This window comes from Amycolatopsis palatopharyngis (genome assembly GCF_003385185.1).
Lineage (GTDB): Bacteria > Actinomycetota > Actinomycetes > Mycobacteriales > Pseudonocardiaceae > Amycolatopsis > Amycolatopsis palatopharyngis.
The window spans coordinates 1-55,800 of the sequence record NZ_PQHZ01000036.1 but is presented as its reverse complement, the minus strand read 5'-3'; the positions used below and the strand labels follow the sequence as shown (position 1 = coordinate 55,800).

57 protein-coding genes (1 of these 57 only partly in view) are annotated in these 55,800 nt (G+C 67.1%); 36 read left to right on the top strand and 21 right to left on the bottom strand.

The window, feature by feature from the left end:
• Positions 1-255: the 3' portion of a GlsB/YeaQ/YmgE family stress response membrane protein gene (locus tag D0C15_RS23950; RefSeq protein ID WP_116049567.1), read on the top strand. It extends 42 nt beyond the left edge of the window; 255 of the gene's 297 nt are visible here — the last part of the coding sequence; the start codon falls outside the window, past its left edge; its stop codon occupies positions 253-255.
• Positions 256-349: 94 nt separating this feature from the next.
• Complete coding sequence (locus D0C15_RS23945; RefSeq protein WP_425455417.1) at positions 350-1,066, top strand: leucine-rich repeat domain-containing protein; 717 nt, start codon at positions 350-352, stop codon at positions 1,064-1,066.
• Between the two features lie 52 nt (positions 1,067-1,118).
• On the opposite strand, the gene D0C15_RS23940 is transcribed toward D0C15_RS23945, so the two are convergent.
• The 6 genes from D0C15_RS23940 to D0C15_RS23915 all read right to left on the bottom strand — a co-directional run bounded on the left by D0C15_RS23940 (position 1,119) and on the right by D0C15_RS23915 (position 8,443).
• Positions 1,119-3,041 (bottom strand): VanW family protein, encoded by a 1,923-nt coding sequence (locus D0C15_RS23940; protein WP_116049563.1) that lies wholly within the window; start codon positions 3,039-3,041, stop codon positions 1,119-1,121.
• Positions 3,042-3,062: 21 nt separating this feature from the next.
• A complete protein-coding gene (locus D0C15_RS23935; protein WP_116049607.1) occupies positions 3,063-3,356 on the bottom strand; it encodes a GroES family chaperonin in 294 nt (97 codons plus the stop codon).
• A gap of 67 nt (positions 3,357-3,423) precedes the next feature.
• Positions 3,424-5,235: an NHL domain-containing thioredoxin family protein gene (locus tag D0C15_RS23930; protein ID WP_116049560.1), complete on the bottom strand. Its 1,812-nt coding sequence runs from the start codon at positions 5,233-5,235 to the stop codon at positions 3,424-3,426.
• Positions 5,236-5,307: 72 nt separating this feature from the next.
• Positions 5,308-5,487, bottom strand: a complete 180-nt coding sequence (locus D0C15_RS23925) for a hypothetical protein (protein ID WP_116049558.1) — start codon at positions 5,485-5,487, stop codon at positions 5,308-5,310.
• Between the two features lie 91 nt (positions 5,488-5,578).
• Positions 5,579-6,043 carry an SRPBCC family protein gene (locus D0C15_RS23920; RefSeq protein ID WP_116049555.1) on the bottom strand — a complete coding sequence of 155 codons (465 nt, stop codon included), beginning with the start codon at positions 6,041-6,043 and terminating at the stop codon, positions 5,579-5,581.
• A gap of 36 nt (positions 6,044-6,079) precedes the next feature.
• Complete coding sequence (locus tag D0C15_RS23915) at positions 6,080-8,443, bottom strand: translocation/assembly module TamB domain-containing protein (RefSeq protein ID WP_116049552.1); 2,364 nt, start codon at positions 8,441-8,443, stop codon at positions 6,080-6,082.
• A 294-nt stretch (positions 8,444-8,737) separates the two neighbouring features.
• On the opposite strand from D0C15_RS23915, the gene D0C15_RS23910 reads away from it, so the two are divergent.
• From D0C15_RS23910 to D0C15_RS23895, 4 genes are read left to right on the top strand one after another with little or no spacing between them, the layout of a single operon-like run.
• A complete protein-coding gene (locus tag D0C15_RS23910; protein WP_245976161.1) occupies positions 8,738-9,262 on the top strand; it encodes a hypothetical protein in 525 nt (174 codons plus the stop codon).
• Positions 9,263-9,892 (top strand): DUF3558 domain-containing protein, encoded by a 630-nt coding sequence (locus tag D0C15_RS23905; protein ID WP_116049548.1) that lies wholly within the window; start codon positions 9,263-9,265, stop codon positions 9,890-9,892.
• Entirely contained in the window at positions 9,892-11,190 is a 1,299-nt protein-coding gene (locus D0C15_RS23900) for a hypothetical protein (protein WP_116049546.1), read from the top strand. Before D0C15_RS23905 ends, D0C15_RS23900 begins: the two co-directional genes overlap by 1 nt.
• 16 nt (positions 11,191-11,206) lie before the next feature.
• Positions 11,207-11,947 (top strand): ESX secretion-associated protein EspG, encoded by a 741-nt coding sequence (locus D0C15_RS23895; RefSeq protein WP_116049544.1) that lies wholly within the window; start codon positions 11,207-11,209, stop codon positions 11,945-11,947.
• A gap of 1 nt (position 11,948) precedes the next feature.
• Here the strand turns inward: D0C15_RS23895 and D0C15_RS23890 are convergent, their stop codons facing one another.
• Both D0C15_RS23890 and D0C15_RS23885 read right to left on the bottom strand, forming a co-directional pair.
• Positions 11,949-12,533: a hypothetical protein gene (locus D0C15_RS23890; protein WP_162830228.1), complete on the bottom strand. Its 585-nt coding sequence runs from the start codon at positions 12,531-12,533 to the stop codon at positions 11,949-11,951.
• Positions 12,534-12,552: 19 nt separating this feature from the next.
• On the bottom strand, positions 12,553-12,909 hold the full coding sequence (locus D0C15_RS23885; RefSeq protein ID WP_245976160.1) for a hypothetical protein: 357 nt from the start codon (positions 12,907-12,909) through the stop codon (positions 12,553-12,555).
• An 86-nt stretch (positions 12,910-12,995) separates the two neighbouring features.
• On the opposite strand from D0C15_RS23885, the gene D0C15_RS23880 reads away from it, so the two are divergent.
• The 4 genes from D0C15_RS23880 to D0C15_RS23860 all read left to right on the top strand — a co-directional run bounded on the left by D0C15_RS23880 (position 12,996) and on the right by D0C15_RS23860 (position 15,275).
• Positions 12,996-13,835, top strand: a complete 840-nt coding sequence (locus D0C15_RS23880; protein ID WP_116049539.1) for a helix-turn-helix domain-containing protein — start codon at positions 12,996-12,998, stop codon at positions 13,833-13,835.
• Positions 13,836-13,839: 4 nt separating this feature from the next.
• Positions 13,840-14,031, top strand: a complete 192-nt coding sequence (locus tag D0C15_RS23875) for a DUF397 domain-containing protein (protein WP_116049537.1) — start codon at positions 13,840-13,842, stop codon at positions 14,029-14,031.
• 69 nt (positions 14,032-14,100) lie between these two features.
• Positions 14,101-14,550 carry a hypothetical protein gene (locus D0C15_RS23870; protein WP_245976158.1) on the top strand — a complete coding sequence of 150 codons (450 nt, stop codon included), beginning with the start codon at positions 14,101-14,103 and terminating at the stop codon, positions 14,548-14,550.
• A gap of 311 nt (positions 14,551-14,861) precedes the next feature.
• Positions 14,862-15,275, top strand: coding sequence for a hypothetical protein (locus D0C15_RS23860; protein WP_162830227.1), 414 nt, complete (start codon positions 14,862-14,864; stop codon positions 15,273-15,275).
• Between the two features lie 148 nt (positions 15,276-15,423).
• Here D0C15_RS23860 and D0C15_RS23855 read toward each other — a convergent pair whose 3' ends face one another.
• From D0C15_RS23855 to D0C15_RS23845, 3 genes are all read right to left on the bottom strand, one after another.
• Positions 15,424-16,179: an amino acid ABC transporter ATP-binding protein gene (locus D0C15_RS23855; RefSeq protein ID WP_116049529.1), complete on the bottom strand. Its 756-nt coding sequence runs from the start codon at positions 16,177-16,179 to the stop codon at positions 15,424-15,426.
• A 150-nt stretch (positions 16,180-16,329) separates the two neighbouring features.
• On the bottom strand, positions 16,330-17,139 hold the full coding sequence (locus D0C15_RS23850; RefSeq protein ID WP_116049526.1) for an amino acid ABC transporter permease: 810 nt from the start codon (positions 17,137-17,139) through the stop codon (positions 16,330-16,332).
• Between the two features lie 36 nt (positions 17,140-17,175).
• The gene (locus D0C15_RS23845; RefSeq protein ID WP_116049524.1) at positions 17,176-17,997 is read right to left on the bottom strand and encodes a basic amino acid ABC transporter substrate-binding protein; all 822 of its coding nucleotides are present in this window, start codon (positions 17,995-17,997) and stop codon (positions 17,176-17,178) included.
• A 145-nt stretch (positions 17,998-18,142) separates the two neighbouring features.
• Here D0C15_RS23845 and D0C15_RS23840 point away from each other — a divergent pair, with 145 nt between their 5' ends.
• The 6 genes from D0C15_RS23840 to D0C15_RS23815 all read left to right on the top strand — a co-directional run bounded on the left by D0C15_RS23840 (position 18,143) and on the right by D0C15_RS23815 (position 23,767).
• Positions 18,143-18,904: a hypothetical protein gene (locus D0C15_RS23840; RefSeq protein ID WP_116049521.1), complete on the top strand. Its 762-nt coding sequence runs from the start codon at positions 18,143-18,145 to the stop codon at positions 18,902-18,904.
• On the top strand, positions 18,883-19,170 hold the full coding sequence (locus D0C15_RS23835) for a hypothetical protein (protein ID WP_162830226.1): 288 nt from the start codon (positions 18,883-18,885) through the stop codon (positions 19,168-19,170). Before D0C15_RS23840 ends, D0C15_RS23835 begins: the two co-directional genes overlap by 22 nt.
• A gap of 6 nt (positions 19,171-19,176) precedes the next feature.
• A complete protein-coding gene (locus D0C15_RS23830) occupies positions 19,177-20,841 on the top strand; it encodes a circularly permuted type 2 ATP-grasp protein (protein WP_116049516.1) in 1,665 nt (554 codons plus the stop codon).
• 10 nt (positions 20,842-20,851) lie between these two features.
• Positions 20,852-21,799 carry an alpha-E domain-containing protein gene (locus D0C15_RS23825; protein WP_116049514.1) on the top strand — a complete coding sequence of 316 codons (948 nt, stop codon included), beginning with the start codon at positions 20,852-20,854 and terminating at the stop codon, positions 21,797-21,799.
• Positions 21,799-22,653 (top strand): transglutaminase family protein, encoded by an 855-nt coding sequence (locus D0C15_RS23820; RefSeq protein WP_116049512.1) that lies wholly within the window; start codon positions 21,799-21,801, stop codon positions 22,651-22,653. The genes D0C15_RS23825 and D0C15_RS23820 overlap by 1 nt, the downstream gene beginning before the upstream one ends.
• 103 nt (positions 22,654-22,756) lie before the next feature.
• The gene (locus D0C15_RS23815) at positions 22,757-23,767 is read left to right on the top strand and encodes an iron-siderophore ABC transporter substrate-binding protein (RefSeq protein WP_245976157.1); all 1,011 of its coding nucleotides are present in this window, start codon (positions 22,757-22,759) and stop codon (positions 23,765-23,767) included.
• Between the two features lie 54 nt (positions 23,768-23,821).
• On the opposite strand, the gene D0C15_RS23810 is transcribed toward D0C15_RS23815, so the two are convergent.
• Positions 23,822-25,240 carry a M20/M25/M40 family metallo-hydrolase gene (locus tag D0C15_RS23810; RefSeq protein WP_116049510.1) on the bottom strand — a complete coding sequence of 473 codons (1,419 nt, stop codon included), beginning with the start codon at positions 25,238-25,240 and terminating at the stop codon, positions 23,822-23,824.
• A gap of 225 nt (positions 25,241-25,465) precedes the next feature.
• Here D0C15_RS23810 and D0C15_RS23805 point away from each other — a divergent pair, with 225 nt between their 5' ends.
• The 10 genes from D0C15_RS23805 (at position 25,466) to D0C15_RS23760 (ending at position 37,382) form a co-directional block, all read left to right on the top strand.
• Positions 25,466-26,329 carry an ABC transporter ATP-binding protein gene (locus D0C15_RS23805; protein WP_116049507.1) on the top strand — a complete coding sequence of 288 codons (864 nt, stop codon included), beginning with the start codon at positions 25,466-25,468 and terminating at the stop codon, positions 26,327-26,329.
• Positions 26,317-27,105, top strand: a complete 789-nt coding sequence (locus D0C15_RS23800; RefSeq protein ID WP_116049505.1) for an ABC transporter ATP-binding protein — start codon at positions 26,317-26,319, stop codon at positions 27,103-27,105. The genes D0C15_RS23805 and D0C15_RS23800 overlap by 13 nt, the downstream gene beginning before the upstream one ends.
• Positions 27,102-28,919, top strand: coding sequence for an AMP-dependent synthetase/ligase (locus D0C15_RS23795; protein WP_116049503.1), 1,818 nt, complete (start codon positions 27,102-27,104; stop codon positions 28,917-28,919). Before D0C15_RS23800 ends, D0C15_RS23795 begins: the two co-directional genes overlap by 4 nt.
• A 109-nt stretch (positions 28,920-29,028) precedes the next feature.
• Positions 29,029-29,925 carry a branched-chain amino acid ABC transporter permease gene (locus tag D0C15_RS23790; protein WP_116049501.1) on the top strand — a complete coding sequence of 299 codons (897 nt, stop codon included), beginning with the start codon at positions 29,029-29,031 and terminating at the stop codon, positions 29,923-29,925.
• A complete protein-coding gene (locus D0C15_RS23785; protein WP_116049499.1) occupies positions 29,925-31,124 on the top strand; it encodes a branched-chain amino acid ABC transporter permease in 1,200 nt (399 codons plus the stop codon). The genes D0C15_RS23790 and D0C15_RS23785 overlap by 1 nt, the downstream gene beginning before the upstream one ends.
• 17 nt (positions 31,125-31,141) lie before the next feature.
• The gene (locus D0C15_RS23780; protein WP_245976156.1) at positions 31,142-32,422 is read left to right on the top strand and encodes an ABC transporter substrate-binding protein; all 1,281 of its coding nucleotides are present in this window, start codon (positions 31,142-31,144) and stop codon (positions 32,420-32,422) included.
• A 663-nt stretch (positions 32,423-33,085) separates the two neighbouring features.
• The gene (gene pdhA, locus D0C15_RS23775; RefSeq protein ID WP_116049599.1) at positions 33,086-34,297 is read left to right on the top strand and encodes a pyruvate dehydrogenase (acetyl-transferring) E1 component subunit alpha; all 1,212 of its coding nucleotides are present in this window, start codon (positions 33,086-33,088) and stop codon (positions 34,295-34,297) included.
• Complete coding sequence (locus D0C15_RS23770) at positions 34,297-35,325, top strand: alpha-ketoacid dehydrogenase subunit beta (RefSeq protein ID WP_116049497.1); 1,029 nt, start codon at positions 34,297-34,299, stop codon at positions 35,323-35,325. The genes pdhA and D0C15_RS23770 overlap by 1 nt, the downstream gene beginning before the upstream one ends.
• A 14-nt stretch (positions 35,326-35,339) precedes the next feature.
• On the top strand, positions 35,340-36,746 hold the full coding sequence (locus tag D0C15_RS23765; protein ID WP_116049495.1) for a dihydrolipoamide acetyltransferase family protein: 1,407 nt from the start codon (positions 35,340-35,342) through the stop codon (positions 36,744-36,746).
• 141 nt (positions 36,747-36,887) lie between these two features.
• Entirely contained in the window at positions 36,888-37,382 is a 495-nt protein-coding gene (locus D0C15_RS23760; protein WP_116049493.1) for an FxsA family protein, read from the top strand.
• Positions 37,383-37,393: 11 nt separating this feature from the next.
• On the opposite strand, the gene D0C15_RS23755 is transcribed toward D0C15_RS23760, so the two are convergent.
• Complete coding sequence (locus D0C15_RS23755; protein WP_162830231.1) at positions 37,394-37,936, bottom strand: SCP2 sterol-binding domain-containing protein; 543 nt, start codon at positions 37,934-37,936, stop codon at positions 37,394-37,396.
• Positions 37,937-38,051: 115 nt separating this feature from the next.
• Positions 38,052-38,708 carry an SCP2 sterol-binding domain-containing protein gene (locus D0C15_RS23750; RefSeq protein WP_116049490.1) on the bottom strand — a complete coding sequence of 219 codons (657 nt, stop codon included), beginning with the start codon at positions 38,706-38,708 and terminating at the stop codon, positions 38,052-38,054.
• A gap of 121 nt (positions 38,709-38,829) precedes the next feature.
• On the opposite strand from D0C15_RS23750, the gene D0C15_RS23745 reads away from it, so the two are divergent.
• Entirely contained in the window at positions 38,830-39,486 is a 657-nt protein-coding gene (locus D0C15_RS23745; protein ID WP_116049488.1) for a TetR/AcrR family transcriptional regulator, read from the top strand.
• A gap of 41 nt (positions 39,487-39,527) precedes the next feature.
• Here the strand turns inward: D0C15_RS23745 and D0C15_RS23740 are convergent, their stop codons facing one another.
• Together D0C15_RS23740 and D0C15_RS23735 are read right to left on the bottom strand one after the other, a co-directional pair.
• Positions 39,528-40,439 carry a MaoC/PaaZ C-terminal domain-containing protein gene (locus D0C15_RS23740; RefSeq protein ID WP_116049486.1) on the bottom strand — a complete coding sequence of 304 codons (912 nt, stop codon included), beginning with the start codon at positions 40,437-40,439 and terminating at the stop codon, positions 39,528-39,530.
• 4 nt (positions 40,440-40,443) lie between these two features.
• Complete coding sequence (locus D0C15_RS23735; RefSeq protein ID WP_116049484.1) at positions 40,444-41,790, bottom strand: 3-oxoacyl-ACP reductase; 1,347 nt, start codon at positions 41,788-41,790, stop codon at positions 40,444-40,446.
• 116 nt (positions 41,791-41,906) lie between these two features.
• Between D0C15_RS23735 and D0C15_RS23730 the strand changes: the two genes are divergently transcribed.
• The 3 genes from D0C15_RS23730 to D0C15_RS23720 all read left to right on the top strand — a co-directional run bounded on the left by D0C15_RS23730 (position 41,907) and on the right by D0C15_RS23720 (position 45,245).
• Positions 41,907-43,310, top strand: a complete 1,404-nt coding sequence (locus D0C15_RS23730; RefSeq protein ID WP_116049482.1) for an acetyl-CoA C-acetyltransferase — start codon at positions 41,907-41,909, stop codon at positions 43,308-43,310.
• Positions 43,311-43,452: 142 nt separating this feature from the next.
• On the top strand, positions 43,453-44,433 hold the full coding sequence (locus D0C15_RS23725; protein ID WP_162830225.1) for an ATP-binding cassette domain-containing protein: 981 nt from the start codon (positions 43,453-43,455) through the stop codon (positions 44,431-44,433).
• A complete protein-coding gene (locus D0C15_RS23720; protein WP_116049480.1) occupies positions 44,430-45,245 on the top strand; it encodes an ABC transporter permease in 816 nt (271 codons plus the stop codon). Before D0C15_RS23725 ends, D0C15_RS23720 begins: the two co-directional genes overlap by 4 nt.
• A 120-nt stretch (positions 45,246-45,365) precedes the next feature.
• On the opposite strand, the gene D0C15_RS23715 is transcribed toward D0C15_RS23720, so the two are convergent.
• The gene (locus tag D0C15_RS23715; protein WP_116049477.1) at positions 45,366-45,965 is read right to left on the bottom strand and encodes a DoxX family protein; all 600 of its coding nucleotides are present in this window, start codon (positions 45,963-45,965) and stop codon (positions 45,366-45,368) included.
• 129 nt (positions 45,966-46,094) lie between these two features.
• Entirely contained in the window at positions 46,095-47,108 is a 1,014-nt protein-coding gene (locus D0C15_RS23710) for a glycerophosphodiester phosphodiesterase family protein (protein ID WP_116049476.1), read from the bottom strand.
• 222 nt (positions 47,109-47,330) lie between these two features.
• Here D0C15_RS23710 and D0C15_RS23705 point away from each other — a divergent pair, with 222 nt between their 5' ends.
• From D0C15_RS23705 to D0C15_RS23695, 4 genes are all read left to right on the top strand, one after another.
• Entirely contained in the window at positions 47,331-48,071 is a 741-nt protein-coding gene (locus D0C15_RS23705; RefSeq protein WP_116049473.1) for a MerR family transcriptional regulator, read from the top strand.
• 100 nt (positions 48,072-48,171) lie between these two features.
• Positions 48,172-49,368, top strand: a complete 1,197-nt coding sequence (locus D0C15_RS23700) for an ATP-binding protein (RefSeq protein ID WP_116049470.1) — start codon at positions 48,172-48,174, stop codon at positions 49,366-49,368.
• Positions 49,369-49,566: 198 nt separating this feature from the next.
• Positions 49,567-49,728, top strand: coding sequence for a hypothetical protein (locus tag D0C15_RS34265; protein ID WP_162830224.1), 162 nt, complete (start codon positions 49,567-49,569; stop codon positions 49,726-49,728).
• Positions 49,729-49,933: 205 nt separating this feature from the next.
• On the top strand, positions 49,934-50,881 hold the full coding sequence (locus D0C15_RS23695; RefSeq protein ID WP_116049468.1) for a bifunctional helix-turn-helix transcriptional regulator/GNAT family N-acetyltransferase: 948 nt from the start codon (positions 49,934-49,936) through the stop codon (positions 50,879-50,881).
• Here D0C15_RS23695 and D0C15_RS23690 read toward each other — a convergent pair.
• The 3 genes from D0C15_RS23690 to D0C15_RS23680 form a co-directional block, all read right to left on the bottom strand.
• A complete protein-coding gene (locus tag D0C15_RS23690; protein ID WP_116049465.1) occupies positions 50,863-51,429 on the bottom strand; it encodes a peroxidase-related enzyme in 567 nt (188 codons plus the stop codon). The genes D0C15_RS23695 and D0C15_RS23690 overlap by 19 nt on opposite strands.
• A gap of 77 nt (positions 51,430-51,506) precedes the next feature.
• A complete protein-coding gene (gene mctP, locus D0C15_RS23685) occupies positions 51,507-53,141 on the bottom strand; it encodes a monocarboxylate uptake permease MctP (protein ID WP_116049463.1) in 1,635 nt (544 codons plus the stop codon).
• Positions 53,141-53,422 (bottom strand): DUF3311 domain-containing protein, encoded by a 282-nt coding sequence (locus D0C15_RS23680; RefSeq protein ID WP_116049460.1) that lies wholly within the window; start codon positions 53,420-53,422, stop codon positions 53,141-53,143. Before D0C15_RS23680 ends, mctP begins: the two co-directional genes overlap by 1 nt.
• 189 nt (positions 53,423-53,611) lie before the next feature.
• Between D0C15_RS23680 and D0C15_RS23675 the strand changes: the two genes are divergently transcribed.
• Both D0C15_RS23675 and D0C15_RS23670 read left to right on the top strand, forming a co-directional pair.
• Positions 53,612-55,234: an alpha/beta hydrolase gene (locus D0C15_RS23675; protein ID WP_116049457.1), complete on the top strand. Its 1,623-nt coding sequence runs from the start codon at positions 53,612-53,614 to the stop codon at positions 55,232-55,234.
• Between the two features lie 107 nt (positions 55,235-55,341).
• The gene (locus D0C15_RS23670) at positions 55,342-55,626 is read left to right on the top strand and encodes a helix-turn-helix domain-containing protein (protein WP_116049592.1); all 285 of its coding nucleotides are present in this window, start codon (positions 55,342-55,344) and stop codon (positions 55,624-55,626) included.
• Positions 55,627-55,800 lie beyond the last annotated feature (174 nt).

The window sequence follows — 55,800 nt, the reverse complement described above, 5'->3', positions numbered from 1 at the left end:
GGCCTGATCCTCGGTGTGATCGGCCGAATGCTCGCCAAGGGCGATCAAAAGATCCCGATGTGGCTCACCATCCTCGTCGGCATCATCGCCGCGTTCATCGGCAACTGGCTGGCCGGGCTGTTCGGAGTCGAAAACACCGACGGCATCGACTGGATCCGCCATGCCTTCCAGGTGGGCGCGGCCGTTATCGGTGTCATCGCCGCCGCGGCGGCCTACCCGAAGATCGCGGGTGGACGGACGGCGCACAGGTCCTAGCCCCCGCTACCGGTAGGTTCCTGCCGTGCACAACGGCTGGCTGGATCTCACCGGGACCGAACTGACCGAACCACCCGAGGTCGAGCCGGACGGACTGGTCCGGCTCGACCTCGATCGCAACAGCCTCACCACGCTGCCGGACCGACTGGCCGGCGCAAGCAAACTCGAACACCTCAGCGTCTACGCCAACGAACTCGAGACCGTTCCCGCCTGGCTGTGGGACCTGCGCGAGCTACGCGTACTCAACCTCGCCGACAACCGCCTGAGCAGCATTCCGCCCGAGATCGGCAGGTTGAACCGGCTGCACACCCTCGATATCGGGCACAACGCGCTGACCCGGCTGCCCGACGAACTCGGCGAGCTGACCGAGCTGACGGACTACCTCTACCTCGCCGACAACCGGCTCACCGAACTCCCGGAAAGCCTCTGCGGCCTGGATCGGCTGCGCTACCTGGGTGCCACGGACAACGCCTTCACCGAACTGCCGTCCGGCCTCGGCCGCATGCGCGCACTACGCGAGCTGCGCCTGCAGCACAACAAGATCAGCACGCTGCCGGAGTCGATCGGCGAACTCGATGCGCTGCGCGAGTTGCACCTGCGCGGCAACCGGATCAGCCGGCTGCCGGACGCCGTCGCCGGACTGGCCGACCTCCGCCTGCTGGATCTGCGGGACAACGGGCTGACGGAGTTGTCCAGCGCGCTACTGGAACTCCCCCGGCTCGACAAACTGGACCTGCGCTGGAACAAGCAGCTGCGGACACCGTCCTGGCTGGGTGAGCTGGAGGAACGAGGCTGCGTCGTCCTGCGGTAAACGGTTTGTCCGCGAAACCCCGCTGCACGCCACCGCCACCGCGACCTCAGCGCTAGCGGCAGTAGACGGCGGGTTTCGCGGCATAACGCACGTTCCGGGTCTCCCGGCGCACCTCGGCGCCCGTCTCGAGGTCGTAGAAGATCCGGGTGTCCGAGATGCTGAACCCCGGAGTTCCCGGCTCCGGCGTGCAGTCCGGTTGTGTCCCGAGCCGAATCCCCGGCGGGGTCACCTCCGTGCGCGGACCCGTGCTGCTCTCGACACGGAAGCGTTTGGTGCCCCAGATACGGACGGTCACCGAACCTCCGGAGACCTCGGACTGAATCGCGATCCCCGTGTCACCGTCGTTCGTGAAGGCCAGGTCGACCACCGAGCCGTCCTCGGCGAGGGAACGCGCGTCCCGGGCGACCGGATAGCGGTCGAAGTACTGCACGTGCTCGGTGTGCCCCGCATCCTTCAACCCGGCGAAGTACGCCGCGTTGTACAACGTGGTGGTGAACTGTGAGACACCGCCGCCGATCACTCTCGGGCCGCTGCCGTCCTCGAAGACGGGCGCGGTGACGTACCCCTGCGACGCCGTACGCGGCCCGGTGTGACCCTCGAGGCTGAAGGTGGCCCCCGGTTCGATGATCGCGCCGTCGACCTCCCGGGCGATCGCGGCGACATTTCGCGCTACGTCACCATCGAAGCCGGTGGTGCTGAACTCGCCGATGACCTCCTTGATCCCGAACTTCTCGGCATCCTCGGTGGTGACCTCTGGCTGTTCGACGTCGTAGACGACGCGCAGGCCGGGACGCTCCGGATTCCTCGCGACCTCGACGAACGGCGCCAGGGTCTTCTCCCAGTTGATCGACCGGCCCGGCTCGGACGGCCGCACGGTCGGCCTGTCCTCGGTGAAGACGATCTGCGCGTTCTTGCCGGGCACCTCGGTCGCCGCGAGCTGGGGCTGCAGCACGTCGCGCAACTCGGACTGGTCGAGCTGCACCTGCAGGCTGCCGTCGTCCTGGGCGGCGAAGCGCAGTGCCGCCCCGACCACGCTCGGCTTGAGCACCGCTTCTCCGCCCTCACCGCGGACCGGAACCGGGCCGGCCAGCATCGGGTTGACCACGCCGTCCAGCGCTGCCCGCACCCCGGCCGCGGTCGCTTTGGGCGGGGTGACCGTTACCGGTATTTCCACGCCCGCACCCAGCCACCCGTCGCGCACCAACTTGGCGGCGGTGTCGAGATCACGGACCTGCTGGCCCTGCCTGGGTTCCACAGCGGCCGCCTGTACGAGGCCGTCGGTGCCCGGCACATCCTCGATCCGGATCGTTCCCTCGATGAGCGGATGGTCGAGCTGCGTCTCGGCGAGTTCGGCCACCGCAGCGCGCAGGGTGTCCGGATCGGCGGTCGTCAGCACCCCCACCTCGCGGGTGGTGAAGAGCGACGCCACGCGGGTGACCGGGTCCAGGGGCTGGTTCCCGGCCTGCTCGAGTGTTCCCGGCCAGTCCAGGCCGAGGCCGGCTTCGACGGGATCGAGTTCGGTCTCTACATCACCGGCGAGCACCGGCACCGGCTCGACGAGCCGGGGTTCGAGCAGACGACGCAGCTTGGACTCGGCCTTGTTGCGCTCCATCCCGCCGACGTCGACGCCCGCGACCGTCACACCGCGCGGCACGTCGCCGACGGTCAGCACCAGATCGACCGTGTAGAGCAGCGCGAGCAGGGCGACGGTTCCGCCGGCGACCATCAGCGTCCTGCCGAGGCCACGGCGGAACCGGCCTGCCGGTGTGGGCGGCGGGATCACGACGGGACCGGCGTCCAACAGCTCCTCGACGAGGTCGTCGCCGGGGCCCGGATCAGTGGCGTCCACGCGGTCGACGCCGGGAGAGTCGGCCCAGGGATCGAGGGGGGCGGCCGTAACCGCAGGCATCTCGCCCGTTCGGGCGGCAGGCTGCGGGTCGGGGTCCCAGTCCGGCCAGTAATGCTCGTCCCGCACGCGCCCCTCCGACCTGTGTGGCTACAAGTACAGCCCTGTGCCGTGTTCCGTGCGCTCGCTCGCCATCGCGTGGATGTCGCGCTCACGCATCACCAGGTAAGCCTCACCCTGGATCTCGACCTCGTGCTGCTCCTCGGGGTTGAACAGCACGCGGTCACCGACCTTCACGTTCCGTACATTATTGCCTACACCCAGCACATCGCCCCAGTTGAGACGGCGCGCCACCTGCGCTGTTGCGGGAATGACGATGCCGCCGCTACTGCGCCGCTCACCGTCGTCACCCGACATCCGGACCAGTACCCGGTCGTGCAGCATCTGGATCTCGAGCTTCACGTCGGTTCTGGCCGCCCTTTCGTGGTCTGACACGGGCTCATATTAACCGTCACTCCCCTGCCGGACCGGCCATGACGAGGTGCAACTTTTGCTCACCCTGCGCCTCGAGACGAACAGGAACACCCCAGTCCTGCCTGGTAACCCGGCAAACCGGGTGCTCGGCGTCGCTGTCGCAGCTCGCGGCCTGCGCGACGACCTGCAGCACACCTTCGCCGTGGCCTTCGGCGAGGCGCAGCGTGCGCGTGAGGTCGGTGCCCACCCCGGCCCCCTCGGCCAGCAACTCGGGTGGGGACGCGCTCACCTCGAGCCGGGTGGACGGGCCGTACCTGTCATCGAGCTTCTCCCCTGGCGGAGGCACGAAGACGACCGTGAACTCGAGTTCTCCCGGCGCGAGCACGGTCGGCGGGCGGCGTACGGCGTGTGCCTCGCCACTGATCGTGTCGACGCTGCCCGAGGGCAGAGGCCGTAACCGGTGCGCGGCGGACTCGACCACGAGCACGTCGGTTCCCCGGACCAGCAGCCCGGAGGGCTCGGCGAAATCCGCGGCGAGTGTGCTGACCTCCTCGGTCGCGGGTTCGTAGCGACGGATGGCGCCGTTGTAGGTGTCGGCGACGGCGACCGATCCGTCGGGCAGTGCGGCGACGCCGAGCGGGTGCTGCAGCAGGGCCTCGGCCGCGGGTCCGTCGGCGTGCCCGAAGGAGAAGAGGTCGACACCGATCGCGGTACGCACGGTGAAGGTGTCGCCCTCGGGCTCGATCCAGCGCAGGGCCGAGGTCTCGGCGTCGGCCAGCCAGAGCCGGTCGGCGGTGGCGGCGAGCCCGGAGGTCTGCGCGAAGAAGGCCTCGGTGACCACGCCGTCCCGCAGGCCCTCGACCGTCGTCCCCGCGAACCGGGACATCCGGCCGGTCAGCGGGTCGAAGAGGCCGAGGGTGTGATTGCCGGCCATCGCCACGACCACACCCGCCGCGGGTTCCCACCAGGTGAGGTCCCACGGGCTGGTGAGGTCGAGTGCGGTCCCGTCGCCGTCGACCGGGCCGTCCCGCCACTGCTCACCGGTGCCCGCGACCGTCCGGACGGTGCCGGAGTCCAGGTCGAGACCACGCAGCCGGTGCCCTGCTGTGTCGGCGACGAGCACGTCGTAGCCGACCCGCTCGGCGATTTCCCGCGGCAGGACGGCGAGCCCGGAGGGCTCGGCGAAACTGGCCTCCTGCGCGGTTCCGTCGGCTCCGCCGCGGACGCCACTGCCGAACCGGCGCAGCACGGTCGTCGTATCAGGAGCCAATTCGGCGATCGAATGGTTCCCGGTGTCGGCGACGAGCAACGTCTCGCTCGGTGTGAGTACAGCTTTGCCAGGGAACCGCAGGTCACCGACGTGTTCCTCGGCAGGCACGTACGGACTGCCGCCGCGGCGCAGAGTGCCCTTCGCCTCGTGGGTCTCGACCAGCTCGGAGAGCACCCGCCGCAATGCCCCGGCGTGCCCCTCGCCCGCCGCGACGTGCACGACGTAGCCCTCCGGGTCGACGACCACCAGGGTCGGCCAGGCCTTGACGGCGTACTGCTGCCAGGTGACCAGGTCCGGATCGTTGAGTACCGGATGGTGCACCTCGTACCGGCGCACGGCCGCCTCGATCGCGGCGGCCTCGCCCTCGTGCAGGAACTTGGGGGAGTGCACGCCGATGGTCACCAGCACGTCGGCGAACTCCTCCTCCAGCGGCCGGAGTTCGTCGAGCACATGCAGGCAGTTGATGCACCCTGAGGTCCAGAAGTCGAGCAGGACGATGCGGCCGCGGAGTTCGGCCAGCCGGATCCGCTCGCCGCCGGTGTTGAGCCAGATGTCGCCGGTGAGTTCAGGGGCGCGCACGCGCGCTTGTGGTCGTACGGAAGTCACGTCCGGAGTCAACCAGTACTCCGGCCGTGGTGTTCCCTGCCTGCCTCAGGGCGCGGAGGGGACCGTGCCGGTTGCTTCCGGGGTCTTGGTGACCGTGTCCGTCGACTGCGTGGTTGTGGCCGGAGCCGTCCTGGCCTGCGGGACCTGGTGCTGGCCGCAGCCCGCGCCAAGGCCAACAAGGGTGACGACGAACACGAGCCCGACGACGTGACGTGTGAAGTGCATGGAGCAGCCCGAGTCTCTACGTGGTTCGAGTCACCGAGCGGTGACAGCACGTAGATCGCGAGCTTCCGGTAATCCGTTACCGAGTACTCGATCAGCGGGTTTCGGCCTTGTCCTTCAGCCTGCGCAAGGTGGTGGCGATATTGCGCTGGTTGTGCTCGTCGCGATCGAATACGCCGGTCGCCGTCGAGGTCGGCAGTTTGAGCCAGCCCGGCCGGTTGTCCCAGGTGCTCTCGGTGACCACACAGCCGTCACCGTTCTGCTCGATGTCGTACTGCCACCTGGAGATCGGCAGGCGCGCGAAGGTGACCTCGAAAGCGAATCGCTCGGCCGCGGCCGCCTCGGTGATGGTGGCGAGGGTGCTCCACCGGCGAAGACCACGCTGGTTGCCGCCGCGGAAGCGGGCCCCGATCTGAGCGTGGGTGGCGCCGTCCAGCCAGCGGAAGGTGGAGTACTCCTCGGCCAGTTCCGCGAGCATCGCCGGATCGCTGACCAGGGCGTAGACGTCGTCGGCCGAGGCGTTGATCTCGATGCGGCCGGTGGCATTGGGTTGGTTCACATACCTACAGTATGGAACCGGTCAATACCCCGAAGCTCAGTTGCGGCGCAACATCCGGGTGACACCAGCGGCGACCGTGGTCGCCAGGATCCAGCCCGTGGCGGTGAATCCGGTGGCCACCCATTTGTCCATTCCGCTCATGTACCACCGGCCCTTGTTGCCGAAGTCGACGATCGGCACCAGGAGGTCGACGGTGTAGAGCACCGGATTCCAGTCGAGGCCGGTGTCGTCGGCGTTGACCGCGCAGCGGGTCTCGGTGATCCGCTGCAGGTCGGGCACTCCCGCGCAGTTGTCGGGTCGCAGCCAGAACCACAGGCTGCCCGCGACCAGGAGTACGAGCAGCCAGCCGAGTGCCCGGACGGAGCGGTAGCCGTAACCGACCATCCACCGCTGCAACAGACTCCACAGGCGAACGGCGGGGCCGAGGGTGCGATAGCCGCGAGCGAGGGAGTCGTAGCGGAACTGCTGCTTCTTGAAGAGCACGGTGGCGGCGTGTTCTTCGTTGCCGCTGGCCCTCAGCATCGCGGCGAGCTGGTCGTACGGACCCGGCCGGTAGCCGTCCATGGCGTTGCTCAACAACACGATGCGCCGCTCGACGACGTCGTCGGCGCGCAGGGAGATGGGCTCGGTCAGGGCGTCGTAGCGGAACTCCTCCAGCTCGATGCCGTCTCGGGCCTGCCAGAAGTGTTCGTTGTCCGCCAGCGACGCGCAGTGCGCGCGGCGCAGCATCACGCGGCCATCAGGAGGGCTCGTGGGATTCAGCAGGAACTCGTCGGCGCTGACGTCACTCGCGTCGAGCGCGATCTGGTGCTGGTGGGTTGAGTGCAGAGTGGCGCCGGTGATCGAGACTCGCCGCTTGACGGTGGCGCCGTCCATGTTGACCCCGCCCTCGGCCCAGAAACCTCGGTCGGCGTTCGCGGTCAACATGATGTCGCGACCGACCTGGACGGTGCGCAGATCGACGGAGAAGCTGCTGGATTTCGCCACTGCGGGACTGCTGAGCTGGGTACCGAACAGTTCGATGCTGCCACCGACGTCGACGCCCTGCAGCCGCAGGGTGCCCGCGACTGTGGAGTCGGTGAGCAGCAGGTTTCCCGCGATTCTGGAGCGGCGCGCGGACACGACATCGCGTTCGGCGTGCAGCAGTTTCACGTTCCAGGCGAGGAGGTTGCCGCCGATCTCGACGTCGGCCATGCGCACCTGCCCTTCGGCGCGCAGCCCGGTCGCCTGGACGTCACCGTTGATCGAACTGCCGTCCAGATGCAGCACCCTGTCGTAGTAGGGCTCGGCCGCCCCGCGCGGGATCCGCAGGTGCGCGCCGGCAAGGCGCAGGGAGCCACCGATTCGGGCGTTGACCATGCGCAGGGTTCCGGTGGCCACGAAGCTGTCGCTGACTTCGACGTTCCCGCTGACCTTGACGCGGTCGGCGATGAGCGCTGGCCGGGGGTCCACGTAGGGATCGGACGTACGCCAGGCGTCCACGACGATCGGGCCGTCCTGGTTGACCTCGAGCTTCGCCCCGCGCAGCACGATGTCGCTCTCGACGGTGGCGCTGGGGAGGTAGACGACGCCCTTCGCGGAGAACCGTCTTCCGTCACCGGCGCGGCCGAAGGTGTCGACCTCGCACAGCAGGCTGCCACCGATCTGCAGACCGTTGCCGTTGAGGGCGAAACCGTCCGGGTTACGCAGGGAGGCGCCGGAGAAGTTGACGTTACCGCCGGCCCGCATGCCGGGTATGCGGACTTCCCCGTGCGCCTCGAGCCGGTAGGCGAGAAACGCACCGGTGACGACGAGGCGGTCGGCCTGGATGGCCTTGCCACGCGGGTGCTCGATCCGCGTACGGGTGAGTACGACCGAGCCCTCGATGACGGCGTCGGTGAGGTTGATGGCGGCGTCGGGCACGCCCCGATCGCGATCATTGGCGCGCCGGACGGTGGTCTCGTTGTCGGCGCGACCGCCAAGCTCCACTTCGACGACACTGCGGATGAGCCGGACGTCGTTGCGGCTGCGCAGGTTGCGGGCCTTCAATCCGGGAAGCCAGCATTTGCGGAAGACGAGACCGAGAATCGTCGCCTCGCGCACATCGGGCGGATTCTCGAACCGGCAGCGTTCGAAGCGGAAGAGATACTGGAGTTCGGCGGCCCGCAATTCGAGGCGGCCGGTGATGTAGGCGTCCTCGACCTGCACGATCGGGGCGTTGCTGGCCTGCTTTCGCCAGCGGAGCAGCCCTGCGGAACCGGGTTCGAGGAACGGACGCAGCAGGTCGTCGGCCTTGACCTCGTACCTTTTGTCCGGATTCGGATCGAACGGGTCAAACGGCGGCCGGGGCGACTCGGCAGGGGGAGAGGCGTCCTCGTCGGGCTCGCCCGGCTCCCTTGCCCCGGGACGAAGAAACGCCATGACAGATCCCCTCAGTTCGGCATGCGTCCCCAGAGAAGCCGATCATGAGCGATCCTCGCAATCGGCCTAACGGAGTACAGCGGTCTGGTCGCGGTTGCGGGGTGGGACGGCGCCAGGACCGAATCCGTTCCTGAGCAGGGGTAATCCGGCAGCTTCGAGTTGTGCCGACACTGCCCCGTCCGGGCGAACGCTGTGGCACAATCAGGCCTCGCGACAGTCAGTGAGACGACGGACACGTGCTGTACGGGGGTACGGCGCACTCACCAGGCTGACCATGCAGGGGAGGGCATGATCGTGGGACAGGAACCCGGCGCCGCCGGACCGCAGGGCATGTACGACGCCGTCACCAGCCCTGGACCGGCAGCGCCTCCACCAGGCGCGCCACCACTGCCACTGTCACCTACCGGGCAGGTGCAGTACAGCCAGGGCGAGACACCGGCACCACCACCGGACTTCACGGCATTGGGTGGCCAGCAGGCCAAGGCCGACTTTGCCAGTGCGTCGGCTGGCGGCGGCTGGGAGTACGACCCGGAGGCGATGGTTCAGGTGATTCAGAACCTCGAGGATGTCGTGGAAAATGACTTAAGACGGATGGAAAAGGAAGCTGACACGATTGTCGGTATCGACCCGCCAGGACACGAGGTCGTCAGCGAAGGCTACGTCAACGACGCCAACCGCGCCGGAGCGTCCTGGAACGCACAGTTCAGCAACAACAAAACGTTCCTCAACGCTTACATCGACACACTGAAAGACATCCACGACGCCTACCAGCGTCAGGACGAAGCCGCGCTGGAAGCCCTGCGCGGGAAGGAAGCCTGAATGCGACACCGCAGTGTCAGCGCCACCGTACTGGCTTGCGCCGCCCTTATCCTCGCCAGTGGGTGTGACGACGGGAACGCCGCTGGTTCACCCACGACAGCACCACCGACACCGGCGACGCAAAGTCCATCCAATTTCGGTGCCCCGACAGTAGAGAACCCGCTCGACACCAGCAGCATCGACACCAAGCCCTGTGACGTCGCCAAGCCCGAACAAATGGAGCAACTCCCTGGAACCGTCGGCGAATCGAAGACAGAGGACACCGCAGCCAAGAGCAAGTCCTGCGCCTGGCTCTTCGACGACGAAGACCAATTCTCTCTCGGAAGTGTAACTGCGGGCACCAATCTCGAGGTCGGGGCTAACGGTTTGCGGACGTACTACAAGGCTCAGGCACAAGGCACTTTGACCGTGTTCGAGGAACTGCCACCAGTCAAGGGTTACCCCGCAGTGGCGTATGAACAAGGTGGGGAGCGCGAGGGCAAATGCGCCATGGCCGTCGGGGTCCGCGATGACCGCGTTTACTCGCTCACCGTCAGCCTACGGAAGGATCACCCGAACTACTCTGAGCCATGCACAATTGGCGCAAAGATCGCTGGGTTTGCGATTGAGTATCTGCAGGGGAGGCAATAATGGCTTACACCGCTGCGGAAATCTTCATGAAGATGAACTCCAATTGCAACACAACGCAGAGACTGGATTCGGCGCAACAAGCCTCACATCGCCTCGAGGTCGTGCATCGCGAGATGGCTCAGTCCCTGAGCACCGGTCAGAAAACCCTGAGCAAGTTCTGGAAGGGCGAGGGCGCAGATGCTACGGCAGGCGGGCTGAACCCCCTGATCAAGACTTCCACTGAAACGGCCGACAGGTTGGAGGGCGTTCGGGAGTCGATGTACGAGCAGAACTCGGCGTTTCACGAGACTCGTGGTTCGCTTCGCCCGGTCAGCACTGACCGTCCCGACGATTCCGGGTTGTTCGACTACATGTCCATCGGTGCCAGTGATGCCGAAAAGGCCGCTGCCGAGTGGGACACCAACAGCCGGCACAACATCGCTCAGTACGACGCCTACTCGCGCATTACTGAGACGAACCGTCCCCGTGTTGCCGTCGAATACACGCCGGTCGACGCCAAAGCGGACTCGGGCAATGTTGCGACTTCGCGGTCTGACTCGGTGACGCAGTCGGGCGGTAGTAGCCCTTACGTCGGTAGTGGCAGTGGGTACAACGGCCCGACGAGCGCCAGTGCCTACAGCGGCGGGACTGGGGCGCCGTTCGCGCCTGCGCCGCAGGTGCAGAGCCCGGCTCCGGCTCCGGCACCGCCACCGCAGACGCAGGTGCCACCGGCCGCCAACTGGCAGCCGCCCGGGAGCGGCACCACACCGTCGCGGACCGCTCCGACTCCACCGTCCCAGCAGCCTGGTTACCAGCCTCCCCCGCGCGGCGGCTACGGCACCAACCCGCCGCGCAACCCCGGCTTCGGCCCGCCCGGCGGCGGTGGTGGGTTCGGTCCCATCGGATCCGGCGGCGGGCCAGGATCCGGGACCGGCGGCTTCGGACCGCGCGGCAGCGGCGGCGCCGGTGGCGGAGGCTACGGCGGCGGGGCTCGTGGCTTCGGGCCGATGGGCGGAAGCGCGGGCGGTGCCGGTGGCCCGGGCGGCGGGCAGCCCGGTATGGGCCGGGGCACTGGCGCGGTCATGCCCGGCGAGAATGCCGCCGCGCGCGGTGGCGCGGCCGGGTCCGCGGGCGCGTCCGGTGGTCGTGGCGGGGGCATGATGGGCGGCCCCATGGGCGCAGGCGGACGTGGCGGCAAGGGCGGCGAGGACGAGGAGCACCAGCGCAAGATCACGCTGCCCGGCGACGACCCCGATTCCCTGTTCGGCGGCAGCTACGAACGCACGACACCACCTGTTATCGGCGAACAGAAGAACTAGAAGCCCGAGGGGGGCCATGCTGCACGACCACGTCGAGATCAGCCTGTTGTCGTACAAGACGATGCTGGAAGAGCACAATCTCGGCGAACCGCACATCACCCTCGTCGGCGGCGAGAAGTGGTACCCGGAAGACGAGCGCAGGCAGCTGCGGGACATCAGTAACGCCGAGCTGGAACGGCTCGGGCTGTCCCGCGGCGGCCGCCTCAGCCCCGGCTTCCTCGACACAGTGCAGGTGCTTCAGCGGCCGGGCACGGAGTTCTACACCTGGGCCAGTATCAACGGTTCGCACGTCACCGTGCGTACGGCAGTCAGCGGCAGAGAGGCCGTGATCGCGATCGCCAACAGCGACACGTTGTTCCTCTGGCCCGGCAGACCGGAAACAGCAGCACAAGACCTCATCGCGCAACTGCCCGACACCCCGCCGGCCAACGTCCACTCGATGTCCTGTGCCGAGGCCGACTACGAGGCCGTCGTACGCGGCAACCCGACGCACGACGGCGGCAGCGCCCGCGATGCGAAGCAGATCGCTCGTTGGCTCAAGGCGCCCCGCATCCACGTCGGCCAGTTCTACGCCGCAGTCCGCGACAGCGGTGGCGCTCGACGGCGAACCAGCAAACCGCCGTTCTGGATAGACACAGACGCGGGCCGGATCACCGCAGGCGTCGACTCCAGTGGCTGGCTGAGCCTGTCCGGCGCCGGGCCACAGGAACTCACCGCCAAGCTGTACCGCCTCGAAGCCGAACTGCGCGGACGCTAGCTCAGCCATACCTGGCCACGAGGCCGGTCGCCAACTCCTTCGCCTGCGTGGTCAGCTTCTCCTGGCTGACCAGCGAATTCCGGTACCAGACATCGGCCAGTCCGTTCCGGGTGCGCGTGGTGATCCGGATGCGGTTGTGCGGCAATCCGTCACCGAAGTCCTCGAACTCGCGGGCCATCGCCGCATCGTCCGCTCCAGGGATGTCGATCTTGGTGAACTTCTCCGGATCGAGCATTCCGTTCTCGAAGAGCTTCCGGGCGAGTCCGATCGAGGATCCATTGAAGGACGTCACGATCTCAGCCGTCACCAGCAGGGTCGGCCGCACGGGTGCACCGCCTCCCGGTGGGGTCACCGCACCCTCGAAACGCCAGATCAGGCTTCGGGAACTCGTCTTCGGTTCCGTGGCGTACCGCGCCTGATCCCCGAGCATTCCCTGCACCAGGTCCACGGTCACCGCCGGCCGGAAATCCGGCAGCACATCGAGCTGCCCGGGATCCCGTGGCGGTCCCGACGGCGTTGGCCGGGGATCTGGCGGCGGTGCCCCGCCGGAGCAGCCTGCCATTGCCAATGCGAGCAACACGCTCACCACGACCACACCTCGCACATCAGTTCCTTCCTCGGATGGCACCCGGAAGCCAGAGTTCGGTCCGATCGCGTAGCTCCAATGTCGGTGCACCGGGTGCGCCGTGTGGCGGCAGCGCCAGCAGTTCCGCGATGACGTCAGCGACCGAACCGCAGCGTTGCCACAGCGGGCCGCGCTCGGTCAGCCCGTAGTCCTCCGCCCGGTAGCGCGCCGCGATCGCCTCGTCCGCCGCGCGCACCAGGTACGTGTCGACCGCGCCCGCCAGCCACCGCTGGCCGTGAATCGCGATCACTTCGCCGCCCTTTCGCAGGTGCACGAAGTGGAACCCGCCAGCGCGGGTACGGGTGATCGCAGCCAGGTGCTCAGCCTCTCGGATCATGCTGACAATCTAAACTAGAATTTCTAGTTCGTAATTCACTCGATGGTTTGAAGCGCGAGCAGTGGTAGTTGCGAGAGGATGACGAGATGACTGCAACCGATCCTGGACCCGTGGTGCAGCGCATCCTGCTCGGCGCGGAGCTGCGTGACGCGCGCGAATCTGCCGGCCTCTCGACCGCAGACGCGACCAAAGCGCTCGGCTGGTACGCGGGCAAGCTCTCTAAGATCGAACAGGGGGACGCCAAGGTCACCGACAAGGATCTTGCGAAGGCGGTCAAGGTCTACGGGATCGTTGATGACCGAGCCGGTCGGCTTCAGCAGCTCGCGACAGACTCTCGGCGGCGGCTACCACCGGCTCGAGTGCCGGAGTGGGCGGTCAAGTACGTGAACCTGATGGCGGCCGCTCGCGAGGTGAAGATGTTCAACATCGACTGCTTCCCCGGAACCGTACAAACACCGGAGTATGCGCACGCCATGCTGTCGGAAGCCGTCATGTTCTCTCCGGCGGAGCTGGAACGGATGAGCGAGGAACGTGCCTCCCGTACCGACCGGTTCACTGCGGCGGACAACCCTCCCCGACTCTGGCTAGTGCTCGATGAAGCCGCGCTACACCGCCAGGTAGGCGGCGCGAAGGTGCTACTGAGACAGCTGGAGAAGGTTCGGGATCTCGCCAGGTTGCCAAACGTCACCGTTCAGGTAATCCCGTTCGATGGAGGTGCACATGCGTCACATGGCGTTGCCTTCTCGATCGTCAACCTGTTCGAAGGCAAGCCAGGGATCGTCTACGTGGAAAGCCTTACCGGCTCGGACTACCTCGGCCGCGAACACACCCGCGCGTATAACCTGGCCTATGACAAACTACGGGTGGCCGCGTTGAGTGAGCGGCGAACGATCGAGTTGATCGATCGGCGGATTGCCGAGTTGTAGGAGGATGCCGGTGCCGCTTCCGCAGCCCATGACCTGGCGGAAGTCGTCCCGAAGCGGCGGCGGCGAGAACTGTGTCGAAGTTGGCTGTGCGCACGGCACCCGTGCGATCCGGGACACCAAGCTCGGTGAAACGAGTCCCGTCCTGCACGTCACCGATCGTGCGTTCACCGCGTTCCTGCGTCACCTGCTCCGCTGATGACGAGCAAGTGAAGTCGAATTTCTGTGCCATGCAGGACAAGTCCGATTGGCGCGTGACGCAGTGACGGTGGTCCGTTCGACAGCACGAACCGTCGCGAACACCGGAATCGGTGTTGCTGCGGTCGTGCTGGTGGCACTTGTCTGGCTCGGGGTAGCGGCGCCCACCGGCACTCATCCGTTGTTCTACTTTGGGTTGATCTTCCTCGGTGGGGCAGCGTTGAGCTTGCTGCTCGCCGATGTGGGCGCCGCAGCCGCCGGTTCGCGAGGGCCCGCTGCCTCCCAGACCGATTTACGGTTTTTCCAGGGAATCCGCAGGCTGGTGCTTGCCATGTGGCTGTGCACTGTCGTCGCCGGCGCGCTCGGCGTCCTGGTGGTGCTCGCGATCGCGGGCGGCCGGGGCGGCACCACACCGCTGAGCACAAGCACGATGACCGTGGCATTCGTCGGGGCTGCCATCACAGTCGTCTGGGCCGGCATCACGTCGGTCGTCATGCGCCGCGTGCTACCCAGAAGTTGAAACCGGTGCACTATTGGAGCTGTGGACGTCACTTCCACTTCGCTACTCCGCCCTTCTGTCCACAGGCGCCGCCGCCGTCGAACCCCGGATTAACAACTCTGGTGCGAACAGGTACTCCCCGGACGGCGCTCCCGCACCGGTCGCCTCGTCCAGCAGCGTGCGCGCCGCACACCGCCGCAGTACAGCCTTCCTCCAGCAGCGACCACACGAGACTTGCCCACAAGGAGATCGCCGATCTGCGGCAAGCCTGTCAACCCTGCCTGCAACTTTCATGCAAGAAACGACGAAGGTGGTCGTAATAAGCTGTCTCAATGGACGCTGATCAGCCCAGTCCTGGAGTGGCGCTAACCGGCTACCTCAGGGCCACTGGGTTCGAGATCGAGGCGTGCGAACAGCCCGGCGAATACGTCGTCACCGCGTTCCGGGATACCCCGATGCCGCTGCGGCCTCGCGTGAGCCTGCCGGATGACCTGCTTGCCGAGTATCTGAGCGAGATGGAGCGCACGCCGGGCGCCACAGCGGGATTGAGCGCGTTGTCACTGACCGAGGTCCACTTGGAAGAGGCACTGAGCGCAGGCGTCGGGCAGAACCGCACGACTGCGGTCGGTGTGCGCCGCCGAAGGCGTGGGGGCGTGGAGTTCTTCTGGGAGCGTGCCCCTGCGCCATCCGCGCCGGAGTACGACGCCGCACCGGAGGAACAGGAGTGGCGCGCCGATCGGCCGTAACGACTCCTGCGCTACGGGTGGTGCAGGAGGTCTTTCGCCTCGCTTCGGCGAACGTGGCCTCTTCTCGGCACCGCTGGAGCGCCGTGGACTCCGTCTTACCGGTCGGCCGTGTGCCCAACGGCCGACCGGCGGCGGGTGCCACCTGGGGCTACTCCCCGCTGTGAATCGGGTTGAGCACCCTGGAGAGGAACTCCTGCGTACGCGGCTCCCGGGGATCGGCGATCACCTGCGTGGGCGGGCCCTGCTCGACCACCACCCCCGCGTCCATGAACAGGACCTTGTCGGCGACCTCGCGGGCGAACTGCATCTCGTGGGTGACCACGAGCATGGTCATGCCCTCGTCGGCGAGTTTGCGCATCACGCCGAGTACGTCACCGACCAGTTCGGGGTCCAGCGCGGAGGTCGGCTCGTCGAACAGCATGACCTCCGGGTCCATCGCCAGCGCCCTGGCGATGGCTGCCCGCTGCTGCTGCCCACCAGAGAGCTGCGAGGGCATCGCGTTCGCCTTCTCCGCGAGGCCGACCCGCTCCAGGTTGGTCAGCGCGACCTTCTCGGCTTCGGTCTTGCTTCGCTTCAGCACCTTGCGCTGGGCCACGGTCAGGTTGTCCAGCACGGTCAGGTGGGCGAACAGGTTGAACGACTGGAACACCATGCCGATGCCCCGACGGGCGAAGTCGAGGTCGACGTCGGGGTCGGTCAGTTCGTGCTCCCCGACGACGACCTTGCCGCCGTTGGGTTCCTCCAGCAGGTTCACGCACCTCAGCAGCGTTGACTTGCCCGAACCGGACGGCCCGATGATGCAGACCACCTGACCGCGCTCGACCTGGAGGTCGATTCCTTTGAGGACCTCCAGCTGGCCGAAGGCCTTGCGCAGCCCGGTCACATTGACGATCACGTCACTCATACCTCTTGCCTCACTCGCCGGCGGGCTGCACATCGCTCAATGCCGTACCCGACTCGCTCACGGTGCCAGTCGCTCATACCCCTTGCCTCACTCGCCGGCGGGCTGCACATCGCTCAATGCCGTACCCGACTCGCTCACGGTGCCAGTCGCTCATGCCTCGACCTCCAGGCCCTGCTGCTTCTTGCGCCCGGTCCTGCGTTCCAGGTACCGCGACAGGTAACCGAGTGGCAGCGTGATGATCAGGTAGCACAGCCCGGCAAGCAGGATCGGGGTGAGGGACTGGGTGTTGTTCAGTCCCTCACGGCCGAACTTCGCCAGCTCGTAGTCGTCCCGGAAGAGGCCGAGCAGATAGATCAACGAGGAGTCCTTCGTCAGCAGGATCAACTCGTTGGTCAACGGCGGCAGGATGATCCGGAACGCCTGCGGGATGACGATGGTGACCATCGCTCTGCCCGCGGACATTCCCAGCGACCGCGCGGCTTCCACCTGCCCGGGCGGGACCGCCTGAATACCGGCGCGCAGCGTCTCCGCGATGTAGGCCGAACCGACAAGACCCAGCGCGATCGCCGCGGTGGAGTAGATGTCGAACTGGATGCCGAACGCCAGCGGGACACCGAAGCCGAGCGCGATGAACACCAGTAGCGCCGGAACACCACGGAAGAATTCGATGTAGGCCGTGGCGATCCAGCGATACGGCCCTACCGGGGACAACTTCATCAACGCAAAGATGAGCCCGAGCGCCAGCCCGAGTGCGAATCCCAGCGCCGTGTAGATGATGGTGTTGACCAGCGCCGTCTGGATGATCCCCGGAAACTGCTGTGCGGCGGCGTCGAAATTGAAGAACGCCTTCGCGATCGTCGGCCAGTCGGCAAAGATCGCGAGCAGCAGGACAACGACCACCAGTACGGCGTACTGGGCACCACGAAACACCCGGGCGCGTTTGCGCCGCGACATACCCACGTCGTGAACTCCTAGAGAAGAGGCCGGTTATTCCGCTTACTTGGACTCCGGCTTCGTCCCGAACCACTTCTCGTAGATCTGGTCGTAGGTGCCATCACTCTTGGCCTTCGCCAGTACCTCGTTGATCTTGGCCAGCAGCGCACCATTGCCCTTACGGACCGCGATGCCGTACTCCTCACCGGTCTCGAACTCCTCGGTCACCTCGGTGTCCGGGTTGTCCTTGACGAACTGGTACATCACGAAGTTGTCGTTGATCCCGGCGTCGACCTGGCCGGTCTTCACCGCGGTCTGCAGCAGGGCGAGATCCTCGAACTGGCGGACGTTGTAGCCGAACTCGCCCTTGTGTTCCTCGCCGTAGTCCTCGCCGGTCGTGCTGAGTTGCACACCGAGAGTCTTGCCCTTGAGCTTGTCCAGGCTGTCGATCCCCGAGCCCTTCTTCACCAACAGCACCTGGTTGGCGTCGAAGTACCCTTCGGAGAAGTCCATCACCTTCTTGCGTTCGTCCTTGATCGTGATCGCGGCAGCCGCCAGATCACACTGGCCGGTCTCGAAGGACTGACCGGACTCGATGCCCTCGAACGAGGTATCGAAGATCTCCTGCTCGACGCCCAGGTCCTTGGCCACCAGGTCGACGAGGTCAACGTCGAAGCCCACGGTCTCGCCGCCCTGGGTGAACTGGAACGGCGGGTACGGCAGGTGCGTGCACGTGGTGAGCGCGCCCTCCTTGACCAGCGAGATCTCGCCCCCGGCCTCCGAGTCGCCACCGGTGTTGACTTCTTCCGCACAGCCGGCCGTGGTGACGGCCAGGGCCAGCGCGGACAGCAGGACAAACGCCCTGCGGGGGGATCGACGCGCCACGATGTCACTCCTAGTAGTTCTTACTGGCTTGAGTTCACGCATCCTGCCATCCATTGGCACCAGAACCCAGTATCGGCAAGTTACAGCACCGTTGCGACGCGCGTCGGCGGGAGAGATCCCCAGGCCCGCTGGCTAACCTCCATCCGTGCGCACGCTCTGGGGAGTCCGCTCGCTCTACCTGCTCGCGCTACTCCCGATCACCGGCGCGGCAGTTCTGGCCGTGCGGGCGCCACGGATGCACCTGCTGCTCGATCACTGGCACGTGCTGGCGAAGGTGACCGACGACGAGGGCCTGCTGCTCCCCGCAGCGCTGTTCACCTACCACCTCGATCAGCCGTTCGCGATCCCCGCGCTGCTCTTCTGGAGCGACGCGGTCCTGTTCGCCGGGGACAATCGCGTGCTCACCGTCCTCGCCGTGGTGCTGACCGCCGCGGTCGTGGCCCTGCTGCACCTGATGCTGCCAGCGAACCTGCCTGTCCCGAAGAAAGCGGCCCTCACGACGGCCTTCGCACTGCTCCTGCTGTCCCCGCACGGGGCCGAACTGTGGCTGCAGAGCACAAACGGGATCAGTTGGGTCCCCGCCTTGTTCTTCCTGGTGCTCGCCGTGGCCCTGCTCGCGCTGAGCTGGCCACGGGTCCGGACGCGCACCGTGGTGGTCGTCATCCTCGTCTCCGGTGCCACCACCCAGTTGCTGGGCTATCCGAAGATCGCCGAGGTGCGCAAGGAGTCGCACTCCAGGTGCAGGCCAGGGACGCGCTGCTCGACCTGCGCATCCAGCCCGGTGTGCTGCCCGCCGCGAAAGCGCTGGGGGCCTATCCCTTCACCGACGACTTCACCCTGGGCTGCGGGGACACCGAACTCGGCGACACCGTCGACCTCAGCTCCGTGGGAACGGCCACTGGGGTGATCGACAGTGGCCCGCCCTCGGGTGGCGCGCTGTTGCGCGGCTGGGCTGCGATGGACGGCAAACGGGCGGACTGTGTCCTGGTGGTCGATGCCACCGGCGTGGTGGTCGGCGGCGGAATCACCGGCGTCGGCCGTCCCGACGCGACCTCGGCGGCAGGCGGCGAGAGCCGGGCGGGCTGGCTCGCGGCTGCCGCACCGGGAGTAACCGAGCCGGCGGTCCTGGTGACCGCCGGGCCGAAGCTCTACCGGGTGCACGTGGCAGGGTGAGGCCCCATGAACGCCAACTCCGCGCCGAAGCTGCCGCCCTCCGGCCGCAGGGCCCGCCCCGCCAGGGCGAGGACCACCAGCAGGCCCGGTGCGCAGTTCGACGGCTACCTCGCGCCGGGACGCCCCTATCCCGGTGCCTTCGACGAGATGTTCGGTCCGGACGGCGTCGTCCGGCCGCCGTACCGCTCGCTCTACGAGTCGATCTCCACGCTCGCCGCGACCGACCTCAGCGCGCGGGCGGAAGCGCTGGATCGGGCCATGGTGGACCAGGGCATCACGTTCTCCCTGTCCGGCCAGGAGCGGCCGTTCCCGCTCGACCTGGTGCCCAGAGTCGTCGCGGCGGCGGAGTGGACCCGGCTGGAACGCGGGGTAACGCAGCGGGTCAGGGCACTGGAGGCGTTCCTCGCCGACGTCTACGGCGATGCGCAGATCCTGGCCGACAACGTGCTGCCCCGCAGGCTGATCACCTCCTGCGCGCACTTCCAGCGGGAAGCCTTCGGGGTCAACCCGCCCAACGGCGTCCGGATCCACGTGGCCGGCATCGACCTGGTTCGGGACGAGGAGGGGACGTTCCGGGTGCTGGAGGACAACCTCCGCAACCCCTCCGGTGTGTCGTACGTGATGGAGAATCGGCGGACGATGACACGGGTCTTCCCGGACCTGTTCGCCAAGCACCGGGTGCGCCCCGTCGGTGACTACGCCGCGCACCTGCTGCGCGCGCTACGGGCGGCGGCCGCACCGAACGTCGCCGACCCCGTCGTGGTCGTGCTGACCCCCGGTGTGCACAACTCGGCCTACTTCGAGCATTCGCTGCTGGCCCGGCTCATGGGCGTGGAACTGGTCGAGGGCAGGGACATGTTCTGCAGGGACAACATCGTCTACCTGCGGACCACCGAGGGCGAGCGCGCGGTGGACGTGATCTACCGCAGGATCGACGACGAGTTCCTGGACCCGGTGCACTACCGGCCGGACTCCGTGCTGGGCGTGGCCGGCGTGCTCAACGCGGCCCGCGCGGGCAACGTCGTCATCGCGAACGCGGTCGGCAACGGCGTGGGTGATGACAAGCTCGTCTACACCTACGTGCCCGAAATGATCAAGTACTACCTGGACGAGAAGCCGATTCTGCCCAATGTGGACACCTACCGGTGCTGGCACTCCGACGAACACGACTACGTGCTCTCACACCTGGATGAGCTGGTGATCAAACCGGTGGAGGGCTCAGGCGGGTACGGCATCGTGTTCGGGCCGGACGCCTCGCCGAAGGAACTCGCGGCGATCCGGCGCAAGGTCAAGGCCAACCGGCGCGGCTGGATCGCCCAGCCGGTGGTCCAGCTGTCCACGGTTCCATCCAAAGTGGATGATCGGCTCGCACCCCGGCACGTCGACCTACGGCCGTTCGCAGTCAACGACGGCAAGGAGATCTTCGTGCTGCCCGGCGGACTCAGCAGGGTCGCACTGCCGGAGGGCAGTCTCGTGGTGAACTCCTCGCAGGGCGGCGGCTCGAAGGACACCTGGGTGCTGGCGGCCCGGTCCTCGACGGCCGAACGGGAGCTGGATTCGCCCTCGCTGGCGGAGACATCTACTGTGGACGGTCTTGTCGCCGAGCAGGGACCAGAGCTGACGACGTCCCAGCAACAGCAACAACAGCAGGCAGCTAAAACACAGGCATGAGGAGGCGCCGATGCTCGCACGAAATGCCGAATCCCTGTACTGGATAGGCAGGTACGTCGAGCGTGCCGACGACACGGCGCGCATCCTCAACGTGTCCGTCCATCAGCTGCTGGAGGACGCGAGTGTCGACTCCGACTTCGCCAGCAGGCAACTGCTCGCCGTGCTGGGGATCCTGCCGGACGACCAGGGTGAACTGGATGTGTGGAAGCTGACCGAACTGGTGGCGTACTCCAAGGAGAACGCCAGTTCCATCGTCGGTTCGATCAACTCGGCACGGGAGAACACCAGGGGTGCCCGCGAGGTGGTCTCCACCGAGCTGTGGGAATGCCTCAACGCGACCTGGAACGCCGTGCCGGAACGGCAGCGCTACGCCCGCAGGGTCGGGCCGCACTCCTTCCTGTCGTTTGTGGAGGAACGCGCCGCGATGTTCGCCGGGCTCGCCGACTCCACCATGAGCCGCGACGACGGCTGGCTCTTCCTGGTGCTCGGCCGGTCGGTCGAGCGTGCGGACATGGTGGTACGCCTGCTGCTGTCCCGCGTACAGGACAAGGCTTCCTCTCCGGGCTGGGTGACGGTGCTGCGCTCGGCCGGTGCGCAGGACACCTACCTGCGGACCTACCGTGGTGCGCTGGACGCGGGCCGGGTCGTGCAGTTCCTCCTGCGCGACACACTGTTTCCCCGCTCGGTGTTCCACGCGCTGCGGCAGGCGGAGGAGTGCCTCGACCAGCTCGACCCCGAACTGCACTCGCGGACGAACGAGAAGGCCGAGGCACTGCGTCTGCTCGGGCGCGCTCGCAGCGAGCTGGAATTCCTTCGCCCCGCCGACCTGCTTGAGGAACTGCCCCGCAGGCTGAACGCGTTGCAGAGCACCATCCGCGATGTCGGTGAGGCGGTCTCCGTGCAGTACTTCCACTCCGCGCCATGGGTAGCCTGGCGAGGTACGGAGGTATCACTGTGATGACGTCGGAAGACAGCTGGCAGGTACGCGTGGTGCACAGCACCGGGTATCAGTACGCGTCGCCCGCCACGCAGTCCTACAACGAGGCACGGTTGACCCCACGGTCCGACCGGACGCAGAACGTGCTGGCGACCAGGATCGAGACGACCCCCGCCACCAGGGCCTACCGCTACACCGATTACTGGGGCACCGAGGTCACCTCGTTCGACCTGCACGCCCCGCACACCGAGTTCACCGTGCTGGCGACCTCCGTGGTCGAGACCGCTGGCGCGGCCGAACCGGTCCGGGAGGGCACCTGGAAGGACCTCCGGTCGGAGTCGGTGATCGATGAACACACCGAGTACCTGCAACCCACGAAGTACACGCCGCGCGACCGCGAGCTTGCCTCGGTGGCGCAGGCTCTGCGCAAGAGCAGGGGTCCGGCGGACACCGTGCTGGCGATCGCGAAATGGGTGCACGACCAGCTGACCTACCGCCCCGGCAGCACCGGAGTACACAGCACCGCGACCGACGCGTGGCAGGCCCGCGAGGGCGTGTGCCAGGACTACGCGCACGTCACGCTGGTGATGCTGCGCTCGATCGGCATTCCGGCCAGGTATGTCTCCGGCTACCTGCACACCCGGCCATCGGCCGCGCTCGGCGAGACCGTAGCCGGGGAGAGCCACGCGTGGGTGGACGTCTGGACCGGCGGTTGGTGGGCATACGACCCCACCAACGCGATGCCCGTCGGACCCCGGCACGTATGGGTCGCCACCGGCCGCGACTACTCCGACGTCGCACCACTCAAGGGGATCTTCACCGGCGGCGCGGGCTCCACCCCAGAGGTGTCGGTGCAGCTGACCCGCCTCGCCTGAACGAGTCGCGCGTCACGCCTTGGCAGCAAACCTGGCCCAATTTCTTAGTGAAGGCTAGCCTTCCTTCGAAGTTCAATCAGGTTTCGCTATTCAGGGAGTTCGAGTGTTCCACGGCATCAGGCGGCGAGCGCTGGGCGTGATCACGGTCGCTGCCGCGGCCTTCGCGTTCACGGCATGCGGATCGGACGGCGACAGCGGAACCGGTGACAACGGCGCCGAACCCGCACCCGGCGACGCCGGCGCCTATCCGGTCACCATCAACACGATGTTCGGCGAGGTCACCGTGCCGGAGAAGCCGGAGCGGGTCGTGGCGCTCGGCTGGTCGGATGCCGAGACCGCGCTCGCGCTCGGCGTGCAACCGGTCGGCGCGAGCGACTGGCTCGGCTTCGGCGGCAACGGCGTGGGCCCATGGGCGGAGGGTCTGTACGACGCGCCCCCGACCATGCTCGGGACCACCGAGATCAACTACGAGCAGGTGGCGGCCCTGCAGCCGGACCTCATCCTGAACACCCGTTCGGACGGGAACAAGGACACCCACGACAAGCTGTCGCAGATCGCGCCGGTGATCGACCCGCCGCCGGACGTCGTGTCCTACGGCACCACGTGGCAGCAGCAGATGACGATGGTGTCCACGGCGCTGGGTCTCGCCGACGAGGGCGAGCGACAGATCAAGGAGGTCGAGACCGCTTTCGACGAGGCGGCCGAGGCGCATCCGGAGTTCGCGGGCAAACAGGTCGGTCTCGGCGCCTATTTCGGCAGCCAGTACGGCGCATACGTCAAGGGCGACGCACGGGTCGCCTTCATGACCGAACTCGGCTTCGAGAACAAGCCGGAGATCGACGCACTGGCCAGCGGAAACTTCTACGTCGACGTCTCCGCCGAACGCCTCGACCTGCTCAGCGCCGACCTGACCGTCGTCTTCCCGATCGGCAACGAGGCCGCGAAGCTGCGCGCGGACCCGCTGCTCGGCGAGATCCCCGCCGCGAAGCAGGGCCGCCTGCTGATCCTGGACGATCCGACCCTGATCTCGGCGTTCTCCGGCGGATCCACGCTGGCGACCAAGCACGCGATCGACAAGGCCGTCCCGCTGTTCGCACAAACCCTGGAGAGCTGACGGCCGTCCACGCCACCCCGCACATCCAGGGGTGGCGTGGACGGCCGCTCGTGCTCAGCCCTTGGCGTGGGCGTCGAGGATGTGGGCCACGGCCTCGGTCACCCGCTGGGCGTGCTCCACATGCAGCCACTCGTCCGGCACGTGTGCGTTGGAGTCCGGGCCGAGGACACCGGTGACCAGGAACTGCGCCTCCGGGTACTTCTCCCCGAGCAACCCCATGAACGGGATCGACCCACCGAGTCCCACGCTGCGCCAGGGCTGACCGAAGACGTCCGCGCTGACCTGCTCCAGCGCACCGGCAAGCCATGGGGCGGACTCGGGAGCGTTCCAGCCGTCGGCATGCTCGGTGCCACTGAGCTCCACAGTGGCCGAGTACGGCACTTCGTTCGTCAGCACGGTCTCGACGGCCTTCAGCGCGGCCGCCGAGTCGGCCGTCGGCGGTAGCCGGAAGCTCAGCGCCAGCGTCGTCCCGGCACGCAGGACGTTGCCCGCCTCGTCTGGGACGGGGAGTCCGGCTCCGCCGATGACCGACAACGTGGGGCGCCAGCTGTTGTTCAGCAGCAGCTCCAGCTCGTCTTCGACGACCGGCCGGGTGGCACCGTGCAACGGGAAGGACGACTTGACGGCACCGGGGGCGACCTGTGCGGTGGCGGCTGCCTCCTCCCGCCGGTTCGCCGGGATCTCCACGTTCAGCTCGTCCAGCAGGATCTCGCCGGTCTCGGAGTCCTCGATCCGGTCCAGCAGCCTGCGCAGCACCCGGAACGAGCTCGCGACGACCCCGCTGGCCAGACCGGAGTGCTGCGCCGAGTCGAGGACCCGCACGGTGACGCGGACCTGCGCCAGTCCGCGCAGACTGGTGGTCAGCCACAGCCGCTCGTAGTCGTTACCCCCGGAGTCGAGGCAGACGACGAAGGTGACCTGGCCGAGCCGCTCGCCCAGGTGCTCCAGGTAGAAGGGCAGGTCCGGGCTGCCGGACTCCTCGCCTGTCTCCAGCAGCACGACAGTGCGCGCGTGTACGCCGCCACCTGCCCGCACGGCCTCCAGCGCGGCGGTCGCGGCGTAACCCGCGTAGCCGTCGTCAGCCGATCCCCGGCCGTAGAGCCGCCCGTCACGCAGCACCGGGGTCCACGGCCCCAGCCCTTCGGACCAGCCCCCGACCGGCGGTTGTTTGTCGAGGTGGCCGTACATCAGCAAGGTGCCCCGATCCTCGGCACCCGGCGTGGCCGGGACATCGAGCAGCAGCACCGGACTGCGGCCGTCGAGGCGTACCACGTCGATGCTCGCACCGGGGATCACCCGGGCAGCGAGCCACGCGCGAACGTGCTCGATCGCGGCGTCGAGATGGCCGGAGCGCTGCCATTCGGAGTCGAAGCCGGGCGAGAGCGCCGGGATCTCCACCAGGCCGGACAGGCTGGGCAGGATGTCGTTCGTCCACAGCCCACGGACGGTTTCACGTACGGAATTCTGTTCCACGCCGCCATCCTGCCATCCGCTTTCCACCAGGCAGACGAAAGGGAACGACGGAATCCGGGCCGAACAGGTAAAAAAAACCACCTTGATCCGATCGTTGCGCCCAGCTCCTGGTCACAGTTCGTCCCGGCTATTGCCCAGAGGCAAACCCGGGGCTACGTTCACAATCTGCGTGATCCACATCACTCCGCTTTGTCCGGCTTGTTCGACAGGAACGGGGACATCGGTATGGGTAACCGCTCCACGCCTGCTGCTCACGCGGCGACAACTGAGCGGCCGGCACCGACCCCTGCGGCACTGTCCGTGAACAACCTCGAGGTCGTTTACGAGGATGTGGTGCTGGTCCTGCGCGGGTTGAGCCTGCAGGTCGGGGCCGGGTCGATCGTCGCGCTGCTCGGGGCGAACGGTGCGGGCAAAACCACCCTGCTCCGCGCGGTCACCGGGCTGTTGTCCCCGCACCGAGGCAAGATCACCAAAGGTGCGGTCCGGCTGGACGAGGAGGATATCACCGGCGCCGACCCCGCGGACGTCGTCCGCAAGGGAATCGCGCAGGTGATGGAGGGCAGGCGGATTTTCGCCGAGATCACCGTCGACGAAAACCTGCGCACCGGCGCCTACACGCGGCGATCGCGTGCCGAGGTCCGCGAGTCCTACGCCAGGGTCATGGAACTGTTCCCGGCATTGGCGGGGCGGCGCAAGTCCGTCGCGGGCTACCTCTCCGGTGGCGAGCAGCAGATGGTCGCGATCGGCCGCGCACTGATGGCCGCGCCAAGACTGCTGCTGCTCGACGAGCCCTCACTCGGTCTCGCTCCGAAACTGGTGGAACAGGTACGCGACATCATCGTGCAGATCAACGCGCAGGGCACGAGCGTGCTACTGGTCGAGCAGAACGCCATGATGGCGTTGTCCATCGCGCACTCCGGTTACGTGCTGGAGACCGGAAAGGTCGTCAAGGACGGTCCCGCGAGCGAACTGCTCGCCGACGAGGACATCCGCGAGTTCTATCTGGGCACCGCAACTGATGACGCCCTAGAGCGTCGCTCCTTCGCCGACGTCAAGAGCTACCGGAGGAAGAAGCGATGGAGCGCGTGACGAAGCCGGATTTCCCACTGCTCGAGGTGCGGGACCTGACGATGCGTTTCGGCGGCGTGACCGCACTGGACGGCGTCGGATTCGGCGTGCGGCAAGGCGAACTGTTCGCGGTGATCGGGCCGAACGGTGCGGGAAAGACGTCTATCTTCAACTGTCTCAACGGCGTCTACCGCCCACAACAGGGCAGCGTCACCCTGGACGGGCAGCAGTTGCTCGGTCGCGCGCCCGCGGCCATCGCGTCGCTCGGCGTGGCCAGGACGTTCCAGAACCTCGGCCTGTTCCAGCACCTGTCGCTGATCGACAACCTGATGCTCGGCCGTCATCACCTGATGCGCACCGGCTTCCTGAGCGGAATGTTGTGGTGGGGCAGGGCGAAAGGCGAGGAGATCAGCCACCGCGCCGCGGTCGAGGAGATCGTCGAACTGCTCGAACTCGAGCCCTACCGCTGGACTCCGGCAGGAATGCTGCCCTACGGAGTGGCGAAACGAGCCGAACTCGGACGCGCTCTGGCGATGCGTCCGCGACTGTTGCTGCTCGACGAACCGGTGGCGGGCATGAACCTCGAGGAGACCGAGGACATGGCCAGGTACCTGATCGAGGTCCGCGCGGAACTGGACCTGGCGATGATCCTGGTCGAGCACGACATGCGGCTGGTGATGGACCTCGCGGACCGTGTGCTGGCGCTGGACTTCGGCGTCGCGATCGCCGAGGGGACACCGGCCCATGTGCAGAACGACCCACAGGTGATCGAGGCCTACCTTGGTGGTGCGGCATGACTACCGCTGTCGATGCACCGGCCACTGTGGACACCCTGCCCGCGCGACTACTGGAACTCGCGCGGGAACACGGCGACGACATTGCGATCAGGGAGAAGCACCGCGGCTGCTGGCGGGAGTGGACCTGGTCCGGGTACGCCGAGCGCGTCGCGAAGGTCGCGGCCGGGCTGCGTGAACTCGGTGTCGGCCCCGGCGCCAGGGTCGCGATCCACGCCGAGAACCGGCCGGAGTGGGTGATCGCCGACCTCGCCGTGCAGGGACTCGGCGCGCAGAGCATCGGGATCTACCCGACCTCACCCGCGATGGAGGTGCAGTATCTGCTCGGGCACTCCCGCTGCAGTGTGCTGATCGCCGAGGACGAGGAACAACTGGACAAGACGCTGGCCGTCCGGGACCAGCTGCCCGACCTGCGGCACCTGGTGGTGATGGATCCGCGCGGCGTCCGGCTCGACGCTGACGAGGCGCTGCTCACCTTCGCCGAAATCGAACAACGCGATGACGCCACCGGCACGCTGGCGGCATACGCGGAGTCGGTGGCCCGCCTCGATCCTGCGGACACGGCGATTCTCGTCTACACCTCGGGCACCACCGGGCCGCCGAAGGGGGCGATGATCTCGCACGCGAACCTGGTGGCCTCGGCGCGCGTGTTCGTCGAGGCGCTCGGCAGCGACCAGCGCGACGAGGTGCTCAGTTACCTGCCGCTGTGTCATATCGCGGAACGGCTGATCTCCGTGGTGGACGCGGTCTGGGCCGGCTCGGTGGTGAACTTCGGCGAGGGCGGTCCGTCCTTTCAGTACGACCTGCGCGACGTCCAACCGACGGTTTTCCTCGGCGTGCCAAGGGTGTGGGAGAAGATGCTGGCCGGCGTGGAGATTCGCATGGCGGATGCCTCCCGGCTCAAGCGCTGGCTGTACCGCGCCTGTGTGCATCAGGGCAGACGGATCGCGCCGCGGCGGATGGCGGGCACGGCCACGCTTGCCGACCGGCTGATGTTCGCCCTGTGCGACACCCTCGTCTTCCGGCCGCTCCGCGAGAAGCTTGGCATGGTCCGGGTGAGGACGGCGATCAGCGGTGCCGCGCCGATCGCGCCACAGGTGCTGGAGTACTTGTGGGCCATCGGAATTCCGGTGCGGGAAGGATACGGGCAGACCGAGAACACGGCTGTCTGCACGCTGACACCCGCCGGCGATGTGCGCCTCGGCTCCGTCGGCGTGCCAATGTCCGGTGTGGAGGTTCGGATCGCCGAGGACGGCGAGATCCTGACCCGTTCGGCGGGAGTTTTCCAGGGCTACCTGGACAATCCGGACGCCACGGCGGCCACGGTCGACCCGGAAGGCTGGCTGCACACCGGCGATGTCGGGGAAATAGACGCCGACGGATTCCTGCGGATCACCGACCGCAAGAAGGACATCATCATCACCGCGGGCGGCAAGAACGTGTCGCCCTCGGAGATCGAGAACCGGTTGAAGGTCTCGCCCTACATTCGCGAGGCCGTCGTGACCGGGGACCGGCGCAAGTACCTGACCGCGCTGATCGGCGTCGAGCGGGACACGGTCGGAGACTGGGCGACCCGGCGCGGGCTGGCATACACCACCTACGCCGACCTCTCGTCGAAACCGGAGATCCGCAACCTCGTGCAGAGCGTGATCACCGAGGCCAACCACGACCTCGCCGCCGTCGAGCAGATCAAGAAGTTCACGCTGATCGACAAGGAGCTCGACCACGAGGACGGCGAACTGACCGCGACCCAGAAGGTCAAGCGCAGGGCCATAGCCGAGCGATTCGCCGACGAGATCGAGGCGATGTACCGATGACCGCCCAGAACCGCGCTTTCCCGGGAAAGTGCGAGTCCTCGAGTGCCGCACGATGCGCGGTCCTCGTCGCACTTTCCTGGGAAAGTGCGAGTGGCGGGGAGGTGAGCACGTGACCGCGTTTCTGCAGAACTGTTTCGCCGGGCTCGCGCTCGGGTCGACCTACGCGCTCGTGGCGCTGGGTTTCGTGGTCATCTACAAGTCGACCGGCGTGATCAACTTCGCCCAGGGCGGCCTGCTCGCCCTCGGCGCCTACCTCGGCTACACCTTCTCCAACAACCTGGCGATCGCGTTCGCCGTCGCCGTGGTGCTGGGCTGTCTCTCCGCCGCCGTGGTCGGCGCGGCGTTCGAGCGGATCGTGCTGCGCAGAATGGTCGGACAGCCCCCGTTCGCCGTCATCATGATCACCATCGGCCTGCTGTTCGTCCTGGAACCGCTGATCACGGCGATCTGGGGGTTCGAGAACAAGCAGGTGAACAACCCGTGGAACATCCGCACGGTCGAGGTCGGCGGGCTGGTGTTCGGTGTCCGTGACCTGTGGACGATCGGTCTCACCGCCGCCGTGGTGATCGCCTTCTTCCTCTTCTTCCGGTTCAGTTCACTCGGGCTGGCGATGCGGGCGACCGCGTTCGATCCAGAGGCAGCGCTGGCGCAGGGCATCAGCGCGCGCCGGGTGTACGCGGTGTCCTGGGCGATCGCGGCGGCACTGGCCGCGCTCGCCGGGATCACGATGGCAGCCGGGCCGGGCGGGCTGTCGCCATCGATCGGGTTCATCGCACTGGCAGCGTTCCCGGCGATGATCCTCGGCGGCCTCGACTCCCCGGCGGGAGCCGTGCTCGGCGGCCTGATCATCGGCCTCGCGGAGGCCCTGACCCGCGGCTACCAGGACCAGCTCTTCTCCTGGGCCGGCGACAACGTCTCGGTCATCGTCCCCTACCTGCTGATGATCGTGATCCTGCTGATCCGGCCATACGGGCTGCTGGGTACCAAGGAAGTGAGACGGATCTGATGGCGATCGCGACCAGGCGCCGGTCCTCCCGCGCCACCCCGCACCGTATTTTCTCCAGAACGCGCGCGTTCCCGTTCCTCGCTTCCTTCCGCAAGCGCCGGTCAGCCACCCCGCACCGCAACCTCACCCGCTCCTACCGTGAGGACCTGCGGCTGTTCGGCACGCCGTGGGCGAAGTTCGGCCTCGTCGCCATGGTCGTCGTCTTCCTCGTACTGCCCGCCGTGGTGCAGGACGACTTCTGGCTTTCCGTGCTGATCTACGTCGGCATCACCGCGGTCGGCGCGATCGGGCTGAACCTGCTCACCGGCTACTGCGGGCAGATCTCCCTCGGCCACGCGTTCTTCATCGGCGCCGGGGCATATGTGACCGCGCGGGTCGGCGGCGACCTCGGCCTGCCGCTGCCACTCTGGTTGCTCGCGGCCGCGCTGGTCGGCGGCGCGCTCGGTGGCCTGATCGGCCCGTTCACGCTGCGGCTGCGCGGGCACTACCTGGCGATCGTCACTCTCGGTCTCATCTTCGTCGGCGAGCATCTGTGGCGAAACCTCGGCGATCTGACCGGCGGCAACTCCGGCACTTCGGTGAACACCGACGTGGCGATCGGTCCGGTGGACTTCGGCGCACTGACCATCGTCGGGGAGACCTACTCGCGTAACCAGGGCTACTTCTGGCTGGTCTGGGGCCTGGTCGCCATCGTCGCGCTGCTCGCCAAGAACCTGGTCCGGACCAGGCCCGGCCGGGCACTGCAGGCCGTCCGTGACCGCGACCAGGCCGCCGAGGTGATCGGGGTGCGGGCAGGCAGGTACAAGATCGGCGCGTTCATGATCTCCAGTGCCATCGCCTCGATGGCGGGCGCGTTGTTCGGCTCGTACCAGCAGTTCGTCAGCCCGGACGAGTGGAACCTGCTGCTGTCGATCCAGTACATCGCGATCGTGATCGTCGGTGGGCTCGGAACGATCTTCGGCTCCGTGCTCGGGGCGATCTTCGTCGGCGCGCTGCCCGCGCTGATCGACCGCTACAGCGCGATCATCCCCGGCGTGCGCACGTCGGTCGGCGGGGACGGCTTCATCAGCGTCTTCGCGCTCAACCAGGCCATTTTCGGAGTGCTCATCGTGCTGTTCCTGGTACTGGAACCACGCGGCCTCGCCGGGATCTGGCTGCGGGCGAAGAACTACTTCAAGGCCTGGCCGTTCTCGTATTGATGACAGGAGGCGTCACCATGCAGGTGCATCGAAGGAAGCTCACGGCAGTTCTCGCCGTGGCGGCACTGGCCGTCACGGCCTGTGGTGGCGCGGGCGACGAAGGCGGTTCGGGTGAGGGCCAGGCGGGCGAGCCGGCCACCACGACCGGTTTCGACGGCACGACGATCAAACTCGGCGTGCTCAGCCCGCTCTCCGGCCCGATCGCGGTGATCGGCCAGCCGCTCACCTCCGGAAACAAGGTGTGGTTCGACCACATCAACTCGCAGGGCGGTATCGCGGGCAAGTACAAGGTCGAACTCGTGCAGGAGGACACCCAGTACAAGCCGGACGTCACCGTCCAGCAGTACAACAAGATCAAGGGCGAGGTCGCGGCGTTCACGCAGGTCCTCGGCACCGCGCCCACCCTCGCCGTGCTGCCGCAGCTGCGGTCCGACAAGATCCTGGCCGCGCCGGCGTCCCTCGACGCGCTGTGGGTGCGGGAGGACAACCTGCTGCCGGTCGGCGCGCCGTACCAAATCCAGTCGATCAACGCGATGGATCACTACCTGTCCGAGGGCGGTGGCACGCCGGAGTCGAAGATCTGCACGATGGTGCAGGACGACGTCTACGGCGAGGCGGGCCAGCAGGGGATCGACTTCGCTGCCGAGAAGTACGGCTTCACGGTCACGAACACGCAGCGGTTCAAGGTGAGCACCGAGAACTACGCGGGACAGGTCGGCGCCCTCGCCGGGGCGGGTTGCGAGATGGTGTTCCTGACCGCGACTCCGACCGACGCGGGCAAGATCTGGGGCACGGCGGCGCAGGCCAAGTTCACGCCGAAGTGGTACGCCCAGTCGCCGAGCTACGTGGGCGCGCTGGCGAAGTCGCCGGTGGCGCCGTACATGCAGCAGTACGTCACGATCGCCTCCGAGGGAACCGAGTGGGGCGACGAGTCCGTGCCCGGGATGAAGGACATGGTCGATCGCGTCGCGCAGTTCGCCCCGGACCAGCAGCCGGACTTCTACTTCGCCTTCGGTTACAACCAGGGCCGGGCGATGACCGCAGTGCTGGAGAAGGCGGTGGAGCTGGGCGACCTGTCCAGGGACGGCATCCTCGAGGCGTCCAGGCAACTCGGCAGTGTGAGCTTCGACGGGCTCACCGGCGACTACGCCTACGGACCGGCGGAGAACCGCAACCCACCGCGCTCGACCACGCTGTTCAGCGTCGACCCGGCGAAGCCGTTCGGGCTCGCGACGCTGAAGTACAACTTCACCTCCGATGCCGCCCGGGAGTTCGAGTTCAAGAAGGCCGACCTCTGACGGGAGTCGTCGGCGACTTCACGCGTCGGCGTGGGCGTGGGCGTGCAGTAACTGGGCTACGGCCTCGGTGACCACGAACTGGGCGTCGGGGTAGGTGCGGGCGAACAGGCCGAGGAACGGGATTGTTCCCACCGAGGCCTGTCGCCCGCCACTGCCTGGCGAACACGTCCGCGCCGCCCGGTCGAGGGCGGCCTCCAGCCAGGAATGGTCACGAAGCCCGCGAGGCTGTCCAGCGCCTCGCCCTCCCAGATGGTCCGAACCGTGTCCCGCACAAGCCGCTGATCCATGCCCCGATCCTGACACGCACCCACAGTGCTCTACGTCACAAAGACTCGAGGCCTTCTCGGATCATTGGGTGCGCCGGGTCGCCGTCAGGACTGGGAACTCACCGCCCACCCCTGGTCCAGAACGCGAACGCATGCCCTACTTTCGGCGGCCCCATCATCGGGAGTCCAAACGTTTGTGCAGCTCAGATACCGTTTTCCGGCAACGAATCGGCTTCGAGGACTCACCATCCGAGGCCTGTTCGTGTCAGGATGGCCGCGTGAACCGTCACCGCCGACGGTGACCCGAGCGCTCGGACCCGATGCGCAGGTGGCCGCCGGCGAAGTCGTGGTGGCCGCCACAAGCGGCTGCGCGGCACCGAACCGAGGAGACAAGCGCATGTCGTCCCCCGAACAGTGGACGCGCCCGGAGCCTGGCGCCGGACCAGCCGCAACAGCGGCGGAACCGACTCCGGAACAGGTGATAGCGGGTTTGCGAGCAACAAACGAAGGTGGCACTGACCTCACTCAGCTGCTCACCCCCGAAGGCGAGCGGGTCCCGTCGTCACAGTTCGACCCTTACATCGCCGACATCGACGCCGAAGCGCTGCGCGGGCTCTACCGCGACATGGTGCTGGTCCGTCGTGGAGACCGCGAGGCCAACCACATGCAGCGCCAGGGCCAGCTCGGCATCTGGGTTCCGCTGCTCGGCCAGGAGGCCGCACAGATCGGCTCCGGTCGCGCGCTCGAATCGCGCGACATGGCGTTCCCCAGTTACCGCGAACACGGCGTTGCCTTCACCAGGGGCGTGGACTTCAAGGAACTGCTCGGCATCTTCCGCTGCACCGACCAGGGCGGCTGGGACTTCAAGAAGCACGGCTTCCACCCGTACACGATCGTCATCGGCAACCAGGTCCTCAACGCCACCGGCTACGCCATGGGGCAGAAGTTCGAGGGCAAGGTCGGAGACGATGACGGTGAAGCCACCATCACCTACTTCGGTGACGGCGCGACCAGCCAGGGTGACGTGGCCGAGGGCTTCGTCTGGGCGGCGGTCTACGACGCGCCGGTGGTGTTCTTCTGCCAGAACAACCAGTGGGCCATCTCGGAGCCGACCGAACGGCAGTCGCGGCTGCCGCTGTACCAGCGGGCCCGGGGTTACGGCTTCCCCGGCATCCGGGTGGACGGCAACGACGTACTCGCCTGTCTCGCGGTGACCCGCTGGGCGCTGGAGGAGTGCAGGCACGGCAACGGACCGGTGCTGATCGAGGCCTTCACCTACCGGATGGACGCCCACACCACCACCGACGACCCCACCCGCTACCGGCTCTCCGACGAGCTGGAGGAGTGGAAGCTGAAGGACCCGATCGAGCGTGTCCGGGCCTACCTGGCCCGCGGCGGCGGCGCCGACCAGGACTTCTTCGACCAGGTGCAGACCGAGTCGGACGAGTTCGCCGCCGAACTGCGCGACTTCTGCTTCAACATGCCGGATCCACCACCTGAGCGGATCTTCGAGAACGTCTACGCCGAGTCCTCGCCGGTACTCGACGCTCAGCGCGAGGAGTACCTGGCCTACCTCGACGGCTTCGCCACCGCCGGAGGTGAGCGCTGATGGCTGCCCCCGTGAAGGACAACGTGAGCGCGGCGAGCTCGACCGTGCAGAACCTGACCATCGGCAAGGCGCTCAACCAGGGCCTGCGGGCGGCTATGGAGGCCGACGACAAGGTCCTGATGATGGGCGAGGACGTCGGCAAGCTCGGCGGCGTCTTCCGGATCACCGACGGCCTGCAGAAGGACTTCGGTGAGCAGCGCGTGCTCGACACGCCGCTGGCCGAGTCCGGGATCATCGGCACGGCGGTCGGGCTGGCCGTACGCGGCTTCCGGCCAGTGTGCGAGATCCAGTTCGAGGGGTTCATCTTCCCCGGCTTCGACCAGATCGTCAGCCAGCTGGCGAAGCTGCACTACCGCTCGGAGGGCCGGATCAAGGTCCCGGTGGTGATCCGGGTGCCGTTCGGCGGCGGGATCGGTGCGGTGGAGCACCACTCGGAGTCGCCGGAGTCGCTGTTCGCGCATGTCGCGGGCCTGAAAGTGGTGTCCTGCTCGAACCCGGCCGATGCCTACTGGATGATCCAGCAGGCCATCGCCTGCGACGACCCGGTGCTGTTCTTCGAGCCGAAGCGGCTCTACCACTCGGGCAACCTGAAGGCTCCCGTCGACACGGCGGCGACTCCGGACCCGCTGTTCTCGTCCAGAGTCGTCCGCAATGGCGACGCCGCCACCCTCGTCGGCTATGGCCCTTCGGTGAAGGTCTGCCTCGACGCCGCGACGGCGGCGACCGAGGAGGGACGCCAGCTCGAGGTGATCGACCTGCGGACGCTGTCCCCGCTCGACCTCGGTCCGGTTTTCGAGTCGGTACGCCGTACCGGCAGGCTCATCGCGGTGAGTGAGGCGCCTTCGGAGTCGTCGCTGACTTCGGAGATCGCCACTCGAGTGCAGCAGGAGTGCTTCTACTCCCTGGAAGCACCGGTGCTTCGGGTTACCGGGTTCGACACCCCGTATCCGCCGACGAAGCTCGAGGAGCACTTCCTGCCCGATCTCGATCGGGTGCTGCACGCCGTCGACCGTTCGCTGGCCTGGTAAGGGGGATTCGACAGATGCCTGACTACAAGCAATTCCCCCTGTCCGACACTGCGGAGGGGCTGACCGAGGCGGAGATTCTCGACTGGCGCGTCAAGCCGGGCGACGAGGTGACCGTAAACCAGATCGTGGTCGAGGTGGAGACCGCCAAGGCCGCCGTCGAGCTGCCGATTCCGTGGGCCGGCGTGGTCACCGAACTGCTCGTGGAGCCGGGGCAGACCGTCGAGGTCGGCACGCCGATCCTCACGGTCGACGTCGACCCGAACGGTGCGCCTCCCGCGGTCCCTGCCGGTTCCAACGGCTCGGCACCGGCGCCTGCCGAGGAGACCCCGGCCGAAACCGCCCCCGCCGAGGAGGAGATGAAGCCGCTGGTCGGCTACGGCTCCAAAGCGGTGTCCGCCAAACGTCGCCCGCGGAAGTCCCCCAATGTGGCATTGGGTACTTCCAACGTCCCCAATGCCACATTGGGGACATCCCAAACGGCACCGGCGGCGCCGGCGGAGCCTGTCGCCGCGGCGCCGAAGGGTGGGTATGTGCCGCTGGCGAAGCCGCCGGTGCGCAAGCTCGCCAAGGAGCTCGGGGTCGATCTGCACGAGCTCTCGGGCTCGGCCGACGGCGGGGTGATCACCCGGGAGGACGTGCACAAGGCGGCCAACGGCAGCACCAGCATCAGCGGAGAACTTCCGGAAGCGGAAGCCTCTGCGGCGCCCGCGATCGACCCGGCATCGCGCGAGCGCAGGGTGAAGATCAAGGGTGTCCGCAAGGCGACCGCGACGGCGATGGTGCAGAGCGCGTTCACCGCACCGCATGTGACGGAGTTCCTCACCGTCGACGTCACGCCGATGATGGAGCTGCGGGCGAGGCTGAAGAACAGCCCGGCCTTCGCCGGAGTGAAGCTGACCCCGCTGGCGTTCGCGGCCAAGGCCATATGCCTCGCCGCGAAGCGGACTCCCGACGTCAACGCGACGTGGGACGAGGAAGCCGGCGAGATCGTCTTCAAGGACTACGTGCACCTCGGGGTCGCCGCGGCCACCCCGCGCGGGCTCGTGGTGCCGAAGATCCGCGACGCCGACTCGATGTCGCTGCCCGAGCTGGCCGGCGCACTCGGTGAGCTCACGGCCACCGCGCGGGAGGGCAAGACGACGCCCGCCGACATGGTCAACGGCACGATCACGATCAGCAACGTCGGGGTCTTCGGAGTCGACACGGGTACGCCGATCGTCAATCCCGGCGAGTCGGCGATCCTGGCGTTCGGCGCCATCCGCGACACCCCGTGGGTGGTCGATGGCGAGATCAAGATCCGTAAGGTGCTGCAGCTCGCGCTGAGCTTCGACCACCGTGTGGTCGACGGCCAGCAGGGCTCGGAGTTCCTTGCCGATGTCGGAGCGCTGCTCTCGGACCCGTCGGTGGCGATCACCTTCTAGCAGGCGCGAACACCGCTGCCCGCCGCGCGGCACTCCCGTGCGGCGGGCGGTGGTTTTCGCCTGACTCCGCACAACGGGTGACGTTGTCGCCGCATGGGTCATCCCGGGAGCAAATCGGGCACCTCGGACGTTGGACAAGGTATGGCTGTCGCGTTACTGCTCTACGTGGTTGCCGAGGTGGCCGCCGTCTGGGCGGTGAGTTCGGCGATCGGTTTCTTCCCGACCATCGGATTACTGCTGGCCGGAGCGTTCCTGGGGTCGGCGCTCGCCCGCCGTCAGGGCGCGAAGGCGGCCAAGGCGTTCGTGGAGACCGCCCGGTCGGGCAAGTCCGCACACGCTGAGGTCACCGACGGAATGCTGATCGCGCTCGGCGGGCTGCTGATCCTGCTGCCCGGTTTTGTCAGCGACGTCGCCGGGCTGCTCTTCCTGCTGCCGCCTTCGCGGAGCCTGATTCGCCGCTCGTGGTTGCGCAGGCTGGAACGCCGCGCCCCGATGATGAATCCACAGCATCCACAACACCCGCAGCAAGCTGGGCCGGGGCAGCCGCGGGTCATCGTGGTGGACAGCGAGATCGTCGAAGACGACCGGTCATCGCGCCCCACACAGCAGCCGCGCCCGATCATCGACCCGCAGTAGTTCGACCAGCCTCAGGGCTGGGGCAGGTCGAAGTAGCTGCTGAAGCGCACGGCCGGGGCGTACTCGCCCTTCACCTTGACCTTCCCGGTGACGAACATGGTCGCGACCGCGACGGTGCCCGTCGCCATCCGGATGAAGTCCTCAGCGGCCAGGGTGATCGTTGTGTCCGGGGCACGGTCCAGGTCCTCGCCGGACACGCAGATACCGTCCTCGATCACCGTTTGGAACCGATCGAAACCATCGTCACCATCGCCAGGGGTAAATCGCCAGGAAACGACAAGGTCGATGTTTCTCGCACGTTCCGGAACGAAATGGTCGGACATTCGGCGGAAAATCTCGTCAATGAACACGGCGCGTAGTTCTTCGTGTTCGCCGATGGCCTTGATCTGTTCCTTCGACGCCCGATGCACTACATCGACGAGCACCTCGGTGGACAGTGAGCTCAGCTCGATTCCGGCGCCGGTCTTTCCCAACATATCCAGGGTTTCCAGCAACTGAACGAACTGCGCCGGGCTCAGGGCGGTCACCTCGACATGCCTGGCGAAGGCATTGATCGGATGCTCGGAGTCCTGTCCGCCGACCGGAGTTTCGGTGGTACGCGAGAAACGGAATCGCTCGCGCCAGGTCTTCGGCTTGTCTTTTTCGGACACGGCGGCGAATCCTACCGGCTCACGACGGTTCGGGAAGATCGAAGAATCCGATCAGCCCCGTTGCGAACGCCAGATCACCCTTTACCTTGATTCTTCCCGTGACGAACAGCACAGCCGGAGTCGTCTGCCGGGTGACGAGTTTGACGAAGTCAGCGGGGGCGATGGTGATGGTGACCCTCGGCTGCTCCAGCAACTCCCTGCGCGCCACGCACTCGGCGTTTCGGATGACGGTCTCGACGCGATCGAAACCGCCCCCGCCGACGGCACCGGAAAAGCGCCAGTGCACCACCGCGTCAAGGTCCCGCGCCCGCTCGGTCCGCAGTTGCGCGCTCATCCGGTCGAAGATCTCGTCGAGCATCCTGGCCCGCAGTTCCGGTTCGGCGAGCACGCGGTCCAGTTGCATGTTCGACGCACGGCCGACGAGGGTGGCGAAACGCTGCGGATCCACCCGGCGCAGCGACAGTGCGGGTACCGCGCTCTCGAGCCGGACCAGCACGGCGAGCAGCCTGCGGAAGCCGTCCTTGCCGAGCGCCGCGAGATTCACCTTGCCGACCAGGGTGTCGGCGTCGAGCGCGGGATCGAGTGCGGCAGGGTCAGCGCGCTCGAGCAGATCGAGCAGTGCGACGCCACGAACGACGGCCAGATCCGCCATCGAAACCCCGGTCTTCTCGGTCATCCGCACCCCCGCTCTACCTACTCGTCCGTAAGGCTACCCGTGAGTAGGTAGAGCGGCAAGCGTGCCGAAACTCGGCCCTGACCTCGTCAACCTGTAGCGTTCAAGAGAACAGGAGGTACGGGTGTCGGAGCATGTACAGCGTTCGCCTGAACGGGCCAAGCGCTTACCCCGTGCGGTCCGCGAAAGGCAGATCCTGGACGCGGCCGTGCGAGTTTTCTCGCGTTATGGCTACCACTCGGCGTCGATGGACGAGATCTCGGACGTAGCCGGGGTGTCCAAGCCGATGATCTATACGTACCTGGGCTCGAAGGAAGATCTCTTCGCCCAGTGCATCCGCCGGGAGGCCTCCCGGTTGCTGGAGGCCGTCGAGGCCGGGATCCAGCCGGACCTGCCTCCCGATATGCAGCTCTGGCATGGACTCCGATCGTTCTATCGTTTCGTCGCCGACTACCGGGAGTCGTGGACGGTCCTGCATCGGCAGGCACTCGCCGTCGGCGGTTCCTTCGCCGAGGAGATCACCTCGATGCGGAGCAGGGCCATCGAACTCGTCGCTGCGCTGGTGGTCTCGGCGGGCAGCCAGAAGGGCCTGGCCGACCAGGTCGAGAAGTCCGGTGAGGGCCTCGCCGCCGCACTGGTCGGCGCGGCCGAGTCACTGGCGGACTGGTGGCTGGACCACAGCGAGGTCACCGACGGCGTGCTCGCGTCCTGGCTGATGAACCTGGTCTGGCTCGGCTTCAACGACCTGGTCGAGGGCCGCGTCTGGACCCCCCAGCAATAGCCCCGGTCACCCCGGTATCGCACTTTCCCGGAAAAGTGCGATCACAGGGCGGTGATGGTGCCTTCCAGATGTGGCTTGGGCTTACGCGCGTTCCAGAGCTCGAACGCCCACCCGTCACCCGTTCGCCACCCCCCACGGAGACGCTCCGCGCCGCTGTCCGGCTCCAATCGCCAGGTGGTGAAGGCGACCTTTGCGGGGAGCAGGACGGGGAGCTTGAACCGCACGTCGACGGTGTAGGCGTCGGGCAGCCTGCCCTCGAACGCGGCCAGGCTGTGCGCCTTGGTCCACATCCCGTGGGCGATCGCCGAAGGGAAGCCGAACATCCGCGCGGTCAGCGGGTGCAGGTGGATCGGGTTGCGGTCACCAGACACCTCCGCGTAGCTGCGGCCGATGTCCCCCGGTACCCGCCAGATCGCGGTCGGTGACGGCGGAGCGAGCTGCTCGCGCTTTCCACCCCGCTCAGCACTCCCATCGCCGCGCCGGAGGTAGGTGCTCACATCCGTCCACACGGGACCGTCATCGGGCGTCTGGCTCGGGATGACCTCGCTGATCACGTCGAACTGCTGCCCCTTCTCATGGGGACGCAGGTTCTCCACCCGCACGCGCAGCGTGAACGACTCTCCGAGGCGAACCGGCCTGCGCTGCGTGATGCGGTTGGCGACGTGCACCATGCCCAGCAGCGGGAAAGGGAACGCCTGCTCCGTCATCAGCGCGATCTGCAACGGGAACGCCAGGATGTGCGGGTAGGTCGCGGGCAGATCGTCGGACAGCCTGAACCCGCAGACCTCGTTGTACGCCGCGAGATGTGCGGGGTCGACGACGACGTCGGGACGCACGTACTCGGTATCCGGAAGGCTGCCGCCGCCCTTGCCGCCGGGCAGCAGCCCGCCGAGGGCCGCCTTGGGATACAGCGTCGACAGGCTGGGCGCGGAGTGTATTTCCTTCACGACCATGAGGTCACGCGCCGATCAGGGCTTGGCCGCACACGCGTACGACGTTGCCATTGACGGCAGCCGAGGCGGGGTTGGCGTACCAGGCGATGGTCTCGGCGACGTCCACCGGAAGCCCACCCTGGGCGAGACTGGCCAGCCTGCGTCCCGCTTCACGAATGACGACGGGGACCGCGGCCGTCATCTTGGTCTCGATGAACCCAGGTGCGACGGCATTGATCGTGCCGCCGTGCTCGGCGAGCCGGGCCGCTCCGTCGTCCACCATGCCGATGACCCCGGCCTTGGTCGTGGCGTAGTTGGTCTGGCCGACATTGCCCGCGATTCCGGCGATCGAGGAGACCCCGATGATCCGTCCGCCCTCGTTCAGTACCTTGCCGGCGAGCAGCTTGTCGTTGACGGCGAGCTGGGAGTTGAGGTTGACCGCGAGTACGGCGTCCCAGCCGCCCTCGGTCATGTTGCCCAGTGTCTTGTCCCTGGTGATTCCCGCGTTGTGCACGACGACGTCCACTCCGCCGTGCCGTTCGGTGAGATACGTCGCGAGTTTCTCCGGCGCGTCGGCCGCGGTGATGTCGAGCTGCAGTGCCGAACCGCCGATCTTGTTCGCGACCTGCGAGAGGTCACCGCCCTGGGCCGGGATGTCCAGTGCGACGACGTGCGCGCCGTCACGGGCGAGCACCTCGGCGATGGCGGCGCCGATCCCCCTGGACGCACCGGTCACCAGCGCGATCTTGCCCTCGAGGGGCTTCTCCCAGTTCGCGGGTACCTGCGTCTTTCCCGTCGCCGGCACCGTGCCGACCCGGATGACCTGGCCGTCCACGAACGCGGACTTGGCCGAGAGCAGGAAACGCAGGGTGGATTCGGTCGCGTCCTCAGCTCCTTCGGCGACGTAGACGAGCTGCGCGGTGGCTCCGCGCTTGAGCTCCTTGCCGACGGAACGGGTGAAGCCTTCGAGCGCACGCTGAGCGATGCGTTCCCGGCCCCCGGCCAACTCCGGGGGCGTGCCGACCACGACGACGCGGCCGCACGTACCCACCTTGCGGATCACCGGGTGGAAGAACTTGTGCAGCTCACGCAGGTCCTTGGGATCCTTGATGCCAGTGGCGTCGAAGACCAGTGCGCCGTACTTCGTGCCGTCCGCGGCCTCGGTGCGCACCTCGATCCCGGCGTCGGCGAGCTGGCTGGTCAGGGTCTTCTCCAGCCGTCCGTTCGGCGCGGCACCCACGAGTGCGGGACCATCGAGCGCGGGCTGGCCCGGCGTGTAGCGACGCAACGGAGTCGGGCTGGGCAGGCCGAGCTTGGGCACCACGAACCTGCCGATCGGGGACTTGGTGAACTGCTGGTACCTGTCGGCCATCGACTGCCTCCGTTGTTGCCGCCTGCGTCACTGTCCAGCCTAACCTACTCGCGGGTAGGTTACACTTTCGATGGGTTCGGCATCACCGACCAAAATTCTGCGCGCTGGAGGAAGTCATGAGCTCAGCTGAGAAGCCGACAGGCGGGCGCGGGCGGGCTCGCGCGGCCACTGCGAAGAGCGGCGCCACGAAGTCCGGCGCGACGAAGAGCGCTGCCGCGAACGACGCCGCCGCCAAGGGCGGCACGGATTCCGGCGTGCGCAGGGTCGCCATCATCGGCGGGAACCGGATCCCGTTCGCCCGCTCGAACGGGCCCTACGCCAACGCGTCCAATCAGGACATGCTCACGGCCGCGCTGGACGGGCTCATCAGCCGGTTCTCGCTGCAGGGCGAACGGATCGGCGAGGTGGCAGCCGGTGCGGTACTGAAGCACTCGCGCGATTTCAACCTGGCCAGGGAGTGCGTGCTGGGCAGTGCGCTCTCGCCCGAGACCCCGGCGGCCGACGTACAGATGGCGTGCGGCACCGGTCTGCAGGCGATCGTCAACGTCGCCAACAAGATCGCGCTCGGCCAGATCGACTCGGCGATCGCGGGTGGCGTGGACACCACCAGCGACGCACCACTGGCCGTGAACGACAAGCTGCGCAAGCTGCTCGTCCAGCTCAACGCCGCGAAGAGTGCGGGTGACCGGCTCAAACTGCTGGCGAAGATCCGTCCCGGACACATCGTTCCGGAGATCCCGCGCAACTCCGAACCGCGGACCGGGCTTTCGATGGGCGAGCACGCCTCCGTCACGGCCAAGGAATGGGACGTCTCCCGTGCCGATCAGGACGAACTGGCAGCCACGAGCCACCAGCGACTCGCCGCGGCCTACGAGCGTGGGTTCTTCGACGACCTGCTCACACCGTTCCTGAAGCTGTCGAAGGACCAGAACCTGCGCGCGGACTCGACCGCCGAGAAGCTCGGCAAGCTCAAGCCGGCGTTCGGCGGCCCAGAGGGCACGATGACGGCGGGCAACTCCACACCACTGTCCGACGGCGCGTCGACCGTGCTGCTGGCCACGGAGGAGTGGGCCAAGGAGCGCAACCTGCCGGTGCTGGCATACCTGACGTTCTCGCAGACCGCCGCGGTCGACTACGTGCACGGCGACGAGGGCCTGCTGATGGCGCCCGCATATGCCGTGCCGCGGATGCTGGCCAAGGCCGGACTGTCCCTTCAGGACTTCGACTTCTACGAGGTCCACGAAGCCTTCGCCTCGCAGGTGCTCGCCACGTTGAAGGCGTGGGAGGACCCGGCCTTCGCGAAGGAGAAGCTGGGACTGGACGCGCCGCTCGGCTCGATCGACCGCGCCAAGCTCAACGTCAACGGTTCCTCGCTCGCGGCGGGTCACCCGTTCGCGGCCACTGGTGGTCGCATCGTGGCGACCCTGGCCAAACTGCTCGACGAGCAGGGTTCCGGCCGTGGCCTGATCTCGATTTGTGCCGCAGGCGGCCAGGGAATCACCGCCATCCTGGAGAAGTAGCGTCTCGCCACCGCGGCCGCCCTGGGATGCGCGACACCCTCAGGGCGGCCGTGGTGACTTCTTTCGCCGGCAGCGGAAATTGCGCGACTTTTGTCGGTGGTCACTCCTAGCATCGGAGATCTAATCCGAACAGGGGAGTGTTATGTCTCAACCCGACCACCGTGTCGCTGTGCGCGCACAGGCACTGGTGAAGACGTACGGGTCAACGCGCGCGCTGGACGGTGTCGATCTGGAAATCCAGGCCGGCAAGGTACTGGGGTTACTGGGGCCGAACGGCGCGGGCAAGACCACTACGGTTCGCATTCTCACAACGTTGCTGCAGCCGGACTCCGGCCAGGCGTGGGTCGCAGGGCACGACGTGCTCGCCGATCCGGACGCCGTCCGTCGCTCGATCGGGCTCTCCGGGCAGTACGCGGCTGTGGACGAGAACCTCACCGGTTTCGAGAACCTGTACATGGTCGGCAGGCTCTACGGCAAGAACAAGAGCACGGCCAAAGCGCGAGCCAGGGAACTGCTCGCCCGATTCCGGCTCGAGGACGCCGCCGACCGCCCTTCGAAGGGGTACTCCGGCGGTATGCGTCGAAGGCTCGACCTGGCCGGCGCTCTCGTCGCCGAGCCCACAGTGGTGATCCTGGACGAGCCGACCACCGGCCTCGATCCGCGGGGGCGGCTCGACACATGGGAGGTCATCAAGGAGCTGGTCGCCGACGGCACCACCGTGCTGCTCACCACGCAGTACCTGGAGGAGGCCGACCAGCTCGCCGACGACATCATGGTGATCGACAAGGGCAAGGTCATCGCCAAGGGGACGGCCGATCAGCTGAAGGGGCAGATCGGCGGGGAACGACTGGAACTCGTGGTCGCCTCTCCCGATGATCTCGATGCCACGGCACGCGTGCTGGCCGAGATCGGCACCGGGGAACCTGCCGTCGACCGGCACACGCGCAAGGCCGACGTGCTCGTGGACGCAGGACCCAAGGCCCTGATCGAGGCGCTGCGCAGGCTCGACGCGCAGAACATCGTGGTGCAGGACGTCGCCCTGCACCGGCCCACGCTGGACGACGTGTTCCTGTCGCTGACCGGCCATGCCAGCACCGTGGAAGAACAGGGGGCACCGGCGTGAACACCTTTGTGAAGGGCCTGTCCGACAGCCAGGTCGTCACCTGGCGAAACCTGATGAACGTGCGCCGCAATCCCGAGTGGCTGCTCGGCGCGACCGCGTTTCCGATCATGTTCGTGCTGATGTTCGCCTACGTTTTCGGCGGTGCGATCGGCGGTCCCGGCAGTGACAGCAGCGAGTACCGGGAGTTCCTCATCGCCGGCATCTTCGCGCAGACCGTGGCGTTCAACTCCTCCTATACGGTCATCGGTTTCGCCAGCGACCTGCAGAAGGGCATCATCGACCGGTTTCGCTCGCTGCCGATGTCCCGCTTCGCGGTCATCGTCGGCCGGACCACCGCCGACCAGGTGCTGAGCCTGGTCGTGCTGGTCGTGATGTCGGTCTGTGGCCTGTTGATCGGCTGGCGGATTCGCGGCAGCTTCGTCGATGCCGTACTCGGTTACCTGGTGATTCTGATGTTCGCGTTCGCCATGTCCTGGATCGGCGCGTACATCGGCCTGCTCGCCAAGAGCGTCGAGGTCGCCAACAGCGCGGGGCTGATCTGGATGTTCCCGCTGACGTTCGTCTCGTCGGCGTTCGTGCCGCAGGAGAGCCTGCCCGGAGTGCTTGGCACTTTCGCCGACTGGAACCCGTTCACCGCGGCGGTGAACGCGACCAGGGACTTGTTCGGGAACCCGGCACCGAGCGGCTATCCCGAACCCAGCGGCTGGCCTGCGGAGAACGCGGCGCTGTACGCCGTGCTCAGCTGCGTCGTGATCATCGCGATCTTCGCGCCGCTGGCCACAGCCCGCTACCGCAAGGTCGCCAGCAAGTAGGCACCGCACACCAAAGGTCAGCGGCCACCCCGCCTGCGGGCGACGCGGGCGGGGTGGCCTCCGGCCGCAGTCCTGGCGGATCAGTGCCGATCAGTATCGATCTGTGCCGATCAGTGCCGATCAGTGATGAGCCGGGATCGCGGACTCCACTGCCTTCGTGGCCTTGCCTGCCAGCTTGTGCGTCTTCGCCTGTGCCGTGCGCACGCCGTCGAACACGTCCTCACCCGCGTCGTGCACCTGCTTGCCGGCCACCTTTGCCGTCGTGCCCGCGACCTTCGCCGCCCTGCGGGCCCGCCAGCCAACGGATGGCTTGCCCTCGGTGTCGGCAGCCGCCAGCAGCAGCCCACCGGCGAGCCCGGCGTTCTTGAAGAAGTGGATCTGCTGGTTCTGCTTGTCGCCCGCGTCCTCGCTTTCCCAGAACCGATGTCCGGCCAGCGTGGTCGGCACGAGGCTGCCCAGCAGCAGCACCGCCGACAACCGGGGCAGCTTGCCCAGCGCCAGCGCCGTTCCGGCGGCGACCTTCACCGCGCCGTCGATCTTCACCAGCGTGACGTCATCGGTCGGCAACGCCCCCGGCAACGAACCGGCTTGGGAACGCACGGCCTTGTCCAGGACGGGCTTGGCCATCTGTGCGTGTCCCTCGGCTTGGCGCAGCGCATTCAGCCCGCCCGAGATGAAGATCGACGCGAGCAGCGGACGCGCAACTCGACGGAGAATCACTTTTCCTCGCCCTCCTGAGTCTTACCTAGCTCGAAACCTGTTCTCGCGAAGCTACCCATTCCGGCGCCACTTCACTCATCGAGCTTTATCCGGTTGTCTATCCTCAGGACTAGAAAGGCATAGAAATGGTTAGGAAGCCGGATACGCGCGTGGCAGCCGGAAGCCACGCGCGGCCGCGACCTCCCGCAACCGGTCCGGATAGTCGGTGATAATCCCGTCCACCCCGTCGTCGATCAGCTTGTGCATGGTTGCCTTGTCGTTGATCGTCCACGGCACGACCTTGATCCCAGCCCGGTGCGCTTCCCGCACCAGTGACGCCGTGGTGAACGGCTGATATCCAGGGTCGGTGACGCTGCCGCCCTGCGGGTTCCCGTGCACCGGGGACAGTGCGCTCGCATGGAAGGACTTGACCGCCCGCACCGGACTGCCACCGAAGTCGTCGATGTCGATGCCGCCGAGCCACGGCGACTTCCCCGGCTTTCCCACCTGCAGGAACTCGGGCTGAGTCAGCGCGACCGTCTTGATCCAGGGCGCCGTCTCACGCATCAACATCAGCGCACCCCAGTCGAAGCTCTGCACGGTGGTGTTGTGCGCGAACCCGGAACGGCCGATCTCGCGCACGGCGCGACTGACGAACTGCTCCCGCGGCGCGGTCTCCTCCGGGGCGGCGGCCTCCACCTTGGTCTCGATGTTGAAGTGGATCTTCCACGCGCGCTGCTGCCTGGCGAGCTCGAACACCTCGGCGAGGGTGGGCATCTTCGCCCCTGGGGCGAGCTCCTGATTCGGGTAGTTCGGCTGCCGCTGGGAACCACAGTCAAGCATCCGGACCTGGGCGAACGTCAGGTTCTTGATGTACTTGCCCGCGTAGGGAAAGTCCGGGTCACCCTCCGACACAGGCGCGGTGTCGGCGCATTTGGCCGGGTTGATCCTGCGGTCGTGGGTGACGACGTCCCGGCCGTCCCGGGTGATCTGGATGTCGAGTTCCAGCGTGCTCACCCCGAGCTCCATGGCCTTCGCGAACGCGGGCAGGGTGCCTTCGACGGTCAGCCCAATGCCCCCGCGATGCGCCTGGATGTCGAAGTGGTTACGCGAGGCGCCAGGAGTCGCGTGCGCGGTGGCCGCACCCCCGCCCAGCAGGGCCACGACGACGGCCGTGGATGTCGCCGATCGGCCCCACGGCCGTCGGGCGACTGCTCTGGTGGAAGGTCTGCGAGAGATCACTGTGGTCCTTCTTCCGATGTCGGGAAAGCGCAGGCTTTCATCCGATAGCCACTAACGGGTGAAGTCGAGAAGACAAACGCTTGACCTTGACGCTGCGTCAACTTCTACCGTTGTCAGCACCGAACGAGATCAGGGAGGCCGCGGATGGACTGGTCCATCCAGGAGCTCGCCCGCTCGGCAGGCACCACGAGCCGGACGTTGCGCCACTACGGCGACATCGGACTGCTCAAGCCGAGCCGGGTGGGGCGCAACGGATACCGCTACTACGACCAGGAGTCACTGGTCCGGCTACAGCGGATCCTGCTGCTGCGCGACCTCGGCCTCGGCCTTCCGGCCATCGCCGAGGTGCTCGAAGGGCAGCGGGACACCGTGTCCGCATTACGCACCCACCTCGAACTGCTGGAGCAGGAGCAACAGCGGATCGGGCGCCAGATCGAGTCGGTACGCACGACCTTGCACAAGACGGAAGGAGGTGAACAACTGATGGCAGAGGAAGTTTTCGACGGATTCGACCACACGCGGTACGAGCAGGAGGTCACCGAGCGATGGGGCCGAGAGGCCTACGAGCAGGGGGATCGCTGGTGGCGCTCGCTCAGCGACGCCGAGAGGAAGGAGTTCCAGCAGCGCCAGCTCGACATCGCGGCGGACTTCGGCCGGGCGAGGGAGGCCGGCCGCGGCGCGGACAGCGTGGAGGTCCAGGCGATCACGCAGCGCCTGCACGACTGGCTCGCGGTGACCACGACGCCGACCAAGGAGTACTTCACCGGGTTGGGCCAGCTCTACGTGGACGACCCGCGCTTCACGGCGAACTACGACCGGCACGGCGACGGGACAGCTGAACTCGTCCGCGACGCGATGAAGGTGTACGCCGAGCGCAACCTCTAGCGCCGGAATCGGCGGGCAGGGCTGCAGACCTGTCCGCTGCCGACTACGAAATTCTCGGCATCTATCGCGTGCGCACTAGAAAACCCAATACATTGACATGATGGATCCGGTTCGTAACCCGTTCGCCCCCGGCGCCGGGCAACGCCCGCCCGAACTTGCAGGTCGCGAACGTGAACTCAAGGCGTTCGAGGTCGTACTGGAGCGCGTGGCGCGCGGACGACCGGAACGCAGTCTGGTGTTGACGGGCCTGCGCGGAGTGGGCAAGACCGTGCTCCTCGGCGAACTACGGTCGATGGCGGGCCGCAGGGGGTGGGGCGCGGGCAAGATCGAGGCGCGGCCGGACGCCGAGCTACGCAGGCCACTTTCGGCGGCGCTGCACCGCGCCATCCGGGATCTCGCGGTACGCCACCGCGCGCCGGACCGGGTCGACGATGTGCTCGCGGTGCTGAAGGCGTTCGCACTCAGGGCGAACAAGGCCGACGCCAAGCTGCGTGACCGGTGGCAACCGGGTATCGACGTGCCCGCCGCGACCGGCAGGGCCGACTCCGGCGACATCGAGATCGACCTGGTGGAGTTGTTCACCGACGTCGCCGAACTCGCCGCCGACGTCGGTACCGGGGTGGCGTTGCTGATCGACGAGATCCAAGACCTCGCGCCGGACGACGTCTCGGCGTTGTGCGCGGCCTGCCATGAGCTGTCCCAGTCGGGCGCGCCACTTGTCGTGGTCGGCGCGGGTCTGCCGCACGTGCCCGCCGTACTGTCCGCCTCCAAGTCCTATTCCGAGCGACTGTTCCGGTACACCAGGATCGACCGGCTCGACCGGCACGAAGCGGATCGCGCGGTACTCGCCCCGATAGAACGAGAGGAAGCGGGGATCACCCCGGACGCCCTGGATGCGCTGTTCGACTCATCCGGCGGGTACCCGTACTTCATCCAGGCGTACGGAAAAGCCGCTTGGGACGCGGCCCCCGCGGATCCGATCACCGTTGAGGACGTGCGGGTCGCCGCGCCGGAAGCCGAGTCCGAGCTGGCGGTCGGTTTCTTCGGCTCACGGTACGAACGGGCGACCCCGGCCGAGCGCGAGTATCTGCTGGCCATGGCGGAGCTGACCCAGGGACGGGACGAGAGTGCTGGCACCTCCGACGTCGCGGTCTACCTCGGACGCAAGCCCTCCTCGCTGTCGCCCGCCAGGGACAGCCTGATGAAGAAGGGGCTCGTGTACTCCGCCGAGCGCGGCCACATCGCGTTCACGGTGCCGCACTTCGGCAACTACCTACTCGGCCGTGGAGTCGACTGAGCAGCATCCTCCGAATCGTCGGCGTTACCTAATCGTGACAGGTGTCACGAAGTATGACCGGGACTATGGCCGATCTGCCGACGAATCATCGGCAAGTGTGTGAGGTCACCGGATATTCGGTGGAGACTTTGTGAAAAAAGGCGCATACTTGAGCTATCAGGTCCTCAAGCCACGAAGACCTTCAAGACTGCCGAGGGGATGCAGACACCAATGAGCAACATCGCCGCCAAACTCCGTGCCCGCCGCGCCGAGGCCCGCACCCGCAGGGCCCTAAGCCGCGCGATCGACACCGCCTCCTCCGCCACCGTGCGCCAGGAGCTGCTCGCCATCGCACAGGCGCGTCATACGCACATGCGCTGACTGCGACCGAAAGTTACGATCGAGCGTCCGATACTCACTCGAACGAGTGACGTAGGACACAATTGAGCCAGGGTGTAACGCCACCGGAAGTGGTGCCGATACACCCTACGACCCCGTGATGCTGGCGGACCCCCGACCTGGCAGCATCACGGGGTTTCCAATTGCCCTATACTTGACTCCGTCAACGAATAAGTTGAGGTAGTCAATGAACGCTATGTCGGTCACTCGGCGGGTCGCCGAGGTCCGCGCGTTCAACCGGCTCTACACCAGGATCATCGGCGTGCTCGGCGAAGGACTGGTCGGTACGTCCTTCAGCCTCAGCGAAGCCAGGGTGCTGTTCGAACTGGCTCAGCGCGACCTCAGCGAGGTCACCGACCTGCGCAAGGAACTCGATCTCGACGCTGGATTCGCCAGCAGGCTGCTCGGCAAGCTCGAGCGAAGGGGCCTGGTGGTCAGGCAGCGCTCGGCCGACGATGCCCGGCGCCAGGTCGTCCACCTCACCGACGAAGGCAGCCAGGCGCAGCACGCACTCGAGGAGCGCACGGTCACGCAGGTGGGTGCGCTGCTGAACCGGCTGACCGAGGAGGAGCAGGACAAGCTTCTCGGTGCGATGGGGACGATCACTGGTCTCGTCGGTGAGCGGAAAAGCCGGCCCCAGCTCGTACTTCGCCCGCCGCGGGCGGGTGACCTCGGTTGGGTCGTGCATCGCCACGGCGTCCGCTATGCGGCCGAGTACGGCCTCGACTCGACATTCGAGGGACTCGTCGCGGGCGTGGCCGCCGAGTTCGCCGACGCACGCGAGCCGCGAAAGCAGGCGGGGTGGATAGCGGAACTCGACGGCGAACCGGTGGGCAGCGTGTTCTGCATGCCGGACGCCGATCCGGGTGTGGCGCTGCTGCGGCTGCTGCTCGTCGAACCCAGCGCACGGGGGCACGGCGTCGGCAGGAGGCTGGTGGCCGAGTGCGTCGCGTTCGCCCGCGCGAACGGCTACAGCCGGCTACAGCTGTGGACGATCGACGTGCTCGTCGCCGCTCGCCGGATCTACGAGCAGGCAGGCTTCGAGCTGATCAGCGAACGGTCCGAGCGGCGGTTCGGACAGGACGTCGTCGGGCAGACGTGGCGACTCGACCTCGATCAGCGACCCATGCCGTAGAACTCCGGATTCGGCCGCAGCGCCGTGAGGTGAGCGAGCCGGTTCGACATCGCGAACAGCGCGGTGATGGCACCGACGTCCCAGATCTCGTCCTCGCTCAGCCCGGCCGCTCGTGCGGCGGCCACGTGCTCGTCGCCGAACCGCGCCGAGTCTTGCGCGAGAGCGAGCGCGAGGTCCACTATCGCGCGCCCCCGCGCGTCCAGCTCAACCTGCCACGGATTGCTGGAAACCTGGTCGGCCAGCTCCGGGTCCTTGGCCCTGATCCGCAGGATCGCGCCGTGTGCGACAACGCAATAGCTGCAGTGATTCGCACCGGAGGTGGCGACCACCACGAGCTCCCGCTCGGCTTTGCTGAGCCCATCGGAGCTGTCCATCAGCGCATCGTGATAGTCCAGGAACGCCCGCAGCTCCGCGGGCCGATGCCCCAGCGCCCGGAAGATGTTCGGCACGAAGCCGGACTTCTCCGCGATCGCACCGACCCGCTCACGCAGGTCCTCGGGCAGTTCCTCCGGTTCGACGGTCCCGAATCTGCTCACCTTGTCGGCCATGGGTGTCACGCTACTTGCCCTGCCGTCGCACTTTCCCGGGAAAGTGCGACGGCAGGGCGTCGCTCGATGCGCGTCGCTCAGTGCGCGCCGATCGGTCGTAGGTTTTCGTCGTGCTCGTCCACGTGGTAGTCGGGCCCGTTGGTCGTGTCGGTCCCGTTGAAGATCTTCAACCGCCGGGCGATCACCGTCACCACCACGGCCACCAGCAGGTTCGCCACCAGCGCCACGATGCCGACGTAGATCTGCACCTGTGATCCCGCGAACGGCTGCCAGCCGAACAGGTTCAGCTTGTCCAGCGCGAGCGCGGAGCCACCGAAGTGCTCCTTGCCCGCCGCCGGGTTGGGGATGCTGTAGAGCAGAACCAGTCCCCAGCCGAGGCCGACGAACCAGCCCGCGACCAGGCCCCACCGGTGCAGCCAGCGGGTGTAGAGCGCGATGGCGACCGCGGGCAGCGTCTGCAGGATGATCACACCACCGATGAGTTGCAGGTCGATCGCGTACTGCGGGTCGATCCCGACGATGAACAGCACGGCGCCGAACTTCACGATCAGCGAGGCGAGCTTCGCCTGCTTGGCCTCCTGCTTCGGCGTCGCCCCCTTGCGGATGAACTCCTTGTAGACATTTCGCGTCCACAGATTCGCCGCCGCGATGGACATGATCGCGGCCGGGACCAGTGCGCCGATTCCGATCGCCGCGTAGGCGATCCCGGTGAACCACGAAGGGAACATGTCGCTGAACAGCTGCGGCACGATCGTATTGCCGTCCGGGCGGCCCGTGGCGTTGTTGGTGATCGGTTTCGTGCCCGCCGCGATCGCGATGAAGCCGAGCAGCGCGAGGAATCCGAGTACCACCGAGTACGCGGGCAACGCCGACATGTTGCGTTTGAGCACGTCCCGGCCACGGGAGGCGAGCACTCCGGTGGCGGCATGCGGGTAGAGGAACAACGCGAGTGCCGAACCGAACGCCAGCGTCGCGTACTGCAGCTGGTTGTTCCCGCCGAGCAGCACACCGTCGTTCGGCGATGGTGTGGCCTCGAACTTCGCCTCGGCCGCGCCGAAGATCTCGCCCCAGCCACCGAGCTTCGCGGGCAGGTAGATCACCGCGACCAGGATCACGACGTAGATGAGGATGTCCTTGACGAACGCGATCAGCGCGGGAGCGCGCAGGCCCGATTGGTAGGTGTAGAGCGCCAGCACCACGAACGCGATCAACAGCGGCAGGTGGCCGAGGAAGCCCGCACCGTTGAAGCCCATCGAGCGCAACACCGCTTCGAGGCCGACCAGCTGCAGCGCGATGTAGGGCATCGTCGCGACGATGCCGGTGACCGCCACCAGCAGCGCCAGGATCGAGGAGCCGTAGCGGCCGCGGACGAAGTCGGCCGGTGTGACGTAACCACGGGCCCGGGAAACCGACCAGAGCCGCAGCAGCGGCAGGAAAACCAACGGGTAGGCGATCACGGTGTAGGGCAGCGCGAAGAAGCCCATCGCGCCCGCGCCGAACAGCAACGCGGGCACCGCGACGAAGGTGTAGGCCGTGTAGAGGTCACCGCCGATCAAAAACCAGGTGATCCACGAGCCGAACTTGCGCCCGCCAAGACCCCATTCGTCCAGGTGGTCGAGGTTTGCCGCCGCCCGCCAGCGCGACGCGACGAACCCGAGCACGGTGACCAGCAGGAACAGTGCCCCGAAAACGATCAGTTCCACCCACTGCATCAGCCGGCACTCCCCTCATCCAGGTCGTCGACATCCTTCGGCTCGGTCCGAGCCGGGACGGCCGGCTGCTTCCGGGTCATGCGGTAGACCGTCACCGTGCAGATCACGCCGACGGCGATGCCGAGAAACTGCGACCAGTAGAAGAACGGCATGCCGAACAGAACGGGTCCCGGTCGGTTGTAGAGCGGCGTGAGCAGGATCAGGAACGGGATGATCAGCAGGAGGTTCCAGGGACTGAACTGCAGCCCGCTCGGCCTTCCGCCGGTTTTCTCGGGTGACATGTGGCCTCTCTGAGCGCTCGTGCGCGGATCAAAGCGCGTTGACCCTAAGTGCTCGAGCCGCTCTAGTCACGTCCAGACCATCGGACGGTTGCTCGTAGCGGGTCCGCCGGATATCAATAACCGTCGCTGGTCGGGGTTGAAGTGGACTTTCGCGACACCGAGGACGAATCGAATACAAGGGGCACCTAGATGAAGAAACTGCGCCTCGCCGTGGTCATCCCGGCGATGGCGGGCAGCCTCCTGGCCGGAGTCACGCCGGCCATGGCGGTCACCCCGGACGCGGAGGACGCGGCCCTGCCGCTGAACTCCACGAACATCCCCGCCCGCTACGCGGACCAGGTGCTGGACTGGCACGGCTGCACCGCCGACGAGTTACCGAGCGCGCCACCAGCCGGTGCCGAGGACATCGAGTGTGCGACCTTCACCACGCCACGGGACTGGAACCGGACGAGCGAGCGGGTCGACATCTCGATCGCGGTCAGCAGGCTCAAGGCGACCGGCGGCGAGGCGAAGGCCAGTGTCCTCACCAACCCTGGGGGACCGGGCGCACCAGGGCGCATCTTCCCGGCTCGGCTGCGTAATCAGGACAAGCTGCGGGCGCAGCAGGACATCGTCGGGTTCGACCCGCGCGGCACGGGCAAGAGCACGAACATCACCTGCGGCGGCGCGATCGGCACGGGCAGTTCGCTCGACCCGAGGGACCGGGACCGGCGCAACCTCAACCTGATCCTCGACGCGACCCGGTACGCGGCGCGTTCCTGTCAGGTGAAGTCGGGTGAGCTCGGCCCGCTGATCAACACCCACCAGACCGTGCGCGACATCGACCTGCTGCGCGTGCTGCTCGGGCGCGAGAAGATCAACTGGGTCGGATACTCGGCGGGCACCTGGATGGGCGCCCACTATGCGACCGCGTTCCCGGAGCGGACGGGCCGGTTCGTCCTGGACTCGGCCACCGAGTTCACCACCACCTGGCAGAAGTCGTTCGACTGGCAGCCGCTCGGCTTCGAGCGCCGGTGGCGGCAGGACTTCCTGCCGTGGATGGCGAAGTACGACTCGATCTACCACTTCGGCACCACTGGTGAGGCCGCGCGGCAGACCTACGAGGACCTGCGTGCGGCACTGGCCGACGAGCCGGTCGACCTCGACGGGGAGACGGTCGGGCCGAACGAGCTGGACTCGACGATCGCCGGGGCGCTCTACAACAAGCGGGCCTTCATCGGCCTTGCCGAGCATCTGGTGAACCTGCGAACCCTGACCGGGGATGCCTCGACCGCGCAGAAGACCGAGGCCGCGAAGGAGGTTCGCGTCAAGGTGGCGGCCGAGCCGGAGGTGTTCGGCCCGATGCCGCTGATGGTGCCGGTGGACGAATCCGATGCCTACGACGCGAGCTTCTGGACGATCCCGTGCAACGAGGGCCACTGGCGCGGCAACCGGGCGAGCGTGATCTGGCAGTCGCAGCAGCTCATCGACCAGGACCTGCCGCTACTCGGGGCTGGCTGGCTGATCCAGCCGTGCATCTTCTGGAAGAAGAAGCCGATCGACCTGCCCGAGGTCGACGGCGAGGGCGTGCCGCCGGTGCTCATCGTCCAGTCCGTGCACGATCCGGCCACCCCGCTGGAAGGCGCAAAGCGCGCACACAGGGCATTCGAGAACTCGCGGATGCTGACGATCACCGACGAGGGTGACCACGGCATCTACGCGGGCGGCAACGCCTGCGCCGACGACGTGGTGGAGAAGTACCTGGTGGACGGGATCGTTCCCGAGGACTCCAGCTGCCCAGGCATGCCGCTGCCGGTACCTTCCGGCGACTGACCGAACCGCCGTCGTCCACAGCCTGTGCACAGAGTTATCCACAGGCTGTGGACGGCGGCGGCGGTTTTCTGGCGGGGGAGGAGCTTGATGGCAGTAGGATCGGTTTCGTGGTCCGAGTCCCCCTGACCGATGCCGAGCGTGCCCGTGGTGAGCGGCTGGGCGCCGTCCTGCGTCAGGCCCGTGGTGAGCGCAGCATGGTGGACGTCGCCGCGCAGGCGGGCATCTCGGTGGAGACGCTGCGCAAGATCGAGACCGGGCGCATCCCCACCCCGGCCTTCTTCACGGTGGCCGCGGTGGCCGAGGCTGTGGACCTGCCTCTGGACAACCTGCGGGCGGCTGTGGACAGCGCTGTGCGCAAGCCGGCAGAGACCCGAGTCCGAGCCGTTTCCTGAACCACCGCCCGGAGGACTGCCGGTCCTGAATGGCTGGGGCGGCCTCACCCGTTTGTGGTGGTTTTCCGGGCTTCGCGGGGACGGTTCTGTGTCCCTCTGTATTACCTCGATCTCGAACTTGCGTTCGAATAACATCGAGGACGTGGACGACACCGGCAGATCGACATGGCAACT

Bases quoted from the DNA above. Each gene is read 5' to 3' on its own strand.
- D0C15_RS23935 (WP_116049607.1), bottom strand. From the start codon at position 3,356: ATGCTGCACGACCGGGTACTGGTCCGGATGTCGGGTGACGACGGTGAG.
- D0C15_RS23925 (WP_116049558.1), bottom strand. From the start codon at position 5,487: ATGCACTTCACACGTCACGTCGTCGGGCTCGTGTTCGTCGTCACCCTT.
- D0C15_RS23915 (WP_116049552.1), bottom strand. From the start codon at position 8,443: ATGGCGTTTCTTCGTCCCGGGGCAAGGGAGCCGGGCGAGCCCGACGAG.
- D0C15_RS23905 (WP_116049548.1), top strand. From the start codon at position 9,263: ATGCGACACCGCAGTGTCAGCGCCACCGTACTGGCTTGCGCCGCCCTT.
- D0C15_RS23900 (WP_116049546.1), top strand. From the start codon at position 9,892: ATGGCTTACACCGCTGCGGAAATCTTCATGAAGATGAACTCCAATTGC.
- D0C15_RS23895 (WP_116049544.1), top strand. From the start codon at position 11,207: ATGCTGCACGACCACGTCGAGATCAGCCTGTTGTCGTACAAGACGATG.
- D0C15_RS23885 (WP_245976160.1), bottom strand. From the start codon at position 12,909: ATGATCCGAGAGGCTGAGCACCTGGCTGCGATCACCCGTACCCGCGCT.
- D0C15_RS23880 (WP_116049539.1), top strand. From the start codon at position 12,996: ATGACTGCAACCGATCCTGGACCCGTGGTGCAGCGCATCCTGCTCGGC.
- D0C15_RS23875 (WP_116049537.1), top strand. From the start codon at position 13,840: ATGCCGGTGCCGCTTCCGCAGCCCATGACCTGGCGGAAGTCGTCCCGA.
- D0C15_RS23860 (WP_162830227.1), top strand. From the start codon at position 14,862: ATGGACGCTGATCAGCCCAGTCCTGGAGTGGCGCTAACCGGCTACCTC.
- D0C15_RS23855 (WP_116049529.1), bottom strand. From the start codon at position 16,179: ATGAGTGACGTGATCGTCAATGTGACCGGGCTGCGCAAGGCCTTCGGC.
- D0C15_RS23830 (WP_116049516.1), top strand. From the start codon at position 19,177: ATGAACGCCAACTCCGCGCCGAAGCTGCCGCCCTCCGGCCGCAGGGCC.
- D0C15_RS23825 (WP_116049514.1), top strand. From the start codon at position 20,852: ATGCTCGCACGAAATGCCGAATCCCTGTACTGGATAGGCAGGTACGTC.
- D0C15_RS23820 (WP_116049512.1), top strand. From the start codon at position 21,799: ATGACGTCGGAAGACAGCTGGCAGGTACGCGTGGTGCACAGCACCGGG.
- D0C15_RS23805 (WP_116049507.1), top strand. From the start codon at position 25,466: ATGGGTAACCGCTCCACGCCTGCTGCTCACGCGGCGACAACTGAGCGG.
- D0C15_RS23800 (WP_116049505.1), top strand. From the start codon at position 26,317: ATGGAGCGCGTGACGAAGCCGGATTTCCCACTGCTCGAGGTGCGGGAC.
- D0C15_RS23795 (WP_116049503.1), top strand. From the start codon at position 27,102: ATGACTACCGCTGTCGATGCACCGGCCACTGTGGACACCCTGCCCGCG.
- D0C15_RS23785 (WP_116049499.1), top strand. From the start codon at position 29,925: ATGGCGATCGCGACCAGGCGCCGGTCCTCCCGCGCCACCCCGCACCGT.
- D0C15_RS23780 (WP_245976156.1), top strand. From the start codon at position 31,142: ATGCAGGTGCATCGAAGGAAGCTCACGGCAGTTCTCGCCGTGGCGGCA.
- pdhA (WP_116049599.1), top strand. From the start codon at position 33,086: ATGTCGTCCCCCGAACAGTGGACGCGCCCGGAGCCTGGCGCCGGACCA.
- D0C15_RS23770 (WP_116049497.1), top strand. From the start codon at position 34,297: ATGGCTGCCCCCGTGAAGGACAACGTGAGCGCGGCGAGCTCGACCGTG.
- D0C15_RS23765 (WP_116049495.1), top strand. From the start codon at position 35,340: ATGCCTGACTACAAGCAATTCCCCCTGTCCGACACTGCGGAGGGGCTG.
- D0C15_RS23760 (WP_116049493.1), top strand. From the start codon at position 36,888: ATGGCTGTCGCGTTACTGCTCTACGTGGTTGCCGAGGTGGCCGCCGTC.
- D0C15_RS23750 (WP_116049490.1), bottom strand. From the start codon at position 38,708: ATGACCGAGAAGACCGGGGTTTCGATGGCGGATCTGGCCGTCGTTCGT.
- D0C15_RS23740 (WP_116049486.1), bottom strand. From the start codon at position 40,439: ATGGTCGTGAAGGAAATACACTCCGCGCCCAGCCTGTCGACGCTGTAT.
- D0C15_RS23735 (WP_116049484.1), bottom strand. From the start codon at position 41,790: ATGGCCGACAGGTACCAGCAGTTCACCAAGTCCCCGATCGGCAGGTTC.
- D0C15_RS23730 (WP_116049482.1), top strand. From the start codon at position 41,907: ATGAGCTCAGCTGAGAAGCCGACAGGCGGGCGCGGGCGGGCTCGCGCG.
- D0C15_RS23725 (WP_162830225.1), top strand. From the start codon at position 43,453: ATGTCTCAACCCGACCACCGTGTCGCTGTGCGCGCACAGGCACTGGTG.
- D0C15_RS23705 (WP_116049473.1), top strand. From the start codon at position 47,331: ATGGACTGGTCCATCCAGGAGCTCGCCCGCTCGGCAGGCACCACGAGC.
- D0C15_RS23700 (WP_116049470.1), top strand. From the start codon at position 48,172: ATGGATCCGGTTCGTAACCCGTTCGCCCCCGGCGCCGGGCAACGCCCG.
- D0C15_RS34265 (WP_162830224.1), top strand. From the start codon at position 49,567: ATGCAGACACCAATGAGCAACATCGCCGCCAAACTCCGTGCCCGCCGC.
- D0C15_RS23695 (WP_116049468.1), top strand. From the start codon at position 49,934: ATGAACGCTATGTCGGTCACTCGGCGGGTCGCCGAGGTCCGCGCGTTC.
- D0C15_RS23690 (WP_116049465.1), bottom strand. From the start codon at position 51,429: ATGGCCGACAAGGTGAGCAGATTCGGGACCGTCGAACCGGAGGAACTG.
- mctP (WP_116049463.1), bottom strand. From the start codon at position 53,141: ATGCAGTGGGTGGAACTGATCGTTTTCGGGGCACTGTTCCTGCTGGTC.
- D0C15_RS23680 (WP_116049460.1), bottom strand. From the start codon at position 53,422: ATGTCACCCGAGAAAACCGGCGGAAGGCCGAGCGGGCTGCAGTTCAGT.
- D0C15_RS23675 (WP_116049457.1), top strand. From the start codon at position 53,612: ATGAAGAAACTGCGCCTCGCCGTGGTCATCCCGGCGATGGCGGGCAGC.